General features: G+C 70.2%; 49 protein-coding genes, 1 tRNA gene and 1 pseudogene. 32 read left to right on the forward strand and 19 right to left on the reverse strand.

Annotated elements, in window-relative coordinates:
- On the reverse strand, positions 1 to 316 hold a 316-nt coding region (locus A5702_RS01770), incomplete at its 3' end, for a beta-ketoacyl synthase N-terminal-like domain-containing protein (protein ID WP_369817850.1).
- Positions 317 to 351: 35 nt separating this feature from the next.
- Here A5702_RS01770 and A5702_RS01775 point away from each other — a divergent pair.
- Positions 352 to 2619, forward strand: a pseudogene (locus A5702_RS01775) (type I polyketide synthase); the annotation flags it as partial.
- A gap of 124 nt (positions 2620 to 2743) precedes the next feature.
- Positions 2744 to 3805 (forward strand): type III polyketide synthase, encoded by a 1062-nt coding sequence (locus tag A5702_RS01780; RefSeq protein ID WP_067823268.1) that lies wholly within the window; start codon positions 2744 to 2746, stop codon positions 3803 to 3805.
- On the opposite strand, the gene A5702_RS01785 is transcribed toward A5702_RS01780, so the two are convergent.
- From A5702_RS01785 to A5702_RS01825, 9 genes are all read right to left on the reverse strand, one after another.
- Positions 3802 to 5094, reverse strand: a complete 1293-nt coding sequence (locus A5702_RS01785) for a cytochrome P450 (protein ID WP_082955914.1) — start codon at positions 5092 to 5094, stop codon at positions 3802 to 3804. The two genes, A5702_RS01780 and A5702_RS01785, sit on opposite strands and share 4 nt — an antisense overlap.
- Before the next feature lie 5 nt (positions 5095 to 5099).
- Positions 5100 to 6872, reverse strand: a complete 1773-nt coding sequence (locus tag A5702_RS01790; RefSeq protein WP_068217750.1) for an ABC-F family ATP-binding cassette domain-containing protein — start codon at positions 6870 to 6872, stop codon at positions 5100 to 5102.
- Positions 6873 to 6891: 19 nt separating this feature from the next.
- Positions 6892 to 7611 carry a PAS and ANTAR domain-containing protein gene (locus tag A5702_RS01795; protein WP_055405357.1) on the reverse strand — a complete coding sequence of 240 codons (720 nt, stop codon included), beginning with the start codon at positions 7609 to 7611 and terminating at the stop codon, positions 6892 to 6894.
- 86 nt (positions 7612 to 7697) lie between these two features.
- Complete coding sequence (locus A5702_RS01800) at positions 7698 to 8804, reverse strand: enolase C-terminal domain-like protein (protein ID WP_068217754.1); 1107 nt, start codon at positions 8802 to 8804, stop codon at positions 7698 to 7700.
- Positions 8801 to 9808 (reverse strand): SDR family oxidoreductase, encoded by a 1008-nt coding sequence (locus A5702_RS01805; RefSeq protein WP_068217756.1) that lies wholly within the window; start codon positions 9806 to 9808, stop codon positions 8801 to 8803. The genes A5702_RS01800 and A5702_RS01805 overlap by 4 nt, the downstream gene beginning before the upstream one ends.
- Before the next feature lie 18 nt (positions 9809 to 9826).
- Positions 9827 to 11617, reverse strand: a complete 1791-nt coding sequence (locus A5702_RS01810) for a glycoside hydrolase family 15 protein (protein ID WP_068217759.1) — start codon at positions 11615 to 11617, stop codon at positions 9827 to 9829.
- Positions 11610 to 13313 carry a GMC family oxidoreductase gene (locus A5702_RS01815; RefSeq protein ID WP_068217762.1) on the reverse strand — a complete coding sequence of 568 codons (1704 nt, stop codon included), beginning with the start codon at positions 13311 to 13313 and terminating at the stop codon, positions 11610 to 11612. The genes A5702_RS01810 and A5702_RS01815 overlap by 8 nt, the downstream gene beginning before the upstream one ends.
- The gene (locus A5702_RS01820) at positions 13313 to 14059 is read right to left on the reverse strand and encodes a gluconate 2-dehydrogenase subunit 3 family protein (RefSeq protein WP_055405660.1); all 747 of its coding nucleotides are present in this window, start codon (positions 14057 to 14059) and stop codon (positions 13313 to 13315) included. Before A5702_RS01820 ends, A5702_RS01815 begins: the two co-directional genes overlap by 1 nt.
- A 5-nt stretch (positions 14060 to 14064) precedes the next feature.
- Entirely contained in the window at positions 14065 to 14544 is a 480-nt protein-coding gene (locus tag A5702_RS01825) for a hypothetical protein (RefSeq protein WP_068217765.1), read from the reverse strand.
- A gap of 348 nt (positions 14545 to 14892) precedes the next feature.
- Between A5702_RS01825 and A5702_RS01830 the strand changes: the two genes are divergently transcribed.
- A complete protein-coding gene (locus A5702_RS01830) occupies positions 14893 to 16326 on the forward strand; it encodes an HNH endonuclease signature motif containing protein (RefSeq protein ID WP_068217813.1) in 1434 nt (477 codons plus the stop codon).
- 15 nt (positions 16327 to 16341) lie between these two features.
- Here the strand turns inward: A5702_RS01830 and A5702_RS01835 are convergent, their stop codons facing one another.
- Positions 16342 to 16977: an MspA family porin gene (locus A5702_RS01835; RefSeq protein WP_055405561.1), complete on the reverse strand. Its 636-nt coding sequence runs from the start codon at positions 16975 to 16977 to the stop codon at positions 16342 to 16344.
- Positions 16978 to 17200: 223 nt separating this feature from the next.
- Between A5702_RS01835 and A5702_RS01840 the strand changes: the two genes are divergently transcribed.
- From A5702_RS01840 to A5702_RS01850, 3 genes are all read left to right on the forward strand, one after another.
- Positions 17201 to 17455, forward strand: coding sequence for a hypothetical protein (locus tag A5702_RS01840; RefSeq protein ID WP_068217768.1), 255 nt, complete (start codon positions 17201 to 17203; stop codon positions 17453 to 17455).
- Positions 17456 to 17546: 91 nt separating this feature from the next.
- Positions 17547 to 20534 (forward strand): acyl-CoA synthetase, encoded by a 2988-nt coding sequence (locus A5702_RS01845; RefSeq protein ID WP_068217771.1) that lies wholly within the window; start codon positions 17547 to 17549, stop codon positions 20532 to 20534.
- On the forward strand, positions 20527 to 20739 hold the full coding sequence (locus A5702_RS01850) for a Trm112 family protein (protein ID WP_068217817.1): 213 nt from the start codon (positions 20527 to 20529) through the stop codon (positions 20737 to 20739). The genes A5702_RS01845 and A5702_RS01850 overlap by 8 nt, the downstream gene beginning before the upstream one ends.
- On the opposite strand, the gene A5702_RS01855 is transcribed toward A5702_RS01850, so the two are convergent.
- Genes A5702_RS01855 through A5702_RS01870 form a run of 4 tightly spaced genes read right to left on the reverse strand, consistent with a single transcriptional unit; the run spans position 20705 to position 24147 of the window.
- Positions 20705 to 21328: a TetR/AcrR family transcriptional regulator gene (locus A5702_RS01855; protein ID WP_055405560.1), complete on the reverse strand. Its 624-nt coding sequence runs from the start codon at positions 21326 to 21328 to the stop codon at positions 20705 to 20707. The genes A5702_RS01850 and A5702_RS01855 overlap by 35 nt on opposite strands.
- Complete coding sequence (locus tag A5702_RS01860; RefSeq protein WP_082955912.1) at positions 21328 to 22146, reverse strand: ABC transporter permease; 819 nt, start codon at positions 22144 to 22146, stop codon at positions 21328 to 21330. The genes A5702_RS01855 and A5702_RS01860 overlap by 1 nt, the downstream gene beginning before the upstream one ends.
- Positions 22080 to 22835 carry an ABC transporter ATP-binding protein gene (locus A5702_RS01865; protein ID WP_055404402.1) on the reverse strand — a complete coding sequence of 252 codons (756 nt, stop codon included), beginning with the start codon at positions 22833 to 22835 and terminating at the stop codon, positions 22080 to 22082. Before A5702_RS01865 ends, A5702_RS01860 begins: the two co-directional genes overlap by 67 nt.
- Positions 22836 to 22866: 31 nt before the next feature.
- Positions 22867 to 24147, reverse strand: coding sequence for an ammonium transporter (locus tag A5702_RS01870; RefSeq protein WP_055404404.1), 1281 nt, complete (start codon positions 24145 to 24147; stop codon positions 22867 to 22869).
- Between the two features lie 81 nt (positions 24148 to 24228).
- Between A5702_RS01870 and A5702_RS01875 the strand changes: the two genes are divergently transcribed.
- Complete coding sequence (locus A5702_RS01875; protein ID WP_068217774.1) at positions 24229 to 24840, forward strand: DNA-3-methyladenine glycosylase; 612 nt, start codon at positions 24229 to 24231, stop codon at positions 24838 to 24840.
- 81 nt (positions 24841 to 24921) lie between these two features.
- On the opposite strand, the gene A5702_RS01880 is transcribed toward A5702_RS01875, so the two are convergent.
- Positions 24922 to 25800 (reverse strand): bile acid:sodium symporter family protein, encoded by an 879-nt coding sequence (locus tag A5702_RS01880; RefSeq protein WP_055404407.1) that lies wholly within the window; start codon positions 25798 to 25800, stop codon positions 24922 to 24924.
- A 112-nt stretch (positions 25801 to 25912) separates the two neighbouring features.
- Here A5702_RS01880 and tyrS point away from each other — a divergent pair, with 112 nt between their 5' ends.
- The 13 genes from tyrS (at position 25913) to xerD (ending at position 38904) form a co-directional block, all read left to right on the forward strand.
- Entirely contained in the window at positions 25913 to 27190 is a 1278-nt protein-coding gene (gene tyrS / locus A5702_RS01885) for a tyrosine--tRNA ligase (protein ID WP_055404409.1), read from the forward strand.
- A 75-nt stretch (positions 27191 to 27265) separates the two neighbouring features.
- Positions 27266 to 27640 (forward strand): DUF732 domain-containing protein, encoded by a 375-nt coding sequence (locus tag A5702_RS01890; protein WP_055404410.1) that lies wholly within the window; start codon positions 27266 to 27268, stop codon positions 27638 to 27640.
- A 27-nt stretch (positions 27641 to 27667) separates the two neighbouring features.
- Positions 27668 to 28468 (forward strand): tetratricopeptide repeat protein, encoded by an 801-nt coding sequence (locus tag A5702_RS01895; protein ID WP_082459928.1) that lies wholly within the window; start codon positions 27668 to 27670, stop codon positions 28466 to 28468.
- Between the two features lies 1 nt (position 28469).
- Positions 28470 to 29480: an HAD-IIA family hydrolase gene (locus A5702_RS01900; protein WP_055404412.1), complete on the forward strand. Its 1011-nt coding sequence runs from the start codon at positions 28470 to 28472 to the stop codon at positions 29478 to 29480.
- A 23-nt stretch (positions 29481 to 29503) separates the two neighbouring features.
- The gene (locus A5702_RS01905) at positions 29504 to 29689 is read left to right on the forward strand and encodes a hypothetical protein (RefSeq protein ID WP_055404414.1); all 186 of its coding nucleotides are present in this window, start codon (positions 29504 to 29506) and stop codon (positions 29687 to 29689) included.
- 8 nt (positions 29690 to 29697) lie between these two features.
- Positions 29698 to 30501, forward strand: coding sequence for a TlyA family RNA methyltransferase (locus A5702_RS01910; protein ID WP_055404416.1), 804 nt, complete (start codon positions 29698 to 29700; stop codon positions 30499 to 30501).
- On the forward strand, positions 30498 to 31421 hold the full coding sequence (locus A5702_RS01915; RefSeq protein WP_067823219.1) for an NAD kinase: 924 nt from the start codon (positions 30498 to 30500) through the stop codon (positions 31419 to 31421). The genes A5702_RS01910 and A5702_RS01915 overlap by 4 nt, the downstream gene beginning before the upstream one ends.
- 6 nt (positions 31422 to 31427) lie before the next feature.
- Positions 31428 to 33182 carry a DNA repair protein RecN gene (gene recN / locus A5702_RS01920; RefSeq protein ID WP_068217776.1) on the forward strand — a complete coding sequence of 585 codons (1755 nt, stop codon included), beginning with the start codon at positions 31428 to 31430 and terminating at the stop codon, positions 33180 to 33182.
- A gap of 150 nt (positions 33183 to 33332) precedes the next feature.
- Positions 33333 to 34514 carry a putative cytokinetic ring protein SteA gene (gene steA / locus A5702_RS01925; protein WP_055404421.1) on the forward strand — a complete coding sequence of 394 codons (1182 nt, stop codon included), beginning with the start codon at positions 33333 to 33335 and terminating at the stop codon, positions 34512 to 34514.
- Between the two features lie 7 nt (positions 34515 to 34521).
- The gene (locus A5702_RS01930; RefSeq protein ID WP_068217779.1) at positions 34522 to 35475 is read left to right on the forward strand and encodes a copper transporter; all 954 of its coding nucleotides are present in this window, start codon (positions 34522 to 34524) and stop codon (positions 35473 to 35475) included.
- Positions 35476 to 35598: 123 nt separating this feature from the next.
- Positions 35599 to 37350 carry a CTP synthase gene (locus A5702_RS01935; protein ID WP_068217782.1) on the forward strand — a complete coding sequence of 584 codons (1752 nt, stop codon included), beginning with the start codon at positions 35599 to 35601 and terminating at the stop codon, positions 37348 to 37350.
- Positions 37343 to 37966 carry an NUDIX hydrolase gene (locus A5702_RS01940; protein WP_068217785.1) on the forward strand — a complete coding sequence of 208 codons (624 nt, stop codon included), beginning with the start codon at positions 37343 to 37345 and terminating at the stop codon, positions 37964 to 37966. Before A5702_RS01935 ends, A5702_RS01940 begins: the two co-directional genes overlap by 8 nt.
- The gene (xerD, locus tag A5702_RS01945) at positions 37963 to 38904 is read left to right on the forward strand and encodes a site-specific tyrosine recombinase XerD (RefSeq protein ID WP_067823199.1); all 942 of its coding nucleotides are present in this window, start codon (positions 37963 to 37965) and stop codon (positions 38902 to 38904) included. The genes A5702_RS01940 and xerD overlap by 4 nt, the downstream gene beginning before the upstream one ends.
- A gap of 9 nt (positions 38905 to 38913) precedes the next feature.
- On the opposite strand, the gene A5702_RS01950 is transcribed toward xerD, so the two are convergent.
- Positions 38914 to 39666 (reverse strand): O-methyltransferase, encoded by a 753-nt coding sequence (locus tag A5702_RS01950; protein ID WP_068217788.1) that lies wholly within the window; start codon positions 39664 to 39666, stop codon positions 38914 to 38916.
- 180 nt (positions 39667 to 39846) lie between these two features.
- On the opposite strand from A5702_RS01950, the gene A5702_RS01955 reads away from it, so the two are divergent.
- From A5702_RS01955 to der, 6 genes are read left to right on the forward strand one after another with little or no spacing between them, the layout of a single operon-like run.
- The gene (locus tag A5702_RS01955) at positions 39847 to 40710 is read left to right on the forward strand and encodes a ParA family protein (protein WP_055404433.1); all 864 of its coding nucleotides are present in this window, start codon (positions 39847 to 39849) and stop codon (positions 40708 to 40710) included.
- Positions 40707 to 41522 (forward strand): segregation/condensation protein A, encoded by an 816-nt coding sequence (locus tag A5702_RS01960; RefSeq protein ID WP_068217792.1) that lies wholly within the window; start codon positions 40707 to 40709, stop codon positions 41520 to 41522. The genes A5702_RS01955 and A5702_RS01960 overlap by 4 nt, the downstream gene beginning before the upstream one ends.
- The gene (scpB, locus tag A5702_RS01965) at positions 41522 to 42217 is read left to right on the forward strand and encodes an SMC-Scp complex subunit ScpB (RefSeq protein WP_055404437.1); all 696 of its coding nucleotides are present in this window, start codon (positions 41522 to 41524) and stop codon (positions 42215 to 42217) included. The genes A5702_RS01960 and scpB overlap by 1 nt, the downstream gene beginning before the upstream one ends.
- Positions 42217 to 42960 carry a pseudouridine synthase gene (locus tag A5702_RS01970; protein ID WP_067823192.1) on the forward strand — a complete coding sequence of 248 codons (744 nt, stop codon included), beginning with the start codon at positions 42217 to 42219 and terminating at the stop codon, positions 42958 to 42960. Before scpB ends, A5702_RS01970 begins: the two co-directional genes overlap by 1 nt.
- Positions 42957 to 43631: a (d)CMP kinase gene (gene cmk / locus A5702_RS01975; RefSeq protein WP_067823189.1), complete on the forward strand. Its 675-nt coding sequence runs from the start codon at positions 42957 to 42959 to the stop codon at positions 43629 to 43631. The genes A5702_RS01970 and cmk overlap by 4 nt, the downstream gene beginning before the upstream one ends.
- Positions 43628 to 45028: a ribosome biogenesis GTPase Der gene (gene der, locus A5702_RS01980; RefSeq protein WP_068217795.1), complete on the forward strand. Its 1401-nt coding sequence runs from the start codon at positions 43628 to 43630 to the stop codon at positions 45026 to 45028. Before cmk ends, der begins: the two co-directional genes overlap by 4 nt.
- Positions 45029 to 45173: 145 nt before the next feature.
- On the opposite strand, the gene A5702_RS01985 is transcribed toward der, so the two are convergent.
- The gene (locus A5702_RS01985; protein ID WP_082955913.1) at positions 45174 to 46001 is read right to left on the reverse strand and encodes a sensor domain-containing protein; all 828 of its coding nucleotides are present in this window, start codon (positions 45999 to 46001) and stop codon (positions 45174 to 45176) included.
- Positions 46002 to 46020: 19 nt separating this feature from the next.
- Entirely contained in the window at positions 46021 to 46722 is a 702-nt protein-coding gene (locus A5702_RS01990) for a sensor domain-containing protein (protein ID WP_068217801.1), read from the reverse strand.
- A 414-nt stretch (positions 46723 to 47136) separates the two neighbouring features.
- Between A5702_RS01990 and A5702_RS01995 the strand changes: the two genes are divergently transcribed.
- The 6 genes from A5702_RS01995 to A5702_RS02015 all read left to right on the forward strand — a co-directional run.
- A tRNA-Pro gene (locus A5702_RS01995) sits at positions 47137 to 47210 on the forward strand.
- A gap of 92 nt (positions 47211 to 47302) precedes the next feature.
- Positions 47303 to 48496, forward strand: a complete 1194-nt coding sequence (locus A5702_RS02000) for a site-specific integrase (protein ID WP_068217805.1) — start codon at positions 47303 to 47305, stop codon at positions 48494 to 48496.
- Between the two features lie 118 nt (positions 48497 to 48614).
- Positions 48615 to 48830, forward strand: a complete 216-nt coding sequence (locus A5702_RS02005) for an AlpA family transcriptional regulator (RefSeq protein WP_068217808.1) — start codon at positions 48615 to 48617, stop codon at positions 48828 to 48830.
- Between the two features lie 139 nt (positions 48831 to 48969).
- Complete coding sequence (locus tag A5702_RS02010) at positions 48970 to 49731, forward strand: hypothetical protein (RefSeq protein WP_068217810.1); 762 nt, start codon at positions 48970 to 48972, stop codon at positions 49729 to 49731.
- Between the two features lie 213 nt (positions 49732 to 49944).
- Positions 49945 to 50262 (forward strand): hypothetical protein, encoded by a 318-nt coding sequence (locus A5702_RS26105; RefSeq protein ID WP_156669451.1) that lies wholly within the window; start codon positions 49945 to 49947, stop codon positions 50260 to 50262.
- 80 nt (positions 50263 to 50342) lie between these two features.
- On the forward strand, positions 50343 to 50714 hold a 372-nt coding region (locus A5702_RS02015), incomplete at its 3' end, for a hypothetical protein (RefSeq protein ID WP_197506478.1).

Below are 50714 nucleotides of genomic sequence, written 5' to 3' on the forward strand. Positions count from 1 at the left end.
TTCTCGTGCCGGTGCCGTGCGCCTCGATGTAGTCCACGTCGCCGGCGCCCAGGCCGGCGGCGTCGAGCGCCCGCCGGATCACGTCCGCCTCGCCGGAAGCCGACGGCACCGTCTGGCCCGCGGCGCTGTGCCCGGCGTTGCCGGCTGCGGTCGCGCGGATGACGGCGTGGATGCGGTCACCGTCGCGCAGGGCGGCCGGCAGCGGTTTCAGCAGCACCAAGCCCCCGCCCTCGCCGCGCACGTAGCCGTCGGCGCGCCGATCGAACGCGTAGGTGTGGCCCGACGTCGACAGCGCGCCGAATTCGCGCTCCAGCATTGCCGTTTCGTCGGCCAAGTTGAGGTGGACGCCGCCGGCGGGCGCTCGACGCCGCCGGCCTGGGCGCCGGCGACGTGGACTACATCGAGGCGCACGGCACCGGCACGAGAATCGGTGACGAGGTGGAGGCCCGCGCGCTGGGGGAGATGTTCGCCGAGCGCGGGCAGCCGGTGAACGTCGGCTCGGTCAAGACGAACATCGGCCACGCCGGCGCCGCCGCTGGGATCGCGGGCCTGCTCAAGGCCCTGCTGGCCGTGCGGAATTCGGTGCTTCCGCCGAGCCTGCACCACGCCGACCCGAATCCCGGGCTCGAGCACCTGCGGGTCAACACCGCCGCGTCGCCCTGGCCGCCAACCGAGCGCCCGCGCCGCGCCGGAGTGTCGTCGTTCGGCATGGGCGGCACGAACGCGCATGTCATCGTGGAACAGGCCCCCGCGCAACCGAATACAACCGCGGGCGCGCGGGACGAAGCGGGACCGGTGTGGGTGCTGTCGGCCCGCTCGGAGCGAGCCCTGGCCAACCAGGCGGGCCGCCTGGCGGAACACCTGGCCGACTCGGGGCACAGCGCGGCGGACATCGGGTGGTCGTTGGTGACGACGCGATCGGTGTTCGAGCAGCGGGCGGTGCTGGTGGGCGCGGACCGGGAGGCGTTGACGCGCGGCCTGGCCGGCCTGGCCGCGGGGGAGCCGGCGCCCGGCGTGGTGGTCGGCCGGGCGGGGCCACCGGGGCAGACGGCGTTCGTGTTCACCGGCCAGGGCTCGCAGTGGTTGGGAATGGGACGCCAACTCCACGGACGGTTTCCGGCCTTCGCGCGCGCGTTCGACGAGGCCGCGGCGGCGGTGGACGCCCAGCTGCGGGCGCCGCTGCGCGCGGTGCTGTGGGGCACCGACGCGGAGTCGTTGCAGAACACCGAATTCGCGCAGCCGGCGCTGTTCGTCCTCGAGATCGCCCTGACCGCGCTGTGGCGGTCCCTGGGTGTGACGCCCGACGTGGTGCTGGGCCATTCGGTCGGGGAGATCGCCGCCGCGTGTGTCGCGGGCGTGCTGTCGCTGGACGACGCGGCGCGGATCGTGACGGCGCGGGGCCGGCTGATGGCCGGCTTGCCGTCCGGCGGGGTGATGGTGGCGGTGGGTGCCGGTGAGGCCGAGGTGGCCCCCCTGCTGGGCGGCGGCGTGAGCCTCGCGGCGGTCAACGGGCCCAACGCCGTGGTTCTTTCCGGTGAGCGGGCCGCCGTGGGCGCCGTCGTTGAGCGGTTGGCGGGCCGGCGCACGCATCCGCTGGCGGTCTCGCACGCGTTTCATTCGGCGCTGATGGAGCCGATGCTCGACGAGTTCGCACACCGGGTGGCCGGCATTGAACCGAAGCCGCCACGAATGTGCTTGGTGTCCAACGTTTCCGGTGAACCCATCGGGCCGGGGTACGGGTCCGCCGACTACTGGGTCGAGCACGTGCGCCGCCCCGTGCGCTTCCTCGACGGCGTGCGCGCCGCCGAGGCCCGGGGGGTCACGGCCTTCGTCGAGGTGGGCCCGGGCGGGGGGTTGAGCGCGGCGGTGGACCAATCGCTGACCACCGACCTGCCGATCTCGGTGGTCACCATGGCCAAGGACGGTCCCGAGGTCGCGTCGCTGCTGACTGCGGCCGGCCGGCTGTTCACCGCGGGCGTCGCCGTCGACTGGCCGGCCGTGTTCGCCGGCTCGGGGGCGCGGCGGATCGACCTACCGACGTATGGCTTTGTCCGCCAACGGTTCTGGCTCGGCGACGCGCGGAATGCACTGCCCGCCAAGCCGACCCGATCGCCCGACCTGGCCGAACAGTTGCACGCCCTCCAGCCGGGTGAGCAGCGCCGGCGGCTGGTCGAGCTGGTCTGCGAGCACGCGGCCGCCGTGGCGGGGCATCCGGACGGCCGGGCCATCGACCGCGATCGCGCCTTCGCCGATCTGGGTTTCGATTCGCTCACCGGCGTCGAGCTGCGCAACCGGCTGACCACCGCGACCGGGCTTGCGCTGTCGCGGACCCTGATCTTCGACTATCCCTCTCCCGCCCAGCTGGCCGAGCATCTGCGCCAGCAGCTGTTCCGCGGCGACCGAGGCGAATCCGACGAGGAGAAGCTGTGGTCGGCGCTGCGCAAGATCCCGATCGCGGAGCTGCGACGAACCGGACTGCTCGACAAACTCCTGCTGCTCGCCGGCCGGCCGGAAGGCGTTGGCGCCGAGCCGGTCACCGACATGATCGACTCGTTGAGCCCCGAAGCTTTGATCGCGATGGCGCTCAACGCCGGCGAGGACGAGGACGCAAAACGATGAAATGCCAACGCAATAAGACACATGTCGAATACAGCGAATTTTTGCCGGATCACCGGGAACCGCCTAGACTTTCCGAAATAGCGAAAGTCCCGTGTGAGCTGGGATGTAAGCAAAAGGGTTGGGCATGAGCGTCATCGCGGGCGTATTCGGGGCGTTGCCGCCGCACCGCTACAGTCAGGCCGAAATCACCGACCAGCTCGTCGAATTCCCCGCGCTGAAGGAGCACGAGGAAATCGTTCGGCGGCTGCACGCCGCCGCCAAGGTCAACAGCCGCCACCTGGTCCTGCCGCTGGAGCGCTACGCGTCGCTCACCGATTTCGGCGAGGCCAACGAGGTCTTCATCGAACACGCCGTCGAACTCGGGTGCCGGGCGCTGCTCGACGCGCTCGACGAGGCGGGCCTGCAGCCGCAGGACATCGACATGATCGCCACCACCACGGTCACCGGCGTGGCGGTGCCGTCGCTGGACGCGCGCATCGCCGGACGGTTGGGCCTGCGCCCGGACGTGCGCCGGGTGCCGTTGTTCGGGCTCGGCTGCGCGGCCGGCGCGGCGGGGGTGGGCCGGCTGCACGACTATCTGCGCGGCGCGCCGGACGGCGTCGCGGTCCTGGTGTCGGTCGAGCTGTGCTCGCTCACCTTCCCGTCGGTCAAGCCGACCGTGTCGGGCCTGGTGGGAACCGCGATGTTCGGCGACGGGGCCGCGGCCGTGGTCGCCGTCGGCGACCGCCGCGCCGAGCGGCTGAGCCCAAGCGGGCCCGACATCGTCGATTCGCGCAGCCGCCTCTACCCCGAATCGCTGCACATCATGGCCTGGAACGTCGATACGACCGGGCTGCACCTGGTGATGTCGCCGGAGCTGACGAACCTCATCGACCGCCACCTGGCCGACGACGTCAGCCGGCTCCTCGGCGCCCACGGGTTGACGAAGGATGACATCGGCGCCTGGGTGGCGCACCCCGGAGGCCCCAAGGTCATCACCGCGATCGGCAACAGCCTCGAGCTGCCCCCGGAGGCCCTCGAGCTCACCTGGCGCTCGCTGGGCGAGATCGCGAACCTGTCCTCGGCGTCGGTGCTGCACATCCTGCGGGACACCATCGCCAAGCCGCCGCCGGGCGGCAGCCCCGGGCTGATGGTCGCGTTGGGACCCGGGTTCGGCTCCGAGCTGGTGCTATTGCGCTGGCGCTAGGCCGATGGTGGCGAGCCGCCAAGACGAACGACGTCGACGGTCAGCCCCGGCTTGGGGGACAGCGCCGCAAGGTTGGCCGCGCGGATCCGCTGCTCGGGCATGCGCAGCGTGGTCCGGGCGATCAGGCGGGCCAGCATGACGGTCATCTCGGTGGTGGCCATGGCCGCGCCGATGCAGCGGTGCAGCCCGCCGCTGAACGGGATGAACTCGTGGGGGGCGGGCTTGCGGTAACCCGGGGCGTCGGAATCCCACCGCTGCGGACGGAACTGCGTTGGCTCCGGCCAGATTTCGGGGAGCCGATGCGTGACGTACGGGCTGAAGATCAGCAATCGGCCCGCCGGGATGCGGTGGCCGTCGAAGGACAGGTCGCGGATCACCCGGCGCGCCGAGATCACCCCGGGCGGGTACAGCCGCAGGGTTTCCTGGACGACGCCGTTGAGGTAGGTCAGCGCCGTGAGGTCGGCCGCGGCCGGGGGGCGTCCGTCGAGCACGCGCGCCACCTCGCCGGCGGCGGCGTCCCACGCGCCCGGCTGGGACAGCAGCGTGTAGATCGCCCACGCCAGCGCGCCGCTGGTGGTCTCGTAGCCGGCGGTGATCAGCGAGATGACGGCGTCGCGGATCTCGTTGTCGCTCAACGCATATCCCTCGTCGCCGCGGCCGTTGATCAGCATCGTCAGCATGTGGTCGTCGGGGGAGGGCTCGGCGCGCGCGGCTGCGATCTGGGCGTCGATCAAGTCGTCGATGCGTCGACGGGCGGCCACCGCCCGCCGCCAGGCCGGGGCGTTGAGCCGTTGCTGCAACGCGACAGCCTGCGGCAGTTGGTGAGTCAGGTCCAGCAGCGGCTGCAGTTGGCGCCCCAGGAAGTCCGACTGGGCGGCCAGGCGCGGCCCGAACAGGCTTTCGGCGGTGCTGCGCCGCACCGCGGAACGGCACTCGCGGTAGATGTCCAGCCGCTGCCCGGGCCGCCAGCCATCGATCACGGCGTCGATGTTGGCCACCATCGTGGCGACGTAGTCCTGGATCTGCCGGTGCCGCAACCCGGGCGCCACGACGCTGCGCCGGCGCCGGTGGTCGTCGCCGTCGCTGACGATCAGGGCGGTGGGCCCGTCGACGATGGCGAGGTTCTGAAATGTCAACCGCCAGCTGAACGCGTCGGCGTTGGCGAACACGAACTTGTTCGCCTCGGCCCCCAGCAGGTAGGTGTAGCCGCGCCGGCCGACCCCGGCGTCGATCACCGCGCCGCGCCGCCGGTACAGCGCCAGCAGGGCCTCGCCGGGCCGATAGGTCACCGGTTTCATTCCAGCGCCTCCGACAGCTCCAGCCAGCGGCTCTCCGTCGAGGCGACCTCGTCCTCGAGCGCCCGCAATTCCTGGGTGAGCCGGTTGATGCCGACGTGGTCCGACTGGTCGTGCCCTGCCAGTTCGTGGTGTTTGTCGGCGATCCGGTCGGCCAGGCGGGCGAGCTGGCGGTCGACGCCGGCCAGCTCCTTCTCCGCGGCCCGGCGCCGGGCCCCGGACATGACATGTTCCGGAGTCGAATCCCGCTTCGCCGCCGGCGCCGCGGTGCGCTCGGCGGCCAGCCGCAGGTACTCGTCGATCCCCCCGGGGAGGTGCCGCAACCGGCCGTCGAGGATGGCGTACTGCTGGTCGGTGATCCGCTCCAGCAGGTAGCGGTCGTGGGAGACGACGATCAGGGTGCCCGGCCACGAGTCGAGCAGGTCCTCGGTGGCGGTCAGCATGTCGGTGTCGACGTCGTTGGTCGGCTCGTCCAGGAGCAACACGTTGGGCTCGGACAGCAGCGTGAGCATCAGCTGCAGCCGTCGCCGCTGGCCGCCGGAGAGCTCGCCGATCCGGGCGGAGAGCTGGCCGCCGGCGAACCCCAGCCGCTCCAGCAGCTGGGCCGGCGTCACCTCGCGCCCCTCGACCTCGTACCCGCCGCGCAGCCGGCCCAGCACGTCGGCGATGCGGTCGGCGGCGAGCCCGGCCAGGGCGTCGCCCTGCTGGTCGAGCACGGCCAGCCGCACCGTCTTGCCGCGCTTGACGCGCCCGGCGTCCGGGGTGATGCTGCCCGCGATCAGCCCCAGCAGCGTCGACTTCCCGGCGCCGTTGGCGCCGACGATGCCGGTCCGTTCGCCGGGGGCGATCCGCCACTCGACGTCGCGCAGCACCTTGCGGCCCGCGAAGGCGACGGACACGTCCAGCAGGTCGATGACGTCCTTGCCGAGCCGGGCCGTCGCCAGCTTGGCCAGCTCGACGGTGTTGCGCAGCGGCGGGACATCCGCGATCAGCTGGTTGGCCGCCTCGATGCGGAATTTCGGCTTCGACGTCCGCGCCGGCGCGCCGCGGCGCAGCCAGGCCAGCTCCTTGCGCATCAGGTTCTGCCGCTTGGCCTCCGCCGTGGCGGCCAGCCGGTCGCGCTCGACGCGCTGCAACACGTAGGCCGCGTAGCCGCCCTCGAACGGCTCCACGATCCCGTCGTGCACCTCCCACGTCGTGGTGGCGACCTCGTCGAGGAACCAGCGGTCGTGCGTCACCAGCAGCAGCCCGCCGGTGTTGCGGGCCCAGCGCTGGCGGAGATGCTCGGCCAGCCAGGTGATGCCCTCGATGTCCAGGTGGTTGGTGGGCTCGTCGAGCGCGATGACGTCCCAGTCGCCCACCAGCAGCCGGGCCAGCTGAACCCGCCTGCGCTGGCCGCCGCTGAGCGTGGAGATCCGTGCGTCCCAATCGATGTCGGACGCCAGGCCGCCGACCACGTCGCGGACCCGCGCGTCGCCCGCCCACTGGTGTTCGGGCGCGTCGCCCACCAGCGTCCAGCCCACCGTGCCGGCCGGGTCCAGGGTGTCCGCCTGGCTCAGCGCGCCGACCCGCACGCCGCTGCGCCGGGTCACGCGGCCCGAATCCGGGCGCAGCTCGCCGGTCAGCAGCCGCAGCAGGCTGGACTTGCCGTCGCCGTTGCGCCCGACGATCCCGATGCGCGCGCCGTCGTTCACGCCCAGCGTGACCGATTCGAAGACCAGCTGGGTCGGATATTCGAGGCGGATGGCCTCGGCTCCCAATAGGTGCGCCACTGGCCCGACCCTACTGCGGTTATTCCAGGGTCAGCAGCGCCCGGTCGATCGCGCTCTGCGTCTCCGCCGACGCCGTGCTGGCCACCGCGTCCAGGAAGCGGCTGGCGAGGTCGCGCACCTTCAGGTTGGTTTCCTGGGAACGCCACACCAGGATGTCGAACGCCCGCTCCGCGGTGATCCCATACGCGGACATCAGCACGCCCTTCGCCTGTTCGATCCGGGCGCGGGCGTCGGCCACCGCCGACAGCACGTCGGTGATGTCGGCGTGCAACGAGTCGGTGACGTCGACGTAGAACCCGGACGTGCCGATCACGGTGCCCTGGTCGTCGACCATCCGGTCGCCCGCGACGACGACGCAGTGGGTGTGCCCGTCGGCGTCGACGATGCGGTGCCGGCTGCTGAACGGCTTGCCCCGCAGCACCCGGTCCAGGACGGCGGCGACGCGCTCGCGGTCGTCCGGGTGCTTGTGCTTCAGGAACAGGTCCGTGGAGGGCTCGACCTGCCCCGGCCGGTAGCCGTGCATCCGGGCGACCGCGTCCGACCACTCCCAGCGGTGGTCGGCGAGAAAGAACCGGAAGCGGCCGACGCTCTGCGGATCGCCAAGGCCCAACACCAGGTCGACCGCGTTGAGGCCGTGGTCTTCGACGACGTCGGACATGAGCGCGTCGCACGCGCTCGCGTCGCGGGTGGGCTCGCCGTTGCGTCGCTGAACGGCTTCATCTTCAAAGTTCACGGTCATCGCGCGCGGCCTTTCAGATGCGTAACTATGTCCTACGGGTATCAATGCCCACTTTTGCGCGAAGCCATTCACCTATCAGGCTTTTATCAGGCTTTCCGGTACGGCTCGGCGTCGGCGTGTTTGAACTCCAGGCCCAGGCCGGGCCGGCATTGATCCGGCCGCAACGCGCCGCCGTCGGGGGCGAGGGCCCCGTCGAACAGCATGTGCTCGATGCGGTGGTGGTCGTGGAAGTACTCCAGGTGCCGCAGGTTGGGGATCGCGGACGCCACGTGCGCGTGCAGGTTCGGCGCGCAGTGCCCGGACACGTCGACGTTGTGGGCGGCCGCCACGGCGGCGGCGCGCAGCCAGTCGGTGATGCCGCCGCACCGCGTCACGTCGATTTGCAGGCAGTCGACCGCGCCCGCGGCGAGCATCCGGTTGAAGTAGGCCAGGTCGTAGCCGTACTCGCCGGCGGCGACGTCCGGCGACACCTGGTCGCGCACCTCCCGCAACCCGGCGAGGTCGTCGGAGGACACCGGTTCCTCGAACCAGGTGACGTCGTGGTCGGCCATCGCGTGGGCCACCCGGATCGCCTGCTTGCGCCGGTAACCGCCGTTGGCGTCGACGTACAGTTCGACGTCCGGTCCGATCACCTTGCGCGACAGGGCGATTCGATCGAGGTCGCGGCGCTCGTCGGAGCCCCATGACTCGCCGATCTTGATCTTGACGCGGGGGATGTTCCACTCGTCGACCCAGCGCTCCAGCTGGGCGCGGGTGGTGCGCTTGTCGTAGGTGGTGAAGCCGCCGCTGCCGTAGATCGGCACCGCGTCGTGCGCCATGCCGAGCAGCCGGCACACCGGCAGGCCCAGCAGCTTGCCCTTGAGGTCCCACAGCGCGGTGTCGACGGCCGAGATCGCGCAGGACACCAGCCCGGGGCGCCCGTTGTTGCGCATCGCCCGCACCATCGCCTGCCACCGCCCGGGGACGTCGAGGGCGCCGTGCCCGGTGATCTCGCCGGCGAGCGGCCCGTTGATCAGGGGTGCGCACGCGCCGTCGGCGTAGGTGTAGCCGATCCCGCGCCGGCCGCCCGCCCCCACCTCGGCCAGCACCAGGGTGGTCGACGACCATGACAGCGTGCCGTCGGCTTCCGGTGCGTCGGTGGGGATTTCGTAGACCCGCGCGCTGACCTCGGCGATGCGGGCGTCGACGCTCATCGGGTCAACCGGCGCGCCGCGAGCCACGCGCCCAGCCCGGCCGCGCCGAGCGCGCCGGCGCCGCTGACGGCCGGGTGCTGCGACGCCCACAGCTGGGGGCTCAGCGCGTGGGCGTTGGCGTCGAACCCGCCGTGGGCGCCGTGGTCGCTGCCCGGCTCCTCGTCTTGCGGCTGCCAGAGGTTGTGCGGCCGCCCCGCGCCGACGGGCTGGTCGGTCTGCTGCGAGTCGTATCCGGTGCGGCCCAGGTAGCGGTCCAGCAACGGCGCGACGAACTTCTGCGCCAGCAGCGTCACCATGGTGCTGTCGCCGACCCAATACTGTTTGCGCCCAGGATGATCGGCGGCGTACAGGACGCCGCGGGCGGCCACCTCGGGCTGATAGATCGGCGGCACGGGCTGGGGGTGGCGCGGCAACCGGGACAGCACCCAGGAGAACTGCGGGGTGTTGACCGCGGGCATCTGGGCCACGGTGATCCGCACCTTCGAACCCTCGTGCAGCAGCTCGCAGCGCACCGATTCGGTGAACCCGTTGATGGCGTGCTTGGCGCCGCAGTAGGCCGACTGCAGCGGAATGGACCGCTGGCTGAGCGCCGAGCCGACCTGCACGATGGTGCCGCGGTCGCGCGGGCGCATCTTGGCCAGCGCCGCCATGGTGCCGTGCACATAGCCGAGATAGGACACCTCGGTCACGCGTTTGAACTCCTCGGCGCTGATCTCGCTGAACGGCGCGAACACTGAGGTGAAGGCGACATTGACCCACACGTCGATGGGGCCGAAGGCGGACTCGGTCTCCTCGGCGGCGGCGACGACGGCCGCGTGGTCGGCCACGTCGGTGGGGATGGTCAGCGCCTTGCCGCCACCGGATTCGACGTCGCGGGCGGCGCCGTCGAGACCGGCGGACCCGCGGGCCAGCAGGGCGACGTTCGCCCCCCGCCGCCCGAACAGTTGGGCGGTGGCGCGGCCGATTCCCGCGCTGGCCCCGGTGATAACCACTGTCTGCGTCATTACAAATCCCCTTTCCGATCAGTCATGGTGGACGCCGTCGTCGGCGAGGGTGGCCGTGCATTCGAGCATCAGCGCGTGCGCGAACGCCTGGGGCAGGTTGCCGCGCAGCTGGCGCTGCCGGACGTCGTATTCCTCGCAGAACAATCCGGGCGGCCCGCAGGCGGCGCGGTTGCGTTCGAACCAACGCATCGCGCAATGCGCATGTCCCAGTTGGTGTTCGGCGAGCGCCATCATGAATCCGCAGAGCAGAAACGCGCCCTCGGCGTCGCCCAGGTCCCGCTCGTCGTGCCGGAAGCGGTACACGAATCCGTCGTCGGTGAGTTGCGTGCGTACGGCGTCCAGGGTGGCGCGGGTGCGCGGGTCGTCCGCGGGCACGGCGCCGCGCACGGGCGCCAGCAGCAGCGACGCGTCGACCCCGGCCAGTCGCGGGCTGCGTTGCCAGTAACCGCCCTGCGGGTGCAGGCCGGTGGCCGCGGTCTCGGCCAGGATGGCGTCGGCCAGCGAGGCGCAGGCGGCCACCTCGTGGCCGCCGCCCGCCACCTTCGCGATGGCGCGCAGCCCGGCCACGCACGCCAGGCGTGACTGCGTCCAGTGCTCGTCGTCGATCTCCCAGATGCCCGCATCCGGTTCACGCCAGCGCTTTTCGATCGCCCCGATAGCGGTCTGCGCGGCCCGCCAACCCTCCGGGTCGAGCCGGCCGGCGTCAGCCGCCCGGGCCAGCAGCTGCAGCGCCTCCCCGAACACATCGAGTTGGAATTGCTGGTTCACCCAGTTGCCCACCTTGTCGCTGCCGCCCGGGTAGCCGGGCAGGTCGAGGGCTTCCTCGGCCGGCACGCTCTCCCCGGTGACGGTGTAGGCGGGCTTGAGGTCGGGGCCGTGTTCGAGCAACCGGGCACCCACGAATCCGACTGCCCCGTCCAGCAATTCGGTCGCCCCGACGGTCGCGGCGGCGACGCCGGCGTAGACCTGGTCCCGGATCCACGCGTAGCGGTAGTCGTAGTTCCGGTTGGAGTGCGCGCGTTCGGGCAGGCTCATCGTGGCCGCGGCGACCATGCCGCCACCACTGCTGGTCAGCCCGCGCAGCACCGCGTAGGAGTGCCGCCCGTCGCGGGGGGCGATGGTGCAGTTCAGCTCCGGCATGCTGCGGTGCCACGCGGCCGCCGTTGCGTCCCAAGCGATGTCGGGATCCTGCGGCCGCTCGGGCAGCGCGCGCTCGGAGAGCTCCAGCACCAAATCGTGCTGACTGCCCTCGTCGACGGTGATCTCGCAGGTGAGCAGTTCGCCACGGCCCTGGCCCTTGACCGCACGCGCGTCGCAACCGCCGAGCCAGCGCCACCGCAACCGTCCCGACTTACCGCTCCACACCCCGTCGTCGACGCTCAGGTCACCGGGGCCGTGCCGACCGAACCCCGCGCTCGGCTGCAGCGCCACCCGCACGCGGGCGGTCCCGCGGCAGCCCAGCAGGCGGCGCAGCAGCACCACCCGGTCCGGGTCACCCGGAAAGGCCAGCGCCTCACGGCATTCCACGATGCCGTCGCGGGTGATCCAGCGATTGCGCCAGATCAGGCTGCCCGGCTCGTAATAGCCGCCCCAGACGTGCCGCACATCGGTCGGCGTGACCGCATACACCCCGCCACCACCGATGAGGTTGGAGAAGACGGCGTCGGAATCCCAGCGCGGCGCGCACATCCATGCGACGTCGCCCTGGGGGCCGACCAGGGCGCCGCGCTCGCCGTCGGCGAGTAGCGCGTACTCGCGCAACACCCGGGGCGAGTAGGTCGCCTCGACGTCGATCGTGCGGTCAGCCACGGACCCCGGCCTCCGAGGGCCGCCTCGCCGGGGCGTCGCTGCGGATCTTCCCGCTCGCCATCCGTTCGGCCAGCCGCGAGGCCAACGCCATGATGGTCAACGCGGGGTTCGCCGAGCCCTGCGTCGGGCACACCGAGCCGTCGGCGAGGAACACGTTGGGAACGCCCCACACCCGGTGATCGGCGTCGACCACCGAGTTGTCCGGGCGGGTGCCCATGCGGGCCCCGCCGATCAGGTGGGCGAACCGCTCGATGGTCAGCACGTCCTGGGCGCCGGCCGCGTGCAGGATGTCGCCGATCACCTTGGTGGAGTAGGCCATGTTGGCTTTGTCGTTGTCGCACAGCGTGTAGTCGAACCGGGCCACCGGCAGGCCGTAGTGGTCGGTCTCGTCGGCGAGCGTGACGCGGTTGTCCGGCTGCGGCAACAGCTCGTTCAGCACGCCGATGGTGGCCCAGTGGTTGTAGTCGCGCATGTACTCTCGCAACGCCCGGCCCCAATGCCCTTCGGCGAGAACGTGTTCGGCCCAGCCGATCGGCATCGGGGACACGGTCTGGATGGCGAAGCCGCGGGCGAACCCCCGCGACGCGTCGGTCTCGTAGAACTGCTCCGAGGACACCTCCGGCGGAGGGGCCTTGTACATCCGGACCTCTTCGGACCATCGGCCCGCGGACTGCGTGGCACCCTGCACCATGACGTAGCGGCCGACCTGATCGTCGTTGTTGCCCAGACCGTTCGGGAACCGCTCGCTGGCGGAGTTGAGCAGCAGGCGCGGGGTCTCGATGGAATACCCGGCGATCGCGACGACTTTGGCCCGTTGCAGCCGTTCGGTGCCGCCGGCCTCGTCGTAGTAGACCACCCCGCGCGCGGCGCCGGTCTCGTCGAGCTCGACCCGGGCGGCCATGCAGTTGGCGCGGATCTCCACGGAGTGCGCCAGCGCATCCGGCAGGTGCGTGACGTACGGGCTGGCCTTGGCGTTGACCTTGCAGCCCTGCAGGCAGTAGCCGCGGTAGATGCAGTGCGGGCGGTTACCGAAGGTGCCGTTGACAATGCCGACGGGCCCGACCCTCATCTCGATGCCGAGCTGCATGGCGCCCCGCCACAGCTTGGCCGCGGCGCCCGAAATCGGATGGGGGGAGAAGGAATACCGATGGGGATAGCCCCAGGGCCAGTTCTGCCCGGCCACCGGCAACTCCAGCTCGATGCGCTCGTAGTGCGGGCGGATGTCCTCGTAGTCGATCGGCCAATCCGCCCCCACGCCGTCGAGCGTGTAGGTCTGCAGGTCGCTGGGATGGAAGCGCGGGGTGTAGCCCGCGTAGTGGACCATCGAACCGCCGACGCCCCGCCCGGAGTTGTTCTTGCCCAGTTCGATTGGGTCGTCGCCGCCGATGATCCGCTTTTGCGTCCAATACAGGGCGTGGGAGCCCGCCTCGTCGGAGACCCAGTCCTCGTCCGGATGCCAGAACGGGCCCGCTTCGAGGATCACCACCCGCCAGCCCGCGCGCGCCAGCCGTTGGGCGAGCACCGATCCGCCGGCGCCCGCGCCGACGACCACCAGATCGACCTCGTCGTCGTCGGCGTAGCGCCGCATGGTCTTTTCGCCGGGCAGGTCGCGCGAATGCACGTCGAGCAGGAAGCGCGAATCGTTGTCCTTCGGTCCGACCGCGCCCCTGAGCAGCCCGCGGAGTCGATCGCCCATCACAGCTCACCGCGCTGAACGACGCGAACCGGGTCTTCGTCCGTGGCACCCGGCCTCTCGAACGGCTCGCGTGCGGCTGCGGGCCCGGTCGCGCCGCCGAGGCGCATGAAGCCGCGCGGGTAGGCGGGCCCGCCGAACCCGATCTCGTTCCAGGCCCATGGGTGGGAGTAGAAGCCGGACAACACCATTCGCATGCACACCGACCATGCGCGTTTGACATTCAGGCGCGCCCAGGCACCGCCGTCCAGGTCGGCCCTGGAGAACTTCTCGACGATCGCCTCGCGCGTCTCGGGGTCGGCGTCGGCGAACGATGCCTGGCCGTAGCGGCTGGAGGCGGTCTCGTCGAGGCCGCGCAGCACCAGCCGCCACGTGTCGCGGTCGTCGGGCATGTCGGCGTACTGGTAACCGTCGAGCCGCCCGTCGGCGAGCTTGGAGTCGACGGACTCGGGCACCGGCACGCGGGGTTCGCGGTCCTGCGCCAGCGCCGTGTCGCAGAACGCGCGCAGGCACGGCTCCTCTTCGGCGGTGAAGAACCGCAGTGGGCCCGGCGGTTCCAGCCGGGCCAGCACCACCTTCTTGGTGGCTGCGTCCCAAGTGTCGGTGGTCTCCAGCACGTCGTAATCCGGGTAGCGCCCGATCATCTGGGGCGTGACACCGCGGCGCTGCTTGGGCAGCCAGGACGGGTGCGGGGGTTTGCGATCCGCGCGCAGGTTGGGCAGGTGATCGGGGCGTGAGGTGTCGGCCATCGCGCTCAGCCCCGGAACCTTTCGCGCCGCAGGATCGAGGCCAGCAGTCCCATCGCCCCGACCATGCACATCAACCCCGGCGCCACGATCGGTGGGCCCATGGGCACGTTGTAGGACGCGTTCTTCCACCCGCCGGGTTTGCGGGCCACGCCCCGGGCGTGCAGGTATTCGCCCAGCAGGCCGTTGGCGGTGTAGACGCCCGCCGTGATCGGCAACCAGAGTTTGGCCCAGCGGCGCGAGAACACCCCGCCGATCCCGGCCACCACGACAGGTGGCGTCACCACGATCGGGCTCCACATCCACTTGTTGCCGAAGCTCGCCTTGTAGTGCTCGAAATAGATTTCCGCCGTCGTGACCGCGGCCGCCATGGCCGTCAGCCCGGACAGCGAGCGTTCGAAGCGACCGTGCGCGACGTTGTAGAACGCCCGCTCGGCGAGGTGTTCGGCCTCGCCCGTCCGCCGTCCGCCGTTGCCTAACAACAACATCTGGTTTCCTTCCTGACTGGTCAGTTACTGGAGACGCCGATGAGTGCGCGAAATAGGTTGCAAAAGAAGACGTTTTGGGTGCCGAGCCTGGCAAGTTGCCGTACTGCCCATGCGTCACCTCACCTGGAGAAACGAAACACGCCCAGGCGGCCACCGCGCGATGAAGGCTCGCGATGACCGGCCCAGAGAGCTGGCACGCCCAGCTGTGTGTTTCAACCGAAGTGGTCCCGACGGCGCGTCGTGACCGAGGCGCACCGGGTGCGTACCCGATCCCCGACGCTGTAAACAGTCCGACCGGTGTCGGATGGTGGCGTGTTCCTGTCGGTCCCGTCCGGTAGTGTCGAACACATGTTCGAACGATGGCACGCGTCGCGTCCGGCGCCGGAGTCGGCGGTCCTGCTGGGCCGCGTGCGGGACGCCGGGCGGGCGGAGGCGCGGGCGGCCGCGGAACGTTTGGTCGCGGTCGCGGACTTGCTGATGCTGCGGTGCCGGGAGTCGGGGGAGCGGGCGGACTGGGCGGCCGACGCGTGGGATGCGGTGGCCGCGGAGGTGGGCGCGGCGTTGGGCTGCAGTGTGGCGATGGCGCACAGCTATCTGCGGTATGCGATGGCGATGCGCGAGCGGCTGCCGCAGGTGGGCAAGGCGTTCCAGGCCGGGGACATCGACTATCGGGCGTTTCAGACGATCGTGTTCCGCACCGACCTGGTCACCGACCCTGGGGTGTTGGAGCGGGTGGACGCGCGGGTCGCGGCGCTGCTGTCGCGACGGCCGTCACTGACCCGCGGCGGGCTGGGCGCGGCGGTCGACCGGGTGGTGGCGCTGGTGGACGCCGACGCCGTGCGGCGGGCCAAGGAGGCGATCGACGATCGCTTTGTCGACGTGCAAGCCAATGAGTCGGGGATGGCGTGGCTGACGGGCAGCGTGTTCGGCGCCGACGGGCATGCCCTGGATCGGCGGCTCGACGAGTTGGCCGCCGGCGTGTGCGGCGCCGATCCGCGCACCCAGCGGCAGCGGCGGGCCGATGCGCTCGGCGTGCTGGCCGCCGGTGCGGATCGGTTGGGTTGTCAGTGCGGGACGCCGGGCTGCGACGCCGGTGGGCGCACCGCGAGCAATGTGGTGATCCATGTGGTCGCCGAGGAGGCCGCGGTCGGTGGCCGCGGCGCGGCCCCGGGTGTGCTGCCCGGCGTGGAGGGGCTCGTGCCGGCCGAGGTGATCGCCGAACTGGCGCGCACGGCCAAGCTGGTGCCGCTGAGCGCCCCGGCGCAGGCCGAGCCACGCTACATTCCCTCGGCCAAGCTGGCCGACTTCGTGCGGTGCCGGGACCTCACCTGCCGGGCGCCGGGCTGTGGTCGCCCGGCCGTCGACTGCGACATCGACCATACGATCCCGTACGACGAGGGTGGGGCGACGCATCCGTCGAACCTGAAATGTCTTTGCCGCCAACATCATTTGCTGAAAACGTTCTGGGGCTGGCGCGACCAACAGTTGCCCGACGGCACGCTGATCTGGCGGCTGCCCGGCGGGCATACCTACGTCACCACCCCGGGCAGCGCGCTGTTGTTCCCCAGCCTGTGCGCGCCGACCGGCGACGCCCCGGTTCAGACGGTCGTTGAGCGTTGCGGCGAACGCACCGCAATGATGCCGCGGCGCAACCGAACCCGCGCCCAGAACCGCGCCCACCGCGTCGCCGCCGAGCGTCGACACAACCGCGACGCCCGGTCGGCTACCCAACCCGCAACCCCCGGCCCCGCGCCGCCGGACGAGGACCCGCCGCCGTTCTGACTGCGGGACAAGGGTTCAAACGGACTTGGTGACGCCGACGTAGGAGAGCACCACGTCGGATTCGTCCGTCTGCTGGGTCAGGGTCGCATACGACCGGATGAACGACTGACCCACGCAGCCATCGATTTTGACGTGAAAGCCGGTGATGATGACGCGGGGATGTGGGCCCTTGAATTCCTTCCTGGTCACCGGCACGACGAGGATCACGCCGGGTTTGAGGCCGACGGTGACCACCCCGTTGAACGGCGTGGTCACCAGCGGGATGAAACCACCGGCCAACGGGAAGCCGATGCCCGGGTTGACGCCGGCGCTGCCCGCCATCGTGACGCCGTTGGACGTGCTCATGTCGATCCCGCAGCCGATTTCGTAGCCCACCTCGAGGACGCCGGCAGGGTTTTCGAGCCCTTCCAGCGAAGCGGCGAATGTTCCGCGAGAGAGATATTCGCGAGACGAGACCGCGGTCGTCAGCGGCGCTATCGGAGTCTGCGACTCGTCCTTCGCCCCGAGGGCCAAGACCCAGCCCTCGGGCGTCGTGAAGGTCACCGGGTCGGACGAGGGAATCCGCCCCTCATCGGGTGCCGCTGCGGAGGTAGCGGCGGCTTCTTCGGCGTCGGGATCCGCCAGCGTCCGAGGCGCCGGGATCGCCGACATGACGATGCACGACGCGAGGATCGCGGCGCGACGAACGACCACGGCTACCGGCCACACGACGACACCGTAGGTACGGCACGAGCACGGTCGCGAAATTTGCTGGCCGTCTCGCCGAAGTCGTTGTGCGTTCGTGACCGTTATGGGACCGGAAATCCCGCACCTGCCTCGTTTGCCAGGCCGGTAGAATCGTCAGCTTGGAGTAGGGGACGACAGGAGTGCCGCGATGAGAACTCACCCGCTTGTTCGCGGACTGCTGCTGGCCGCGGCGGTGGGCGTGATGACTCTGATCGGCTGCGCCGGCGCCGGCGCCGCGCGCGCGGATTCGAATGTCTTCGGGGCGCCGGGGCCGTCCCTCCTCGACCAATTGGTGACCTCGACCCCCGCGCTGACGGTCGATCCGTCCGACGAAGCCAAACCCTCGAGGGGCTCGAACGCCGTCGGCATGTTTTGCGAGAACCAATTCGCGCACTGCCACTAGACCCCGCGCCCGGGCAAATTGCCTGGCCAGGCCCGCCAAGATCGCCGGTGTGCCATGATGTCGGAGCTGTCAAGACATAGGGGAGCGGGCCGTGGATCTCAACTTGTCGATCGTTACGCGACCGGTCGAGCGCCTGATCGCTACGGCGCAGAACGGGCTGGAGGTCGTCCGGCTGGGGGGCTTGGAAACAGGTACCGTCCCCTCGCCGTCGCAGATCGTCGAGAGCGTACCGATGTACAAGCTCCGACGTTATTTCCCGCCGGACAGCCGGCCGGACAAACCGCCGGTGGGCCCGCCGGTGCTGATGGTGCACCCGATGATGATGTCGGCGGACATGTGGGACGTCACCCGCGAGGAGGGCGCGGTCGGCATCCTGCACGCCAACGGGATCGATCCGTGGGTGATCGACTTCGGCGAACCCGACAAGGTCGAGGGCGGCATGCGCCGCACCCTGGCCGACCACATCGTCGCGCTCAGTCAGGCCATCGACACGGTCAAGGAGACCACCGGCAGCGACATCCACCTGGTCGGGTACTCGCAAGGCGGCATGTGGTGCTACCAGGTCGCCGCCTACCGGCGGTCGAAGAGCCTGGCCAGCATCGTCACGTTCGGGTCGCCGGTGGACACCCTGGCCGCCCTGCCCATGGGCATCCCGGCAAACTTCGCCGCGCCGGCCGCCAACTTCATGGCCGACCACGTGTTCAGCCGGCTGGCCATCCCCAGCTGGATGGCGCGCACCGGCTTCCAGATGCTGGACCCGCTCAAGACGGCCAAGGCCCGGGTGGACTTCCTGCGCCAGCTGCACGACCGCGAGGCGCTGCTCCCGCGCGAACAGCAGCGCCGGTTCCTCGAGCGCGAGGGATGGATCGCGTGGTCGGGCCCGGCCATCTCCGAACTGCTCAAGCAGTTCATCGCCCATAACCGGATGATGACCGGCGGCTTCGCCGTCAACGGCCAGATGGTCACGCTCACCGACATCACCTGTCCCGTGCTGGCCTTCGTCGGCGAGGTGGACGACATCGGCCAGCCCGCGTCGGTGCGCGGCATCCGGCGGGCCGCCCCCGACGCCGAAGTGTACGAACGGACCATCCGCACGGGCCATTTCGGCCTGGTCGTGGGATCCAAAGCGGCGCAACAGAGTTGGCCGACCGTCGCCGAATGGGTGAAGTGGCTGTCCACCGGCGGCGACAAACCGGACAGCATCGACCTGATGGCCGACCAGCCCGAGGAGCGCACCGACAGCGGCGTCGCGTTGAGCTCCCGGCTGGTGCACGGCGTCGGCGAGGTGTCCGAAGCCGCGCTCGGCCTGGTGCGCGGGGCGGCCAACACGGTGGTCGCGGCCAACAAATCCGTGCGCACCCTGGCCGTCGAAACGGCCCGCACGCTGCCGCGCCTGGTGCGGCTGGGACAGATCAACGACCACACGCGAATCTCGTTGGGCCGCATCATCGAAGAGCAGGCCCACGACGCCCCGCAGGGCGAGTTCCTGCTGTTCGACGGCCGCGTGCACACCTACGAGGCCGTGAACCGGCGCATCAACAACGTCGTGCGCGGCCTGATCGATGTCGGTGTGCGCCAAGGGGATCGGGTGGGCGTGCTGATGGAGACGCGGCCCAGCGCGCTGGTCGCCATCGCCGCGCTGTCGCGGCTGGGCGCGATCGCGGTGGTGATGCGGCCGGACGCCGACCTGGCCGCATCGGTCCGGCTCGGGGGAGTGACCGAGCTGCTGACCGACCCGCCCAACCTGGAGGCGGTGCTGGCGTCGGACCGCCAGGGGCTGCGGCAGGTGCTGGTGCTGGGCGGCGGCGAGGCGCGGGATCTGCACCTGCCCGACGACAGCGACGTCATCGACATGGAGCAGATCGACCCCGACGCCGTCGAGCTGCCCGGCTGGTACCGGCCCAACCCCGGCCTGGCCCGGGACCTGGCGTTCATCGCCTTCAGCGCGGCCGGGGGCGAGCTGGTGGCCAAGCAGATCACCAACTACCGGTGGGCCGTGTCCGCCTTCGGGACCGCCTCCACGGCGGCCCTCGACCGCCGCGACACCCTGTACTGCCTGACGCCGCTGCACCACGAGTCGGCGCTGCTGGTCAGCCTGGGCGGCGCGGTGGTCGGCGGCACCCGCATCGCGCTGTCGCGCGGCCTGGACCGCGACCGCTTCGTGCAGGAGGTGCGCCAGTACGGCGTGACGGTGGTGTCGTACACCTGGGCCATGCTCCGGGAGATCGTCGACGATCCCGCGTTCGTGCTGCACGGCAACCATCCGGTGCGGCTGTTCATCGGCTCCGGCATGCCGACCGGGCTGTGGGGACGGGTGGTCGACGCGTTCGCGCCGGCCCACGTCGTCGAGTTCTTCGCCACCACAGACGGGCAGGCCGTGCTGGCCAACGTGTCCGGCGCCAAGACCGGCAGCAAGGGCCGGCCGCTGCCCGGCGTCGGGCGCATCGAGCTGGGCGCCTACGACGCCGAGCACGATCTGATCCTGGAGAACGATCGCGGCTTCGTCGAGATCGCCGAGCCGAAGCAGGTCGGGGTGCTGCTGGCCGCGTCCAACGGCCCGATCGACCCGACGGCGTCGGTCAAGCGCGGCGTGTTCGCCGCCGGCGACACCTGGATCTCGACCGAGTACCTGTTCTACCGCGACGACGACGGCGACTACTGGTGGGCGGGCCGGCGCGGCTCGGTGGTGCACACCGCCCGCGGCCTGGTGTATCCGGAGTCCGTGACCGACGTGCTGGGCTGTGTCAACGGTGTCGACCTCGCGGTGACCTACAACGTGCCGGTGGGCGACCGGGAAGTCGCGGTCTCGGCGGTCACGCTGCTTCCCGGCGCCAGCATCACCGCGGCCGACCTGACGGACGCCGTCGCGAAGATCCCCGTCGGCGTGGGCCCCGACATCGTCCAGGTATGCCCGGAGATGACGTTGAGCGCGACCTACCGTCCGACCGTCAGCGCACTGCGCGCCGCCGGGATTCCCAAACCGGGCCGCCACGTTTGGCATTTCGACGCCGAGGGCAACTTCTTCCGCAAGCTGACCCCGGGCGTGCGGGCGGCGCTGAGCGGGCGTGCCGATGGTTGACGATTCGCTGCTGAGCATCCTGGTGTGCCCGGCCGACCGCGGCCCGTTGCTGCTCATCGACGACGAGCTGTACAACCCGCGGCTGCGCCGGGCCTACCGCATCGAGGACGGCATCCCGGTGCTGCTCGTCGACGAGGCCCGCGACGTCGACGACGACGAGCACGCGCGGCTCATGGCACGAGGCCGTCCGGCAGATCCCCGGTGAGGTAGCGCTGCAGGTTCGGCGCGATGGTCCGCGCGACCTGCTCGGCCGGCAGCGACGCGAACGGCTCGAACTGCAGGATGTAGCGCGCCAGCACCACGCCCACCAGCTGCGACGCCACGAATTGGACGCGGAGTATTCCGCTTCCGGGCGGATTGTCAACGCGCGCACCGACTTCCACCGCGATCACGTCCTCGATGAACGTGCGGAACAGGTTGACCTCCGTGCCGGCCAGGATGGACCGCAGCGTGGCGACGAAGGCCGTGCCGATCTCGGAGTCCCACAGCGGCAACAACATCGACGGCAGCCGGTAGCCGATTTCGTCGATCGGCACCTCGCGCAGCGGGCCGATGATGTCCATCGGATCGATCGGGATGTGCACGGCCGCGGCGAACAGCTTCTCCTTGGTGCCGAAGTAATGGTGCACCAGTGCCGAATCGACGCCGGCCGCCGCCGCGACCGCGCGGATCGAGGTGTTGCCAATCCCATTGGTGGCGAACAGCTCTCGCGCGCACGCAAGAATGCGATCGCGGGTGTCGGAGCTGCCGGCCGGCCGCCCGGGCCGCCGGCGCCCGGCTTTAGCAACGGCCACTAGCTGGTCCGCCGCCGCAGCGTAGCGGCCGCCAGACACAGCGCCGCCAGCGCGAACCCCAGCACGACGACGATGTCGCGCACCGCGATGTAGGTCAGCTGCGGGTGCGCGCCCACCTGCTGCAGCGCCTCCAGCGCGTAGCTGGCCGGCATCACGTTGCTGACCCACTGCAGCCAGTGCGGCATCACCGCCCGGGGCACGATGATGCCGGCCAGCAACAGCTGCGGCACCATCACCAGCGGGATGAACTGCACGGCCTGAAACTCGGTGCGGGCGAACGCGCTACACAACAGGCCCAGGCCCACGCCGAGGACGGCGTTGACGATCGCGATCGCGAACACCCACGCCGGGCTGCCGGCGGTGTCGAAACCGAGCAACCAGAACGACACGATGCAGGCCAGAACTGCCTGCGCCGCAGCGGCCGTCGAGAAGGCCGTGCCGTAGGCCATCAGCAGATCGAACCGGCGCAGGGGAGTGGTCAGGATGCGCTCGAGCGTCCCGGAGGCGCGTTCGCGCTGCATGGTGATCGCCGTGATGATAAACATCACGAACAACGGGAAGAGGCCCAGCAGGATCAGGCAGGCGTTGTTGAACGGGGCCGGCGTGCCGGGCCGGTGCGGCGCGTTCTGAAACATGAAGTACATCAACGTGATCACCAGCACCGGCACGAACAGGATCATCGCGACGCTGCGGTGGTCGGCCGCCAGCTGGCGCAGGATCCGCGTCGTGGTCGCGGTGTAGCCCTTGAGCCCTAACCGGCTTGGCGCATGGTGTTGCGCCTGATGATGGACAGAAACGCGTCCTCCAGTGACGTGCATCCGGTGTCCTCTCGTAGTTGGGCCGGGGTGGTGTGCGCGAGCAGGTGGCCGTCGCGCATCAGCAACAGGTCGCCGCAGTGGTCGGCCTCGTCCATGACGTGGCTGGACACCAGCAGCGTGGTTCCGCCGCGGGCCAGCTCGGTGAACTGCTCCCAGAGATCGGCGCGCAGCACCGGGTCCAGGCCAACGGTGGGTTCGTCGAGCACGAGCAGCTCGGGGCGGCAGACCAGCGCGCACGCCAGCGACACCCGGGTGCGCTGGCCGCCGGAAAGGTTGCCGCAGTAGGCGCTTCGGTGGTCGGCCAGCCCGACCCGCTCGATCGCGGCGTCGGCGGCGTGGCGGTCGAAACCGTACAGCGAGGCGAAGTAACGGACGTTGTCGACGATCCGCAGGTCGTTGTAGATGGTGGGGTCCTGGGGCAGGTAGCCGACGCGGCGGTGCAGCGGCGCCGACCCGGCCGGGTGGCCGAGCACCGTGACGGTGCCCGAGGTCACGATCTGGGTGCCGACGATGCAGCGCATCAGGGTGGTCTTGCCGCAGCCCGACGGGCCGAGCAGGCCGGTGATGCTGCCGCGCCCGATCTGCACCGAGAAGTCGTGCAGGGCGGGCCGCTTACCGCGGATGACGCGCAGGTGATCGATGCGGACGGCCTGGTCGCCGATTAATTCATCACGTGATGAAGTCATCATGTGATGAATATCGTCCTCCGGGGAGGCGTTGTCAAGGGTTGGTGCGGTCGTCCAATCCGGGACGGCGCAGCGGCAGGTGCCCGTGCACGCCCTCGGCGTACGCGGTCTCGGCGTGCTGGGTGAGGTCGACGCCAGTGGTCTCGTCTTCGGCGCTGAGCCGGAAGCCCATCAGCCGGTCGATCACCTTGGCCAGCACGAACGACACGGTGAACGCGTAGAGCCCGACGACGACGATCGCGAGCGACTGCTTGCCCAGCTGGCCCAGGCCGCCCCCGTAGAAAAGGCCCCGCGGCCCCGACGTCATGACCGCGGTGGCCAGCAGCCCGATCAGCGACACCCCCACCACGCCGCCCACGAAGTGCACGCCCACCACGTCGAGCGAATCGTCGTAGTTGAAGCGGAATTTCGCGCTGACCGCGAACGAGCACACGACGCCGGCCGCGAGCCCGACGACCGCCGCGCCGAGCGTGTTCACGGTTCCGCACGACGGCGTGATGGCGACCAGCCCGGCCACCACCCCGGACGCCGCGCCGAACGTGGTGGGCCGGCCGTCGCGGACCTGTTCGACCGACAGCCAGCCGAGCATGCCGAGGCAGCCGGCGACGAGCGTGTTGAGGAAGATGGCCGCCGCGGTCCCGTTGGCGGCCAGCGCGGAGCCGGCGTTGAACCCGAACCAGCCGAACCACAGCAGGCCGACGCCGAGCAACACCAGCGGCAGGTTGTGCGGGCGCATCGCGTCCTTCTTGAAGCCGATGCGCGGCCCGAGCACCAGCGCCAGGGCCAGGGCCGAGGACCCGGACACGATCTCGACGACCAGGCCGCCCGCGTAGTCGAGCACGCCGAGCTTGGCCAGCCAGCCGCCCGGCCCCCACACCCAATGCGCCACAACCGAATACACGACTACGGCCCACACCGGGACGAACACCATCCAGGCGGCGAACTTGGCGCGGTCGGCGATGGCGCCGCTCACCAGCGCAGCCGTGATGATCGCGAACGTCACCTCGAAGGTGGCGAACAGCAATTCGGGTACCGCGCCGTGGGTGGTGTCCGGGTTGATGCCCAGCATCCCGATGTGGCGAAGGTTGCCGACCAAGCCGCTCGCCCCGTCTTCGGAGAACGCGATGGTGTAGCCCACCAGCAGCCACGCCACCGTCACCAGCGGGATGGAGATGAAGCTCATCATGATCATGTTGAGCACCCCGGTGGTGCGCACCATGCCGCCGTAGAAGATGGCCAGGCCGGGGGTCATCAGCAGGACCAGCGCGGTGCTGGCCAGCAGCCACGCGGTGGCGGCGGGGTCGATCGAATGCATGGCTCGGCTCCTTCTCGGGGTCCTGGGGGTCCCCGCGACACCGGGATATTGCCATGGCGGCGGTGCCGGTAGGTTCGGTGGGTGGCCGCACGCGAGCTGCTCGTCGACCCCGTCGCGGCCGCGCATCGGCTGCTCGGCGCCACCCTCACCGGGCGCGGCGTCACCGCCGTCATCGTCGAAGTCGAGGCCTACGGCGGCGTTCCCGACGGCCCCTGGCCCGACGCCGCGGCCCACTCCTACCGCGGCATGTCCGGCCGCAACGCGGTGATGTTCGGCCCGCCCGGCCGGCTCTACACCTACCGCAGCCACGGGATCCACGTCTGCGCCAACGTCTCCTGCGGGCCCGACGGGACCGCCGCGGCAGTCTTGCTGCGCGCCGCCGCGCTGGAGGATGGCACCGACGTGGCCCGCGCCCGGCGCGGCGAACTGGTCCGCGCGGCCGCGCTCGCGCGTGGCCCGGGCAACCTGTGCTCGGCCCTGGGAATCGCCATGGCGGACAACGGCATTGACCTGTTCGACCCGAACGGTGCGGTAACGCTGGAACTGAACGAGCCGCTGACCGCCGTGTCCGGGCCACGCGTGGGCGTCAGCAAGGCCGCCGACCGGCCGTGGCGACTGTGGCTCCCGGGCCGCCCGGAGGTTTCGGCGTACCGGCGCAGCCCGCGGGCGCCGGCCCCGGGCACCAGTGATTAGTGGCGATCGCAAGCGCGGCGTTGGGGGCACCCCCGCGAAGCTGGGGGACCGGGCGAAGCGGGTCGCCACCAGTGATTAGGTCTAGGCGTCGGCCAGGGCGACGGCGCGATACGCGGGGTCCACGCGCCGCGCGAGGAACACGAACGTCAAGGCCATCAGGGGCGCGACGGCGCTGTATAGCGCGGCCGGCGTGGCCATTTCGACGCTGTTGAGCAACTGCGGGCTCAACGCCACGCCCATCGCCACCACGGCGTTGTGCATGCCGACCTCCAGGCTGACCGCCACGGCTTGCCGGGGAGCCAGGCGCATCAACCGCGGCGCCAGGTAGCCGACCGTCAGGCTGACGGCGCAGAAGGCCACGACGGCCCCGGTCAGCGCGCCGATGTTGTGCCACAGCGTCTTTCGTCCGCCGGCGACGGCGCCCAGCACGGCGACGACCAGCAGCGCGATGGCCAAGATCCGAACCGGCTTCTGCAGCCGCCGGGCCGCCTCGGGAAAGCGGTGCCGGAAGGCCACCCCGGTGGCGATCGGGACGAGCACCATGCCGAACACCGCGAAGAACTTGTCCAGTTGCAGGGGGAGAAACCGCCCCTCGCCGAGGAACCAGGTCATCGACACCGCCAGGATGGCGGGCAGCGCGACGATCGACAGCACGGCGTTGATCGCGGTCAGCGTGAGGTTCAGCGCCAGGTCGCCGTTGAACAGGTGGCTGAGGATGCTCGACATCGTCCCGCCGGGGGTCGCGGCCATCAGCATCAGCCCGACGGCCAGCGGGGGCGCGAGGCGGAAGGCCTCGGCGATCACCAGGCACAGGGCCGGGAGCAACAACGCCTGGCAGATCAGCGCCACCGCCAGGGGTTTGCGCAGCGTGGCGGCGCGCTTGAAGTCGTCGATCGTGAGCGTCAGCCCGAGGGCGAGCATCACCGCGATGACCACGATCGGCCAGTATCGGTTGTCCATCACGCTCCGCGTCGTCGGCGCGCCCACGTCGATGGCGCGACGGTGGTTAGCTTGCCTTATCGAGCCGCGCGGCGGCGAATCGTGGCCCCGGGAGCGACTAAAGTCGTGCGCGATGTCTTCCGGGATCCTTGACGAGCTGGGCTGGCGCGGCCTGATCGCGCAGTCCACCGACCTCGACGCGCTGGCCGCCGAGCGCGGGCCGCTGACCGTGTACGCGGGTTTCGATCCCACCGCGCCCAGCCTGCACGCGGGGCACCTGGTGCCGCTGCTGGCGCTGCGGCGGTTTCAGCGGGCCGGGCACCGCCCCATCGTGCTCGCCGGCGGGGCCACCGGCATGATCGGGGACCCGCGCGACGTCGGCGAGCGCACCCTGAACGAGGCGGACACCGTCGCGGACTGGACCGGGCGCATCCGCGGGCAGCTGGAGCGCTTCGTCGATTTCGACCAATCCCCGACGGGCGCGGTCGTCGTCAACAACCTGGACTGGACCCAAGGCCTCTCGGCCATCGAGTTCCTGCGCGACCTCGGCAAGCATTTCTCGGTCAACGTCATGCTGGATCGCGACACCATCCGGCGGCGGCTGGAGGGCGAGGGCATCTCCTACACGGAGTTCAGCTACATGCTGCTGCAGGCCAACGACTACGTGGAGCTGCACCGGCGGTACGGCTGCACGCTGCAGATCGGCGGCTCCGACCAGTGGGGCAACATCATCGCGGGCGTCCGGCTGGTCCGCCAGAAGCTGGGCGCGACGGTGCACGCGCTCACCGTTCCGCTGGTCACCGCGGCCGACGGCACCAAGTTCGGCAAGTCCACCGGCGGCGGCAGCCTGTGGCTGGACCCGGCGATGACCACCCCGTACGCGTGGTACCAGTACTTCTTCAACACCGCCGACGCCGACGTGATCCGGTACCTGCGGTGGTTCACCTTCCTGTCGGCCGACGAGCTGGCCGAGCTGGAGCAGGCCACCCGGGAGCGCCCGCAGCAGCGCGCCGCCCAGCGCCGGCTGGCCCGCGAACTGACCGTGCTCGTCCACGGCGAAGCGGCCACCGAGGCCGTCGAGCACGCCAGCCGGGCGCTGTTCGGTCAGGGCGAGCTGGACCGGCTGGACGAGGCGACGCTGGCGGCCGCGCTGCGCGAGGCCTCGGTGGCCGAGCTCAAACCCGGCGCCCCCGACGGGATCGTCGACCTGCTGGTGGCCAGCGGCCTGTCGGAGAGCAGGAAGGCCGCCCGCCGCACCATCGGCGAGGGCGGGGTGTCGGTCAACAACGCCCGGATCGACAGCGAGGAGTGGGCGCCGCAGCCCACGGATTTCCTGCACGGCCGGTGGCTAGTGCTGCGCCGCGGCAAGCGCACGGTCGCCGGGATCGAAAAGGTCAGCGAAAAGGTCTAGGAACGCACGCGCAAAACGCGTTGGTGCGCAAATCTTTACCGTTCCGTGTTGCGGCTGTGACCCGGATTGGCCAGGGTGGTCACGGTGATATCCCTGCGGCGCGTCCGGTGGGCCCTGCTGCGCGTCCTGGGGGTGGGCGCCTGCGTGGCGGGGCTGGCCGCGCCGCTGGCCGCGCCCGTGCGCGCCGACATGCGCGGGAACGCCTTCCTGATGGCCTTGTCCAACGCCGGGATCACCTATCCCCACCCCGCCAGCGCGCTGGCGCTGGGCCAGTCGGTGTGCCCCATGCTGGTCATGCCGGGCCAGTCCTTCGACACGGTGTCCGCCGAGATGGCCAGGCGCAGCGGCCTCGGTTACGACTCGGCCGGCCTGTTCACCATCGTCGCCATCGCGAACTTCTGCCCGGCGGTGATCGCGCCGCTGCTGCAGAACCGGCTCACGGCGTACTAGCCCGGCGGCCCCCGTATCCTCGGCTGCGTGGTCGACGACAGGCAGCGGCAGCGGGGTGAACGGCGCCCGCGTTCGTCCGGCGCCTGGTCGGGGCCGGGCCGCGCGCGACCGGCCCAGCCGCAGAAGCCCGACGCCCGCCGCGAGCCCGAGGGTCGCCGCGAGCCCGACGCCGGGCCGCCGATACCGCCCGGCGTGGAGGCCCGGCAGCTGGCGCCGGAGATCCGCGGCGAGCTGAGCACCCTGGACCGTGCCACCGCCGACGCGGTCGCGCGCCACCTGGTCGCCGCCGGCGAGTTGCTCGACGAGGACCCGGAGGCCGCGCTGAGCCACGCCCGCGCCGCCCGGGCCCGGTCCAGCCGGATCGCCGCGATCCGTGAGGCGGTCGGAATCGCCGCCTATCACTGCGGCGACTGGGCCCAGGCGCTGGCCGAGCTGCGCGCCGCCCGCAGGATGGGCAGCAAGTCCAACCTGCTCGCCCTGATCGCGGATTGCGAACGGGGACTTGGCCGCCCGGAACGCGCGATCGAACTCGCGCGCGGGCCCGAGGCGGCCCAGCTCGACGGTGACGACGCCGACGAGCTGCGCATCGTCGCGGCCGGCGCGCGCGCGGACCTCGGGCAGCTGGAGCAGGCGCTGACCGTCTTGTCCACGCCGCAATTGGACCCGGGCCGCCAGGGCCCGACGGCGGCGCGGTTGTTCTACGCCTACGCCGACACGCTGTTGGCCCTGGGCCGCAAAGACGAGGCGCTGCAATGGTTCCTGCGCTCGGCGGCGGCCGATGTCGACGGCGTCACCGACGCCGAAGACCGGGTCAGCGAGCTGGGCTGAGATGACAAGCGTTGCGCGCCAATACGATTGCCTGCTGCTCGATCTGGATGGCACCTTGTTTCGCGGTCGCCGGCCCACCGACGGCGCGGTGCAGGCCCTGGCCGAGGTGCGCAGCCGCGCGTTCTTCGTCACCAACAACGCGTCGCGCAGCGCCGCCGAGGTCGCCGCGCACCTGACCGACCTCGGCTTCACCGCCGCCGCCGACGACGTCGCCACCAGCGCGCAGAGCGCCGCGCGGCTGCTGGCCGATCGGCTGCCGGCCGGGTCGCCGGTGTTGATCGTGGGCACCGACGCGCTGGCCGACGAGGTCGCCGCCGTCGGGCTGCGCCCGGTGCGCCGCTACGACGACGAGCCGGTCGCCGTCGTGCAGGGCCTGTCGATGACCATCGGCTGGCCCGACCTGGCCGAGGCCGCGCTGGCCATTCGCTCCGGCGCGCTCTGGGTGGCGGCCAACATCGATCCGACCCTGCCGACCGAGCGGGGCCTGTTGCCCGGTAACGGTTCGATGGTCGCCGCGCTGCGGGCCGCGACCGGCGCCGAGCCCCAGGTCGCGGGCAAACCCGCGCCCGGCCTGCTCACGGACGCGGTGGCCCGGGGCGAATTCCGCGCGCCGCTGGTGGTCGGCGACCGGCTGGACACCGACATCGAGGGCGCCAACGCGGCCAAGCTGCCCAGCCTGATGGTCCTCACCGGGGTCAGCTCCGCGCGGGACGCGGTGTACGCCGAACCCGAGCGGCGGCCGACCTACATCGGCCACGACCTGCGCGCGCTGCACTCCGACGGCGACCAGCTCGCGGTCGGCCCCCAGCCGGCCTGGCGGGTCGACGTCGGCGACGGGGCGGTGACCGTCAGCGGCGCCGGGCCCGACGACGGCGACGGGCTGTCGATCGTCCGGGCGGTCGCCAGCGCCGTCTGGGGCGCGCGGTCCGACGGGCACCCGCTCGGCATCCACGCCGCCGACGACCGCGCCCGCGACGCGCTGCAGCGCTGGTCGTTGGTGCACAGCGACTGACGGGTGACTAGCGTAAGAGCGCAATGACTACCGATCCCGAACAGATTCGTGCCGAAATCGACGCCCTGCTGGCCCGGCTGCCCGAGCCCGGCGCGCCGGACGATCCCCACAACGCGCCGTCGCTGACGGAGCTCGAAGACATTGCGCGCCGCCTTTCCGAGGCGCACGACGTGCTGCTGGCCGCGCTGGAGTCGGCGGAGAAGGGCTGAGTGCCCGCATGTCCCGCCGCGCCCGCGTCGACGCCGAGCTGGTTCGGCGCGGCCTCGCGCGATCGCGCCAGCAGGCCGCCGAGTTGATCGGCGCCGGGCGGGTCAGCATCGACGGGCTGCCGGCCCGCAAGCCGGGCACGGCCGTCGCCGTCACCGCGGCCCTGACCGTCGCCGACGACGGCGAGCGGGGCTGGGTGTCACGCGGCGCGCACAAACTGATCGGCGCCCTGGACGCCTTCGGCATCCCGGTGGCGGGCCGGCGCTGCCTGGACGCCGGGGCTTCGACGGGCGGGTTCACCGAGGTGCTGCTGGACCGCGGCGCCGCCGAGGTGGTGGCGGTGGACGTCGGATACGGCCAGCTGGCGTGGTCGCTGCGCTGCGACCCGCGGGTCGTCGTCGTGGAGCGGACGAACGCGCGCGACCTGTCGGTGGAGGCGATCGGCGGCCCCGTTGACCTGATCGTGGCCGACCTGTCGTTCATTTCGCTGTCCACCGTGTTGCCCGCGCTGGCTGGATGTGCTTCGGCCACTGCGGATATCGTTCCCATGGTGAAGCCGCAGTTCGAGGTGGGCAGGGGCCAGGTGGGTGCCGGCGGGGTCGTGCACGACCCGGGCCTGCGCGCCGGCGCCGTGCTTGCGGTGGCGCGGCGCGCCGGCGAACTGGGCTGGCACACCGCGGGGGTCACCGCCAGCCCGCTGCCGGGCCCCTCGGGCAACGTCGAATACTTCTTGTGGTTGCGCACCGAAACGGGATTGGCGGATGACGAGTTGGCGGCTGCGGTTGAGCACGCCGTAGAACGGGGCCCGCAATGACCGAGCAGCGCACGGTGCTGATGGTGGTGCACACCGGCCGCGAGGAAGCCACCGACACCGCGGCCCGGGTGCAGAAGGTGCTGGGCGACAACGACATTGGGCTCCGGGTGCTGTCCGCCGAGGCGGTCGACCGGGGTTCGCTGCACGTGGCGCCCGACGACATCCGCGCGATGGGTGTCGAGATCGAGGTCGTCGACGCCGACCCGCAGGCCGCCGACGGGTGCGAACTGGTGCTGGTGCTCGGCGGGGACGGCACGTTCCTGCGCGCGGCCGAACTGGCCCGCAACGCCGGGATTCCCGTGCTCGGCGTCAACCTGGGCCGGATCGGTTTCCTGGCCGAGGCCGAGGCCGAGGCAATCGATCGGGTGCTCGAGCACATCGTCGCCCGGGACTACCGGGTGGAGAACCGCCTCACGCTGGACGTGCTGGTGCGCTCGGGCGGCCGGGAGATCGCGCACGGCTGGGCGCTCAACGAGGTCAGCCTGGAAAAGGGCCCGCGGCTGGGCGTGCTGGGCGTGGTCGTCGAGATCGACGGGCGGCCGGTGTCGGCGTTCGGCTGCGACGGCGTGCTGGTGTCGACGCCCACCGGCTCCACCGCCTACGCGTTCTCCGCGGGCGGCCCGGTGTTGTGGCCAGACCTGGAGGCAATCCTGGTGGTGCCCAACAACGCTCACGCGCTGTTCGGCCGGCCGATGGTCACCAGCCCCGACGCCACCATCGCGATCGAGGTCGAGGCGGACGGCCACGACGCCCTGGTGTTCTGCGACGGCCGCCGCGAAATGCTGATCCCGGCGGGCAGCCGGATCGAGGTAAGCCGTTGTGACACACCGGTGAAATGGGCGCGGCTGGACAGCGCGCCGTTCACCGACCGGTTGGTGCGCAAGTTCCGGCTGCCGGTGACGGGTTGGCGCGGGAAGTAACGGCGGGTGCTCACCGAAATCCGCATCGAGTCGCTCGGTGCGATCAGCGCCGCGGTCGGGGAGTTCGACCGCGGCCTGACCGTGCTGACCGGGGAGACCGGCACCGGCAAGACCATGGTGGTGACCGGGCTGCACCTGCTCGGCGGGGCCCGCGCCGACGCCACCCGGGTGCGTTCGGGGGCGGACCGCGCCGTCGTCGAAGGGCGTTTCACCACAACCGATCTCGAGGATGCCGTGGTGGCGCAGCTGGACGGGATGCTCGACGCGTCGGGCGCGGAGCGCGACGAGGACGGCAGCGTGATCGCGCTGCGCTCGGTCAGCCGCGACGGACCGTCGCGGGCCTACCTCGGCGGTCGCAGCGTGCCGGCCAAGTCGCTGGGCGACTTCACCGCCGAGCTGCTCACCCTGCACGGGCAGAACGACCAGCTGCGCCTGATGCGGCCCGAGGAGCAGCGCGGAGCGCTGGACCGGTTCGCCAAGGCCGGCCCCGCGCTCGAGCGGTATCGCAAGCTGCGCGACGCCTGGCTGACCGCGCGGCACGACCTCATCGACCGGCGAAACCGGATGCGCGAACTCGCGCTGGAGTCCGACCGACTGACGTTCGCGCTCAACGAGATTGACGCCGTCGACCCGCAACCGGGCGAAGACGACGCGCTGGTCGCCGACATCGTCCGGCTCTCCGAGCTGGACACCCTGCGCGAGGCCGCGGTCACCGCGCACGCGGCGCTTTCCGGGGCCCCCGACGACGCCGACGCGGGGCACTCCGCCGCCGACGGCCTGGGGCGGGCGCGGGCGGCCCTGGAGTCGACCGACGACGCGAAGCTGCGGGCGCTGGCCGCCCAGGTCGGCGAGGCGCTCACGGTGGTGGCCGACGCGGCCGGCGAACTCAGCGCCTACCTGGACGAGCTGCCGGTCGACGCCAGCGCGCTGGAAGCCAAGCTGGCCCGGCAGGCCGAACTGCGCACACTGACGCGCAAGTACGCCGCGGACGTCGACGGGGTGCTGCGGTGGGCCCAGGAGTCGCGGCAGCGGCTGGCCCAGCTCGACGTCTCCGAGGAGGGCCTGACGGCGCTGGCGGCCCGCGTCGAGCAGCTGGCACGCGAATTGGCCGAAGCCGCAGGCGATCTCAGCGGCATCCGGCGCAAGGCCGCCAAGCGGCTCGCCAAGGAGGTCACCGCCGAGCTGTCCGGCCTGGCGATGGCCGACGCCCAGTTCAGCATCGAGGTGAGCAACGAGGTCGCCGCCGACAAGGACGATCCGGCCGCGCTCACGCTGGTGTCGGGCGAGCTGGCCCGGGCCGGGGCCGACGGCGTCGACCAGGTGGAGTTCGGTTTCGCGGCGCACCGCGGGATGGACCAGCTGCCGCTGGCGAAGAGCGCGTCCGGCGGCGAGCTGTCCCGGGTGATGCTGGCGCTGGAAGTGGTGCTGGCCGCCTCGGCGGCGGGCACGACGATGGTGTTCGACGAGGTGGACGCCGGCGTCGGCGGCCGCGCGGCGGTGCAGATCGGCCGGCGGCTGGCCCGGCTGGCGCGCACGCATCAGGTCATCGTGGTCACGCACCTGCCGCAGGTGGCGGCGTACGCCGACGTGCACCTGGTGGTGCACGGCGCCGGGCCGAAGGGCACCAGCGTGGTGCGGCGGGTCAGCGGCGACGAGCGCGTCGCCGAACTCGCCCGGATGCTGGCCGGGCTGGGCGAGTCCGACAGCGGCCGCGCGCACGCCCGCGAACTGCTCGACGCCGCGCAGAAGGATGAGATTTAGAGGTCCCCGCACCGCGACGGGCGCATCGTGCACCCGCGCGCGACCAAGCCGTTAGACGCTTGTGACTAATGGGACTCTAGATAACTTCTGAGGCTGGTGTTACGGCGCGCCTCCACGCGTCATCGTGGCATCACGGACAGAATCGCCCCCATGAAGATGTCAGGCCTGCTTACCCGTAACACCACCCGGCCGGGCCTCGTCGGCACCGCCCGGGTGGACCGGAACATCGACCGATTGCTGCGCAGGGTGTGCCCCGGCGACATCGTGGTGCTCGACGTCCTCGACCTGGACCGCATCACGGCGGACGCGCTGGTGGAGGCCGATATCGCCGCGGTCGTCAACGCCTCGCCGTCGGTGTCGGGCCGCTACCCCAACATGGGCCCGGAGGTGCTGGTCAACAACGGGGTCACCCTGATCGACGAGACCGGACCCGACATCTTCAAGAAGGTCAAGGACGGCGCCAAGATCCGCCTGCACGAGGGCGGGGTCTACTCCGGGGACCGCCGGCTGGTGCGCGGCACCGAGCGCACCGACCACGACATCGCCGACCTCATGCGGGAGGCCAAGAGCGGCCTGTCCGCGCATCTGGAGGCGTTCGCCGGCAACACCATCGAGTTCATCAAGAGCGAGAGCCCGCTGTTGATCGACGGCATCGGGATCCCCGACATCGACGTCGACCTGCGCCGCCGGCACGTCGTGATCGTCGCCGACGAGCCCAGCGCCGAGGAGGACCTGAAGTCCCTCAAGCCGTTCATCAAGGAGTACCAGCCGGTGCTCTTCGGCGTGGGCAGCGGCGCGGATGTGTTGCGCAAGGCCGGTTATCGGCCCCAGGTGATCGTCGGCGACCCCGACCAGATCAGCACCGACGCCCTCAAGTGCGGCGCCCAGGTCGTCCTGCCCGCCGACGCCGACGGCCACGCCCCCGGCCTGGAGCGCATCCAGGATCTCGGCGTCGGGGCGATGACCTTCCCGGCTGCGGGGTCGGCGATCGACCTGGCCCTGCTGCTGGCCGATCATCACGGCGCCGCGCTGCTGGTGACCGCGGGCCACACCGCCAACATCGAGACGTTCTTCGACCGCACCCGCGCGCACAGCAACCCCTCGACTTTCCTCACCCGGCTTCGGGTGGGGGAGAAGGTGGTGGACGCCAAGGCCGTGGCCACGCTGTACCGCAACCACATCTCGGCGGGCGCCATCGCGCTGCTGGCGCTGACGATGCTGATCGCCGTCATCGTGGCCCTGTGGGTGTCGCGCACCGACGGCGTGGTGCTGCACTGGGTCACCGATTACTGGAACCACTTTTCCCTCTGGGTCCAGCACCTGGTGAGCTAGGCCCGCGATGATCTCGCTACGCCAACACGCGCTGTCGCTGGCCGCCGTCTTCCTGGCGCTCGCGGTCGGAGTGGTGCTCGGTTCCGGGTTCCTGTCCGACACCCTGCTGTCCAGCCTGCGCGACGAGAAGCGGGATCTGCACACCCAGATCAACGGGCTCAACGACCAGAAGAACGTGCTGAATGAAAAGCTCAGCGCGGCAAACAACTTCGACACCCAGCTGGGCGGCCGGATGGTGCACGACGCGCTCGGCGGCAAGTCGGTCGTGGTGTTCCGCACGCCGGACGCCAAAGACGACGACGTCGCCGCGGTGGCGAAGATCATCGGACAGGCCGGCGGCGCGGTGACCGGAACCGTGGCGCTCACGCAGGAATTCGTCGAGGCCAACTCCGCGGAGAAACTGCAGACCGTGGTCAACTCGTCGATCCTGCCGGCCGGCCAGCAGCTGAGCACCAAGCTCGTCGACGAGGGCTCGCAGGCTGGCGACCTGATGGGCATCGCCCTGCTGATCAACGCCAATCCCGCGGTCCCGCCGGTCCCAGAAATTTCGGAGACCCAGCGGGCCACCGTGCTGGCGGCGCTGCGCGACACCGGCTTCGTCACCTACCAGCCGAACGACCACATGGGCGCGGCGAATGCCGCGCTGGTGATCACCGGCGGCGCGCTGCCCCAGGACGCCGGCAACCAGGGCGCCAGCGTCGCCCGGTTCGCCGCCGCGCTGGCGCCGCACGGCTCGGGCACCCTGCTGGCCGGGCGGGACGGTTCGTCGACCGGGGGCGCGGCCGTGGCCGTGACCCGCGCCGACGCCGGGATGAACTCCGCGATCAGCACCGTCGACGACGTCGACACCGCGCCCGGCCGGATCACCGCCGTGCTCGGCCTGCACGACCTGATCAGCGGCGGTCACCCCGGTCAGTACGGCACCGGTCACGGCGCGACCTCCATCACGGTGCCCCAGTAGCGGGCGTGTTCGCCGCGACACTTCGGTCGCGGATGTTAGGGTGGATTTCCGTGGGTCGGCAGGCCCAACTAGTTATTCGCTAGCAAAATTTTGACGCCCTGCCCGTCTTCACGGAGGTCGCCTGTGCGAAAGCATTCGCAATCCGCAACCAAGCACCTCTTCGTCAGCGGGGGCGTCGCTTCCTCGTTGGGCAAGGGCCTCACCGCCAGCAGCCTCGGTCAGCTGCTGACGGCCCGCGGGTTGCATGTGACGATGCAGAAGCTCGACCCGTACCTCAACGTCGACCCCGGCACGATGAACCCGTTCCAGCATGGCGAGGTGTTCGTCACCGAGGACGGCGCCGAGACCGACCTCGACGTCGGGCACTACGAGCGGTTCCTCGATCGCGACCTGTCCGGTTCGGCGAATGTCACTACGGGACAGGTGTATTCGACCGTCATCGCCAAGGAACGGCGCGGCGAATACCTCGGCGACACCGTGCAGGTGATCCCGCACATCACCGACGAGATCAAAAGCCGGATCGTGGCGATGGCCCAGCCGGACGCCGAGGGCAACCGGCCGGACGTGGTCATCACCGAAATCGGCGGCACGGTCGGCGATATCGAGTCGCAGCCGTTCCTGGAGGCGGCCCGCCAGGTCCGCCACGACCTGGGCCGGGAGAACGTTTTCTTCCTGCACGTCTCGCTGGTGCCCTACCTGGCCCCCTCGGGCGAACTCAAGACCAAGCCCACCCAGCACTCGGTGGCTGCGCTGCGCAGCATCGGTATCACCCCGGACGCGCTGATCCTGCGCTGCGACCGGGACGTCCCCGAAGCGCTGAAGAACAAGATCGCGCTGATGTGTGACGTCGACATCGACGGCGTCATCTCCACCCCGGACGCGCCGTCGATCTATGACATCCCCAAGCGCCTGCACCGCGAGGAACTCGACGCCTACGTGGTGCGCCGGCTCAACCTGCCGTTCCGCGACGTCGACTGGACCGAGTGGGACGACCTGCTGCGCCGCGTGCACGAGCCGCACGAGACCGTCCGAATCGCCTTGGTGGGCAAGTACATCGAGCTTTCCGACGCCTACCTGTCGGTGACCGAGGCGCTGCGCGCCGGCGGCTTCAAGCACCACGCCAAGGTGGAGATGCAGTGGGTGCCCTCCGACGACTGCGAGACGGCGGCGGGCGCGGCGGCGGCGCTGGGCGACGTGCACGGCGTGCTCATCCCCGGCGGCTTCGGCATCCGTGGGATCGAGGGCAAGATCGGCGCCATCCGCTACGCGCGGGCCCGGGGGCTGCCGGTGCTGGGCTTGTGCCTCGGGTTGCAATGCATCGTGATCGAGGCCGCCCGCTCCGCCGGGCTGACCGAGGCCAACTCGGCCGAATTCGACCCGGCCACACCGGATCCCGTCATCTCCACGATGGCCGACCAGGTCGACGCCGTGGCGGGCCAGGCCGATCTGGGCGGCACCATGCGGCTGGGTGCCTATCCCGCCGTGCTGCAACCGGATTCGATTGTGGCCCAGGCCTACGGCAGCACGCAGGTGTCCGAGCGGCACCGTCACCGCTACGAGGTCAACAACGCCTACCGCGACAAGATCGCCGAGAGCGGCCTGCGGTTCTCCGGGACCTCGCCCGACGGACACCTGGTCGAGTTCGTCGAATACCCGCCCGAGGTGCACCCGTTCATCGTCGGGACCCAGGCCCACCCGGAGCTCAAGAGCCGGCCCACCCGGCCGCACCCGCTGTTCGTCGCGTTCGTAGGGGCCGCCCTCGACTACCAGTCGGGCGAGTTGCTCCCGGTGGAGATCCCCGAGCAATCGCCCAACGGCAACCAGCAGCGGGACAGCGTCGGCCAGTCGCTACCTGAGCCCGCGACCCGTGGCTGAGCACAACTTCGAGACGGCGTCATCCGAAACGCTGTATACGGGAAAGATTTTCGCGCTGCGCCGGGACGAGGTGCGGATGCCGGGCGGCGGCACCACGATCCGAGAGGTCGTCGAGCACTTCGGCGCGGTGGCCGTGGTCGCCATGGACGACGACGGCAACGTCGCCATGGTCTATCAATACCGCCACGCGTTCGGGCGGCGGCTGTGGGAGCTGCCCGCCGGGCTGCTCGACGTCGGCGGCGAGGAGCCCCACCTGACCGCGGCGCGGGAGCTGCACGAGGAAGCGGGATTGCGGGCCGACACCTGGCGGGTGCTCGTCGACCTCGATTCCACTCCCGGCTTCAGCGACGAATCGGTGCGCGTCTACCTGGCCACCGGGCTGACCGAGTTGGACCGGCCCGAGGCGCACGACGAAGAGGCCGACCTGACGCTGCGGTGGTATCCGCTCGGCGACGCCACCGAGATGGTGCTTCGCGGCGAGATCGTCAATGCCATTGCGGTGGCGGGCATTCTGGCCGCCCGGGTGATCACCACCGGGCTCACACCGGCCCGGCCGGTGGACAGCCCGTGGCGCGACAAGCCTTCCGCCTTCGCCGCGCGCAAGGCCGCGCGATGACAACGGTGGCCCTGGACAGCCAGCTGCAGGGCTATCTCGACCACCTCACGATTGAGCGGGGCGTCGCCGCGAACACCCTCAGCTCGTATCGCCGCGATTTGCGCCGCTACACAAAGCACCTGTCGGACCGAGGGATTCACGACCTGGCCAAGGTCGGCGAGGACGACGTGAGCGAGTTCCTGGTGGCGTTGCGCCGCGGCGACCCCGACTCGGGGACCGCCGCGCTGTCCGCGGTGTCGGCGGCGCGGGCGCTGATCGCGGTGCGCGGCCTGCACCGGTTCGCCGCCGCCGAGGGGCTCGCCGAGCTGGACGTGGCGCGCGCCGTCCGCCCCCCGACCCCCGGCCGCCGGCTGCCCAAGAGCCTGACCATCGACCAGGTGCTGGCGCTGCTGGAGGCCGCCGGCGGCGACAGCGCGTCCGACGGCCCGCTCACGCTGCGCAACCGGGCGCTGCTGGAACTGCTGTACTCGACCGGGGCGCGCATCTCCGAGGCCGTCGGCCTCGACGTCGACGACATCGACACCAAGGCCCGCTCGGTGTTGTTGCGCGGCAAGGGCGGAAAGCAACGGCTGGTCCCGATCGGCCGGCCGGCCGTGCAAGCGCTGGACGCCTACCTGGTGCGCGGCCGCCCGGAGCTGGCCCGCCGCGGCCGCGGGACGCCGGCGATCTTCCTCAACGTGCGCGGCGGGCGACTGTCGCGGCAAAGCGCGTGGCAGGTGCTGCAGGACGCCGCCGAGCGCGCCGGCATCACGTCGGGCGTCTCGCCGCACATGCTGCGGCACTCGTTCGCGACCCACCTGCTCGAGGGCGGCGCCGACGTCCGGGTGGTCCAGGAGTTGTTGGGGCACGCCTCGGTGACGACGACGCAGATCTACACGATGGTCACCGTGCACGCGCTGCGCGAGGTGTGGGCCGAAGCCCACCCGCGCGCGCAGTAATCGCCGGGCCTAGCCCAGGTACTCGGACTCCAGCACCAGATCCGACACCATCGACTGGTATTCCAGGTGCGCCTTGTGCTCGACGGTGTTCCACTGCTTGCCCTGCTGCCGGCGCATGTACTCGCGGTACTTCGGCGCGCCCGGCACCCGGACGTTGTCGGCGACGACGATGGCGCCGGAGCTCAGCCAGCCGCGCGCCATGATGCTCTGCAGATCCTTCAGGTAGGCGTCCTTGTCGTGATCGAGGAAGACGAACTCGAGGGCGCCCTCGGTGAACCCGTGCTCGGTGGCCAGCGCGTCCAGGGTGCGCCCGCCGTCGCCGATGGTGCCCACGACGCACGTCACCCGGTCGGCGACCCCGGCGTGGGCCCAAATCCGCCGGGCGTTGGCGGCGTTGGCTTCGGCGAGCTCGACGGAAAACACCTTCGCGTTCGGGGCGGCCCGGGCGATGCGCAGCGCGCCGTACCCGACGTAGGTGCCCAGCTCCAGCGCCAGCGCCGGGTTGGCCCGGCGCACCGCGGCGTCGAGCAGTTGGCCCTTCTCGTCGCCGACGTTGATCAGCATCGATTTCTCGTAGGCGAACTTGTCGATGGTGGCCAGCACGTCGTCGATGTCGCCCGCCCTGGCGTTGCCCAGCACGTAATCCACCGCCGCGGCTTCCCGCCCGTCACCGATCTGCCCCGTCGTCGTGATGTTGCGCGCCCCCGTCGCCATCCGCCAGACCGACCATCGCAGCAGGGGAATGCGTCGCTTGAGATCCATAGGCTCACGATAGGCCCAGATCCATGGTGCTGGTGAGGCTGGTGTGACGGGGCGTGTAAATGTTTCTCTGACAAGGACTTTCCGCTCATATTGGCTGGTAACTTGCCTGCGGGTCGCCCGGGTTCTGCGCGCGAACCCGTTAGACTTTCGGTCGATGTTCACCTCTCGAACACCCTCGCCATGACCGAGCAGCCGGACAGCGGCGTCGAGCTCGGTCTGACCGGGCGGCCGCCGCGGGCGATCCCGGAACCGCAGCCGCGCACCTCGCACGGCCCGGCGAAGGTCGTCGCGATGTGCAACCAGAAGGGCGGCGTCGGGAAGACCACATCGACCATCAACCTGGGCGCCGCGCTCGCCGAATACGGCCGTCGGGTGCTGCTGGTGGACATGGACCCGCAGGGGGCGCTGTCCGCGGGCCTCGGCGTCCCGCACTACGAGCTGGAGAAGACCATCCACAACGTGCTGGTCGAGCCGAGGGTCTCGATCGACGACGTGCTGCTGCAGACCCGCGTCAAGCACATGGACCTGGTGCCCAGCAACATCGACCTGTCCGCCGCCGAGATCCAGCTCGTCAACGAGGTGGGCCGCGAGCAGACGCTGGGCCGGGCCCTGCACCCGGTGCTGGACCGCTACGACTATGTCCTGATCGACTGCCAGCCGTCACTGGGCCTGCTCACCGTCAACGGGCTGGCCTGCGCCGACGGTGTGGTGATCCCCACCGAATGCGAGTTCTTCTCGCTGCGCGGGCTGGCGCTGCTGACCGACACCGTCGACAAGGTGCGCGACCGGCTCAACCCGAAGCTGGAGATCAGCGGCATTCTGCTCACCCGGTACGACCCGCGCACGGTCAACTCCCGCGAGGTGATGGCCCGCGTCGTGGAGCGGTTCGGCGACCTGGTGTTCGACACCGTCATCACCCGCACCGTCCGCTTCCCGGAGACCAGCGTGGCCGGCGAGCCCATCACCACCTGGGCCCCGCGCTCGACGGGCGCCGTCGCGTACCGCGCGCTGGCCCGCGAGTTCATCGACCGATTCGGCGCGTGACGGCCAGCGCGAACGGTGAGGCGCCACCCAAGAACGGCTTTCAAGTCCGCCTGACCAACTTCGAGGGGCCGTTCGATCTGCTGCTCCAGCTGATCTTCGCCCACCGCCTGGACGTCACCGAGGTGGCGCTGCACCAGGTCACCGACGACTTCATCGCCTACACCCGCGAGATCGGCTCGCAGCTGGACCTGGAGGAGACCACCGCGTTCCTGGTGGTCGCCGCGACGCTCCTCGACCTCAAGGCCGCGCGGCTGCTGCCGGCCGGGCAGGTCGACGACGACGAGGACCTCGCGCTGCTCGAAGTGCGCGACCTGCTGTTCGCCCGGCTGCTGCAGTACCGCGCCTTCAAGCACGTCGCCGAGATGTTCGCCGAGCTGGAGGCGACCGCGCTGCGCAGCTACCCGCGCGCGGTGTCGCTGGAGGAGCGGTTCACCGAGCTGCTGCCCGAGGTGATGCTGGGCGTCGACGCCGAGCGGTTCGCCCAGATCGCCGCGATCGCGTTCAGCCCGCGTCCGGTGCCGACGGTGGCGATCGGCCACCTGCACGAGGTTGCGGTCTCGGTGCCCGAGCAGGCCAAGAAGCTGCTGGCGATCCTGGAATCGCGCGGCAGCGGCCAGTGGGCCACGTTCTCCGAGCTGGTCGCGGACTGCGAGGCGCCGATGGAGGTGGTCGGGCGCTTCCTGGCGCTGCTCGAGCTGTATCGCAGCCGGGCGGTAGCATTCGACCAGTCGGAGCCGCTCGGCGTGCTCCAGATTTCCTGGACCGGGGAACGTCCGGTCAACGAAGCCTTGGTAGAAGTGCGGGACGAATGATGAGCGAATCTGAGCCCGACGTCGACTTGGACGTCGGTATCCCGGACATCGCCGAGGCCGCGCCGATGGAGCCCGAGGAGCTCGGCTCCGTGCTGGAGGCGCTGATGCTGGTGGTCGACACCCCAGTCACCGCCGAGGCGCTGGCCGCGGCCACCGAGCAACCCGTCTACCGGGTCGCCGCGCGGCTGCAGCAGATGGCCGAGGAACTCACCGAGCGCGACAGCGGCATCGACCTGCGCCAGAACAGCGAGGGCTGGCGGATGTACACCCGCGCCCGGTTCGCGCCGTACGTCGAGAAGCTGTTGCTGGACGGCGCGCGGTCCAAGCTGACCAGGGCCGCCCTGGAAACCCTTGCCGTGGTGGCCTACCGCCAGCCGGTGACCCGCGCGCGGGTCAGCGCGGTCCGCGGCGTCAACGTGGACGCCGTCATGCGCACGCTGTTGGCGCGTGGCCTGATCACCGAGGCCGGGGTCGACGATGACACCGGCGCCACGACGTTCGCCACCACCGACCTGTTCCTGGAGCGGTTGGGGCTGACGTCGCTGGCCGACCTGCCCGACATCGCCCCGCTGCTGCCCGACGTCGACACGATCGAGGACCTGAGCGAATCCCTGGACAGCGAGCCGCGTTTCATCAAGCTCGCGGGCGGCCAGGCGCCCGATCAGGCGCTGACGTTCGACGTGGACCAGGATTGATGGTCGAGACCGAAGGGATCCGCCTGCAGAAGGTGTTGTCCCAGGCCGGAATTGCGTCGCGGCGCGCCGCCGAGAAGTTGATCATCGACGGCCGCGTCGAGGTCGACGGTCAGGTGGTGACCGAGCTCGGAACCCGGGTGGATCCCGACGCCTCGGTGATCCGCGTCGACGGTGCCCGCGTCGTGCTCGACGAGTCGATGGTGTACCTGGCGCTCAACAAGCCGCGGGGCATGCACTCGACCATGTCGGACGACCGCGGCCGACCGTGCATCGGCGATCTGGTGGAACGCCGGGTTCGCGGCAACAAGAACCTCTTTCACGTCGGGCGGTTGGACGCCGACACCGAGGGACTGATCCTGCTGACCAACGACGGCGAGCTGGCGCACCGGTTGATGCACCCCTCCCACGAGGTGCCCAAGACCTACCTGGCGACGGTGACGGGGTCGGTGCCGCGCGGGCTGGGCAAGCGGCTCAAGGCGGGCATCGACCTGGACGACGGCCCGGCGCGGGTCGACGATTTCGCGGTGGTGGACGCCATTCCGGGCAAGACGCTGGTGCGGGTGGTGCTGCACGAGGGCCGCAACCGGATCGTGCGGCGGCTGTTGGGCGCCGCCGGCTTCCCGGTGGAGGCGCTGGTGCGCACCGACATCGGGCCCGTGTCGCTGGGCAAGCAACGGCCCGGCAGCATCCGGGCCCTGGGGCATCACGAGGTCGGGCAGTTGTATCAGGCGGTGGGCCTGTGACCTCCGACGTGGTGGTGGCCATCGACGGGCCCGCCGGGACCGGGAAGTCCTCGGTGTCAAGGGGATTGGCGCGCGCCCTGGGTGCCCGTTACCTGGACACCGGGGCGATGTACCGGATGGTGACGCTGGCCGTGCTGCGCGCGGGCGTCGATCCCGCGGACGCCGAGGCCGTCGGTCGGATCGGGTCGACCGCCCGGCTTTCGGTGGACGGCGACCGGTATTTCCTTGCCGGAGAGGATGTTTCGATAGAGATCCGCGGCGACGAGGTGACCCGCGCCGTCTCGGCGGTGTCGTCGGTGCCCGCCGTACGCGCCCGCCTGGTCGGCCTGCAGCGCGAGATGGCCGAGGGGCCCGGCAGCGTCGTCGTGGAGGGCCGCGACATCGGCACCGTCGTCCTGCCGGACGCGCCGGTGAAGATCTTCCTGACGGCGTCGGCCGAGACCCGCGCTCGGCGCCGCAACGATCAGAACGTCGCGGGCGGTCTGGCCGACGACTACGACGCCGTGCTGGCCGACGTCCGGCGGCGCGACCATCTGGATTCCACCCGGGCGGTGTCGCCGCTGCGCGCCGCGGCGGACGCGGTGGTCGTCGACACCAGCGAGATGACCGAGCCGCAGGTGATCGACCACCTGCTCGAGCTGGTCCAGCAGCGAAACGGGGCGGTGCGGTGACGTCCGACGGCACGTGGTCCGACGAAAGCGATTGGGATTCGGTCGGTTTCGACGTTGATGAGGCGGCGGAGCCCGGCCCCGCTCCCGTCGTCGCAGTGGTCGGTCGGCCCAACGTCGGCAAGTCGACGTTGGTGAACCGCATCCTCGGCCGGCGCGAGGCGGTGGTGCAGGACGTTCCCGGCGTGACCCGCGACCGGGTGTCCTACGACGCGCTGTGGACGGGCCGCCGGTTCGTGGTGCAGGACACCGGGGGATGGGAGCCCGACGCGAAGGGCCTGCAGCAGCTGGTGGCCGAACAGGCGTCGGTGGCCATGCGCACCGCCGACGCGGTGATCCTGGTGGTCGACGCGACTGTCGGCGCCACCGCGGCCGACGAGGCGGCCGCGCGGATCCTGTTGCGCTCGGGCAAGCCGGTTTTCCTGGCCGCCAACAAGGTTGACAGCGAGAAGGGCGAGGCGGACGCGGCGGCGTTGTGGTCGCTGGGCCTCGGTGAGCCGCACGCGGTCAGCGCGATCCACGGTCGCGGCGTCGCCGACCTGCTCGACGAGGTGCTGGCCGCGCTGCCCGAGGTGTCCGAGGCGGCGCCCGCGCCGGGCGGCCCGCGACGCGTGGCGCTGGTGGGCAAGCCCAACGTGGGCAAGAGCTCGCTGCTGAACAAGCTTGCGGGAGACGAACGTTCGGTGGTGCACGACGTCGCTGGGACCACCGTCGACCCAGTGGACTCGCTGATCGAGTTGGGCGGCAAGGTGTGGCGCTTCGTCGACACCGCGGGCCTGCGGCGCAAGGTCGGCCAGGCCAGCGGGCATGAGTTCTACGCCTCGGTGCGCACCCACTCGGCGATCGACGCGGCCGAGGTGGTGGTCGTGCTGATCGACGCCTCGGAGCCGCTGACCGAACAGGACCAGCGGGTGCTGTCGATGGTGATCGAGGCCGGCCGGGCGCTGGTGCTGGCCTTCAACAAGTGGGACCTGGTGGACGAGGACCGGCGCGAGCTGCTGGAGCGCGAGATCGACCGCGAGCTGGTGCAGCTGCGATGGGCGCAGCGGGTCAACATCTCCGCGCGGACGGGCCGCGCCGTGCAGAAGCTGGTGCCCGCAATGGAGACGGCCTTGGCGTCGTGGGACACGCGCATCCCGACGGGGCCGCTGAACGCCTGGCTCAAGGAGGTGGTGGCCGCGACGCCGCCGCCAGTGCGCGGGGGCAAGCAGCCGCGGATTCTGTTCGCCACCCAGGCGACCGCGCGCCCGCCGACGTTCGTGCTCTTCACGACCGGATTCTTTGAGGCGGGCTACCGGCGTTTCCTGGAGCGGCGGCTGCGGGAGGCCTTCGGCTTCGAGGGTTCGCCGATCCGGATCAACGTGCGGGTGCGCGAGAAGCGGGGAGCCAAGCGGCGCTGAGCTTTCGGGCTCTTGGCCCTGAGTGTGCGCCCAGGGCTTTGCGTGTGCACCCACGGCGGCAATCTGGCGTTTTTCCCGCCCTGAGCGCACACTCAACGCCCAGGATTCACACTGATCCCGCGAAGCGGGCGGCGCCACGGGCCGGCTACGAGCTCCGGGCGTCGATTTTCTTGTCGACGGCGTTCACGAATTGTGGCACCGCCGATCCCGACACGTTTCGTCCGCAGAGATCAAGGTCGATGACGACGTTGTTCCGGGCGCTGAGGGCGCGCTGGCAGTTCCAGCCCTGAGCCTCTTGAACCATGTCCATCGCGAGGATGCCCCCGGCCCGCGACACCGATCCCGTCTTCCAAAACACGTTGCGGGGATCATCGTTGTTGACGTTTCGGGTGTTGAGCTCGCGACTGGCGCACCTCTGCCAGTCCGTTGCGGCATTGCCGACGAAGTTGCTCGCGGATTGCGCGTCCGGAAAGGACACGACGGCTTGAATCAATCGCCATCCCTTGGCATCACCATCGCCGAGCTCCTGGGTCCGAACCGCAGTCGAACCGGTCGTCCCGTACGCCTTCTGCTCGGCGGCTTTCAACACACCGACGCAGTCCTCGTCGACGATGGGGGTGTCGGCCAGCTTGTCTTGGACCGGTTCGCCGGACAATCTTTCGGCGCCCACGGCGTGGGCGGCTTCGTCCGCACTCAACAGGACGTCCGGGAGTGCGGAGGCGGCCACGATGCCGCCCGAGTGGGCCGGCTGATACACGATGACCGCGATCAATAGCCCGATCGTCAGCGCCGCGGCGGCGCCCGTCAGCCACCACCACCGCGCGAGCGACTCACCGGAGCGGCCAGGGGCCGGCGCCGGGTTCGGCCAGAACGGCGGGTGTCCGGGGGGATTCTGGTAACCGAACGGTGGCGCATATGGGCCCGTCGGTGGCCTGCCTCCCGGGCCGGTGCCCCAGTCGCCTGGAGCGCTCATGGCTTACCTCCAGGGCTGTTCACGAGGTGGGGATCCGGGAGGCGACTTTGTTGACGAGTTCGGGGGCTTGAGTGCTGCCGCCGAAATCGCACACCCTCATGTCGATCACGACGTTGCTGCGCGGCATCAACGCGCGCTGGCAGCCCCACCCGGTCCCGCCGGTCTTGTCCCAGGAGACGAGCAGCGTGTTGTCGACGACCCGAGGGTCGCCGACGGCGATCGTGCCGCCCTCGTGGCGGTTCACCAAAACGTCGGTTCGAGCGCAGTGATCCCACTTCTTCGTGAGGTCCTCGAAGACGGCGCCGGCGTCTTTCGCGGTCGGGAAGGCCACCAGCGACTGCAGGGTCAACTTCACGTACACGTCACCCGGCCCGTGCAGTTCGGCCGACTGCGCGTCGATAAAGCGGGTGTCGCGATAGACCTGCGCCATGCCCGGGGCCCAGATGCCGGCGCAGTCGGGCGGGTCGGCGGTATCCATGAACAGGCCGTTGTTGCTCTGGTAGAGCGCCATTCCCTGGATGTGCAGGATGTCGCCGGCCTCGGCGGGACTCAACAGCAGATTCTTCAGGTCTTCCGGGTGGACCAACCCCGGTGTCGTCGGCACCGACAGCCCGGGCGGCTCGCGGTGTGACGACGCCGATGCACCCGAGGTCATCACCCGGCTGATGAGGATGACGCCCAACACGGTCGAGGCGACCGCGAGAATGGCCGTCGTGACCATCAGCCATCGTTTGGCGCCGGAGCGTGGAGCCGGCCGCGGGCTTGGTGGCCACGGAGGCGGCGCGCCGGCCGCGCCCGGCTGGTAGCCGCTCCAGGGAGGTTGTCCGGGCGCATAGGGAGCGCCGGGCGGGCCGAAGTGGTAGCCGCCAGGGGGCGGCGCATTGCCCGGATTCGGCGGCGGTTCGCTACCTGCCACGCGCCGCACCGTTCGCCATCATTGCGGTCGTCCCCCCGAGTTGGTCAGCGAGCACAGCGACCCGCCTGCGTTCGTGAACAGGAGTCTAGATCGCGACGGGGATTGGGGTTTACGGTTTCTCGGCCCGCCCGATCGCCGGGTCGGGCGGAGGCCGCTTCGCCGAGTTGCGGGCTGTCTGCGGTAGGCTTTCGACCTGCTGCCGCCGATTCGGGCGGCATCCGGGCTGTGGCGCAGTTTGGTAGCGCACTTGACTGGGGGTCAAGTGGTCGCAGGTTCAAATCCTGTCAGCCCGACGCAGTTCAGAGGCCATTTTGGTCGATGACAGAACTCTCGAAAATGGCCGTTGACCCCAATCCTTACCCCAATTGGTCGGTAAGATTAGCCCATGGCAAAGCGGGCAGCAAATGGTCGCGGAGCAGTTCGGCACCGTTCAGACGGACGGTGGGAAGCACGGCTGAGTTACATCGATTCCGCTACCGGCCAACGCAAGCGCATCAGCGTCTACGCATCGACCCAGAAGCTGGCGCTGGCTGAACTGGATAAGGTGCAGGATCGCCTCGAAGAAGGAAAGCCACCCAAGGACGCCACCGCGACTGTGGGTGCATGGCTGGTGCATTGGCGAGCGACCACGCTGGCTGCCAGTGACCGCAAGGCGGCAACCAAGGAGTTGTACGCCAACCTCTCGCGCAAGCACTTGGAGCCTGCGCCCTTTGGTGCGCTTCGGCTGGATCGGCTCAAGCCCTCCGACATCGAGGGGCTGGTGTTGTCGATGAGATCCCAGACCAAACCCGGCAAGCCGACCCATGACAATCCCAACCCCGAGCCAGTGCGTGCATTGTCTGACTCCACCATTCGCCAGACGTTCACGATCTTGCGCCAAGCCCTCGACGGTGCTGTCCGCGATGACTTACTGGCCCGAAACCCATGCCACCTAATGAAGCGCCCTGGCGTTCGGCCAACAGAGGCCAGGCACTTGGACACCAGCGCGGTCTCCGCCCTCATGGTGGCCGCCGGGGGCCTGCGCTACGCACCCGTCCTCAAGCTCATCGCATCAACTGGACTCCGGCGGGGAGAGGCCTTGGCACTACGGTGGTCCGATGTGGACCTCGACACCGGGCTCCTGGTGGTGCGAGGCACCCTGGCCCGAGTCAATGGCGCACTCGTGATCACCCAGCCTAAAACCGAGCGCTCGCGTCGGGAGATTCCGCTGACGCCGCCTGTCGTCGCCATGCTCAAAGGCCACCGAAAGGCACAACTTGAGGAGCGCCTGCGGGCGGCGGACCAATGGACCGACACCGGCCTGGTGTTCGTCACCGAGATGGGTAGGCCGGTAGAGCCGTCGAGCATTTTGCGTGAGGTCCGCATCGCCTCGGCCAAAGCCGGTCTGGATAATGTCGGCGTACATACGTTGCGCCATTCAGCCGCAGTGGCATGGCTTGAGGCTGGTGTTCATATCCGCCAAGTGGCCGACCTCCTGGGTCACAGCTCGATCGGCGTCACCGGCGATACCTATGGCCATGGCAGCCAGGACGGTGCCAAGGCTGCCGTATTGGCTTTGGGTGCTCAGCTGAACCTCTGACCAGCGGATTGCATATTTGCTATAGGTCTAGCTGACGACGAATAAGACCTGCTATCAACTCATTTGGAAAAACCTTTAGGTTGCTAGCAGCTTCTCCGCAGGCGTAGCGTACTGGATCATGCACGACGACGCACACAGAGGCGCGCTGACGCCTGCGGAAGCACTGATCCCCATCGGAAGAGTGAATCAGCCTGAGATAGGCGGGATTTCACGCCGTCAGGTCTACAAGCTGATTGATGCCGGGGAAGTGCAGCGCGTGAAGATCGGTGCCAGGGCGTTTCTCGTTCGCGAAAGTATCGACGCCTACATTGCCCGGCTCGTTGAGGCGAAGTGATGGCGGAGGTGGCTTGCGACGCAAAGGGTGTCCGGTTATGCCCGGTGGTGGAGTCACCGACGACCTCCTTGACCGCCGTCTCGCCTTTGGCTGCTCCTTCGCTTCGGCTACGACGATGCCAACGAGGTATGGCGTACGCATGAGCGATAACTCGGGCAGTGCCATGACCAAGGCCGAGCGCGACCAGCTCGTCAAGGTGGCGCGGCTGCGGGCCAAGCAGGCAGAGCGAGAAGCCGAAGCACGGCAGGCGACCCTGCTCGCCGAGGTGCAGGACCAGTTGACCGCCGAGTTCGATGCCCACGACAAGCTGTGGTCCGACGCCGTTACGGTCGCTGAAGAGGCCTTGGACAAGACCAATGCCCAGATCCGTCTTCAGTGCGCCGAGCTGGGCATCCCTGCTGTGGAGGCACCGCAACTCGTGATGGGGTGGCGGTCCCGCGGTCCTTCCTACTCAAACCGTAACCGCCGGGCGGAGCTGCGCAAGCTCGCCGAGACCCGGCTGGCCGCGCTGACCAAAACAGCAAAGGTGGCGATCCGCGACAATCTGCTCGACGTGGAAACCGAACTCATCGCCGGTGACCTGCAGTCTGCGGACGCCCGCAAGTTTCTCGCCTCGTTGCCGACTGCGGAGGAACTGATGCCCGCGCTGCGCATCGAGGACCTTGGTGTGGTGCGCTGGCAGCCACCCGAGGATGCGGCCACCCAGCTGACCACGCCGCTGACCCCGGCCGATCGTCGGCGACGGCGGATCTTACGGGCGATTGAAGCGAATCCAACAGCGTCCGACCGCAAGGTCGCCGAGATCGCCGGAGTCGATCACAAGACCGTGGCCGCCCATCGTCGCGGCCGTGGGGAATCCCCGGCGACCGGTGGGGAACTCCCCACCGCGGAAGCCGACTGACGGCCGATGACGGGCCCGCCGTGTGCCTGGCCCCGCCATTCGGACGCGGGTGGCGGGTCTGTGATGGCCGGTGTCGAGACCGGCGGGTTTCTTCGGCTATTGACGGTTCTCCCGTGCACGGCCATGTGTTTTGGGCTCTAAGCGCCCAGAAAAGGTGAACGGAGAAAATCTCCGATGGGCAACGGTCGCCGTAGACCGGTGAGAGGACCAAGGGTGTCCGAGACAGCTCTGGACGTACTCACGCCGCTCGATGTGGAAGTTGAGTTCCGCATTCCACGCGCCAGCCAAAAGAAGGGCAGGGCCACAGGTTCGTTTGCCCCGTTCTTCAGGGTTGGTCGCCGGGTGTATTACCGCAGGTCTGTGCTGCTGGCGTGGATCGCCGACCAGGAGCGAAAACCGGCTGAATGTCTGGGGCCGAACAGCGCGACTGACAAAGCCACTGATGAGCTGGCCGATGAGGATGCGATCCGTTCCGGCACTCGCGGTGACTCCGAAAACGCCGTAAGAGGCGCGGGAGGTGGCTGGGGATGACGGAAAGGGCGACCCCCAGTCGGGATCAGCCAGCCGGGGGCGACTCACAGAGCGCGAGCACCCCCAGGTTAGGTCCTGGTGTGACCGCTCGCTGCCAGGAGCGGATCGCCCTCGACGAGGTGCTGGAGTCCCTTTGCTGGCAAGACGGGGAGTTCACCGCCATCTGCCACCGGCCGGTAGGCGAGGTATTCGCCTCGGCGGTGGTCAAGTCTGTTGACGCGAGCGCCATGGTGAAGTCGTTGCCGGACAGGGGATGCGTCTGGTTTTCCGTGAATCCGACAAGTGGTCCGGAACGGCAAAACAACGGTCGGGGCGGAGAGCGGGGGGTGACGCGGTGGGCTGGCCTATACCTCGACTTGGACGTCAAGGAAGGGTCGTTCCCGGACCTGGACAAGGCCATCGAGTTTGTCAGCGTCTTCTCAGGCTTTCTCGGCAGCTTTCCGTCCGTCGAG

It is taken from the genome of Mycobacterium sp. E3339 (assembly GCF_001666915.1).
In the GTDB taxonomy this organism is placed as follows: domain Bacteria; phylum Actinomycetota; class Actinomycetes; order Mycobacteriales; family Mycobacteriaceae; genus Mycobacterium.

Coding starts and splice junctions, on each gene's coding strand:
- A5702_RS01970 (WP_067823192.1), top strand. CDS start 42,217: ATGGTCGAGACCGAAGGGATCCGCCTGCAGAAGGTGTTGTCCCAGGCC.
- A5702_RS01840 (WP_068217768.1), top strand. CDS start 17,201: ATGAGAACTCACCCGCTTGTTCGCGGACTGCTGCTGGCCGCGGCGGTG.
- A5702_RS01780 (WP_067823268.1), top strand. CDS start 2,744: ATGAGCGTCATCGCGGGCGTATTCGGGGCGTTGCCGCCGCACCGCTAC.
- A5702_RS01870 (WP_055404404.1), bottom strand. CDS start 24,147: ATGCATTCGATCGACCCCGCCGCCACCGCGTGGCTGCTGGCCAGCACC.
- A5702_RS01835 (WP_055405561.1), bottom strand. CDS start 16,977: ATGTCGGCGATCCCGGCGCCTCGGACGCTGGCGGATCCCGACGCCGAA.
- A5702_RS01910 (WP_055404416.1), top strand. CDS start 29,698: ATGTCCCGCCGCGCCCGCGTCGACGCCGAGCTGGTTCGGCGCGGCCTC.
- A5702_RS01795 (WP_055405357.1), bottom strand. CDS start 7,611: ATGACCGTGAACTTTGAAGATGAAGCCGTTCAGCGACGCAACGGCGAG.
- A5702_RS02000 (WP_068217805.1), top strand. CDS start 47,303: ATGGCAAAGCGGGCAGCAAATGGTCGCGGAGCAGTTCGGCACCGTTCA.
- scpB (WP_055404437.1), top strand. CDS start 41,522: ATGAGCGAATCTGAGCCCGACGTCGACTTGGACGTCGGTATCCCGGAC.
- A5702_RS01850 (WP_068217817.1), top strand. CDS start 20,527: ATGGTTGACGATTCGCTGCTGAGCATCCTGGTGTGCCCGGCCGACCGC.
- A5702_RS01985 (WP_082955913.1), bottom strand. CDS start 46,001: ATGAGCGCTCCAGGCGACTGGGGCACCGGCCCGGGAGGCAGGCCACCG.
- A5702_RS01865 (WP_055404402.1), bottom strand. CDS start 22,835: ATGATGACTTCATCACGTGATGAATTAATCGGCGACCAGGCCGTCCGC.
- A5702_RS02010 (WP_068217810.1), top strand. CDS start 48,970: ATGAGCGATAACTCGGGCAGTGCCATGACCAAGGCCGAGCGCGACCAG.
- A5702_RS02005 (WP_068217808.1), top strand. CDS start 48,615: ATGCACGACGACGCACACAGAGGCGCGCTGACGCCTGCGGAAGCACTG.
- A5702_RS01990 (WP_068217801.1), bottom strand. CDS start 46,722: ATGGTCACGACGGCCATTCTCGCGGTCGCCTCGACCGTGTTGGGCGTC.
- A5702_RS01905 (WP_055404414.1), top strand. CDS start 29,504: ATGACTACCGATCCCGAACAGATTCGTGCCGAAATCGACGCCCTGCTG.
- A5702_RS01955 (WP_055404433.1), top strand. CDS start 39,847: ATGACCGAGCAGCCGGACAGCGGCGTCGAGCTCGGTCTGACCGGGCGG.
- A5702_RS01815 (WP_068217762.1), bottom strand. CDS start 13,313: ATGGGCGATCGACTCCGCGGGCTGCTCAGGGGCGCGGTCGGACCGAAG.
- xerD (WP_067823199.1), top strand. CDS start 37,963: ATGACAACGGTGGCCCTGGACAGCCAGCTGCAGGGCTATCTCGACCAC.
- A5702_RS01800 (WP_068217754.1), bottom strand. CDS start 8,804: ATGAGCGTCGACGCCCGCATCGCCGAGGTCAGCGCGCGGGTCTACGAA.
- steA (WP_055404421.1), top strand. CDS start 33,333: ATGAAGATGTCAGGCCTGCTTACCCGTAACACCACCCGGCCGGGCCTC.
- A5702_RS01930 (WP_068217779.1), top strand. CDS start 34,522: ATGATCTCGCTACGCCAACACGCGCTGTCGCTGGCCGCCGTCTTCCTG.
- A5702_RS01950 (WP_068217788.1), bottom strand. CDS start 39,666: ATGGATCTCAAGCGACGCATTCCCCTGCTGCGATGGTCGGTCTGGCGG.
- A5702_RS01830 (WP_068217813.1), top strand. CDS start 14,893: ATGTTCGAACGATGGCACGCGTCGCGTCCGGCGCCGGAGTCGGCGGTC.
- A5702_RS01820 (WP_055405660.1), bottom strand. CDS start 14,059: ATGGCCGACACCTCACGCCCCGATCACCTGCCCAACCTGCGCGCGGAT.
- A5702_RS01805 (WP_068217756.1), bottom strand. CDS start 9,808: ATGACGCAGACAGTGGTTATCACCGGGGCCAGCGCGGGAATCGGCCGC.
- A5702_RS01880 (WP_055404407.1), bottom strand. CDS start 25,800: ATGGACAACCGATACTGGCCGATCGTGGTCATCGCGGTGATGCTCGCC.
- A5702_RS01900 (WP_055404412.1), top strand. CDS start 28,470: ATGACAAGCGTTGCGCGCCAATACGATTGCCTGCTGCTCGATCTGGAT.
- tyrS (WP_055404409.1), top strand. CDS start 25,913: ATGTCTTCCGGGATCCTTGACGAGCTGGGCTGGCGCGGCCTGATCGCG.
- A5702_RS01825 (WP_068217765.1), bottom strand. CDS start 14,544: ATGTTGTTGTTAGGCAACGGCGGACGGCGGACGGGCGAGGCCGAACAC.
- A5702_RS01860 (WP_082955912.1), bottom strand. CDS start 22,146: ATGCACGTCACTGGAGGACGCGTTTCTGTCCATCATCAGGCGCAACAC.
- A5702_RS01915 (WP_067823219.1), top strand. CDS start 30,498: ATGACCGAGCAGCGCACGGTGCTGATGGTGGTGCACACCGGCCGCGAG.